The 57,671-nt window shown below is 41.8% G+C and carries 36 protein-coding genes (1 of these 36 running past the window's edge); 21 read left to right on the top strand and 15 right to left on the bottom strand.

Annotated features, from left to right (window positions below):
- Positions 1 to 154 precede the first annotated feature (154 nt).
- The 3 genes from LC608_RS27905 to ldpA form a co-directional block, all read right to left on the bottom strand.
- Positions 155 to 790: a hypothetical protein gene (locus tag LC608_RS27905; protein ID WP_229556729.1), complete on the bottom strand. Its 636-nt coding sequence runs from the start codon at positions 788 to 790 to the stop codon at positions 155 to 157.
- Positions 791 to 846: 56 nt separating this feature from the next.
- Positions 847 to 2,580, bottom strand: a complete 1,734-nt coding sequence (locus LC608_RS27910) for a R3H domain-containing nucleic acid-binding protein (RefSeq protein ID WP_229556730.1) — start codon at positions 2,578 to 2,580, stop codon at positions 847 to 849.
- A 96-nt stretch (positions 2,581 to 2,676) separates the two neighbouring features.
- Positions 2,677 to 3,831 (bottom strand): circadian clock protein LdpA, encoded by a 1,155-nt coding sequence (ldpA, locus tag LC608_RS27915; protein ID WP_229556679.1) that lies wholly within the window; start codon positions 3,829 to 3,831, stop codon positions 2,677 to 2,679.
- Between the two features lie 126 nt (positions 3,832 to 3,957).
- Between ldpA and LC608_RS27920 the strand changes: the two genes are divergently transcribed.
- On the top strand, positions 3,958 to 8,337 hold the full coding sequence (locus tag LC608_RS27920) for a PAS domain S-box protein (protein WP_229556680.1): 4,380 nt from the start codon (positions 3,958 to 3,960) through the stop codon (positions 8,335 to 8,337).
- Positions 8,334 to 9,956: an ATP-binding protein gene (locus tag LC608_RS27925; protein ID WP_229556681.1), complete on the top strand. Its 1,623-nt coding sequence runs from the start codon at positions 8,334 to 8,336 to the stop codon at positions 9,954 to 9,956. The genes LC608_RS27920 and LC608_RS27925 overlap by 4 nt, the downstream gene beginning before the upstream one ends.
- Before the next feature lie 213 nt (positions 9,957 to 10,169).
- Here LC608_RS27925 and LC608_RS27930 read toward each other — a convergent pair whose 3' ends face one another.
- The 5 genes from LC608_RS27930 to lepB form a co-directional block, all read right to left on the bottom strand.
- Positions 10,170 to 11,480, bottom strand: a complete 1,311-nt coding sequence (locus tag LC608_RS27930) for a response regulator (protein WP_229556682.1) — start codon at positions 11,478 to 11,480, stop codon at positions 10,170 to 10,172.
- 336 nt (positions 11,481 to 11,816) lie between these two features.
- A complete protein-coding gene (locus LC608_RS27935; protein WP_229556683.1) occupies positions 11,817 to 13,652 on the bottom strand; it encodes a GGDEF domain-containing response regulator in 1,836 nt (611 codons plus the stop codon).
- Positions 13,649 to 17,266 carry an ATP-binding protein gene (locus tag LC608_RS27940; RefSeq protein ID WP_229556684.1) on the bottom strand — a complete coding sequence of 1,206 codons (3,618 nt, stop codon included), beginning with the start codon at positions 17,264 to 17,266 and terminating at the stop codon, positions 13,649 to 13,651. Before LC608_RS27940 ends, LC608_RS27935 begins: the two co-directional genes overlap by 4 nt.
- Positions 17,267 to 17,803: 537 nt before the next feature.
- The gene (locus tag LC608_RS27945) at positions 17,804 to 18,589 is read right to left on the bottom strand and encodes an MOSC domain-containing protein (RefSeq protein WP_229556731.1); all 786 of its coding nucleotides are present in this window, start codon (positions 18,587 to 18,589) and stop codon (positions 17,804 to 17,806) included.
- A 235-nt stretch (positions 18,590 to 18,824) separates the two neighbouring features.
- Positions 18,825 to 19,466 (bottom strand): signal peptidase I, encoded by a 642-nt coding sequence (lepB, locus tag LC608_RS27950; protein ID WP_229556685.1) that lies wholly within the window; start codon positions 19,464 to 19,466, stop codon positions 18,825 to 18,827.
- 404 nt (positions 19,467 to 19,870) lie between these two features.
- Between lepB and LC608_RS27955 the strand changes: the two genes are divergently transcribed.
- Positions 19,871 to 21,244 carry a dihydroorotase gene (locus LC608_RS27955; RefSeq protein ID WP_229556686.1) on the top strand — a complete coding sequence of 458 codons (1,374 nt, stop codon included), beginning with the start codon at positions 19,871 to 19,873 and terminating at the stop codon, positions 21,242 to 21,244.
- Between the two features lie 1,069 nt (positions 21,245 to 22,313).
- Here LC608_RS27955 and tsaE read toward each other — a convergent pair.
- Together tsaE and yvcK are read right to left on the bottom strand one after the other, a co-directional pair.
- On the bottom strand, positions 22,314 to 22,787 hold the full coding sequence (gene tsaE, locus LC608_RS27960; RefSeq protein ID WP_229556687.1) for a tRNA (adenosine(37)-N6)-threonylcarbamoyltransferase complex ATPase subunit type 1 TsaE: 474 nt from the start codon (positions 22,785 to 22,787) through the stop codon (positions 22,314 to 22,316).
- Positions 22,788 to 22,946: 159 nt separating this feature from the next.
- Positions 22,947 to 24,335: a gluconeogenesis factor YvcK family protein gene (gene yvcK / locus LC608_RS27965; RefSeq protein WP_229556688.1), complete on the bottom strand. Its 1,389-nt coding sequence runs from the start codon at positions 24,333 to 24,335 to the stop codon at positions 22,947 to 22,949.
- Between the two features lie 174 nt (positions 24,336 to 24,509).
- Here yvcK and ruvC point away from each other — a divergent pair, with 174 nt between their 5' ends.
- The 3 genes from ruvC (at position 24,510) to LC608_RS27980 (ending at position 29,436) form a co-directional block, all read left to right on the top strand.
- Entirely contained in the window at positions 24,510 to 25,001 is a 492-nt protein-coding gene (gene ruvC / locus LC608_RS27970) for a crossover junction endodeoxyribonuclease RuvC (protein ID WP_229556689.1), read from the top strand.
- Positions 25,002 to 26,007: 1,006 nt separating this feature from the next.
- On the top strand, positions 26,008 to 28,302 hold the full coding sequence (locus LC608_RS27975) for an NACHT domain-containing NTPase (RefSeq protein WP_229556690.1): 2,295 nt from the start codon (positions 26,008 to 26,010) through the stop codon (positions 28,300 to 28,302).
- 93 nt (positions 28,303 to 28,395) lie between these two features.
- Positions 28,396 to 29,436 (top strand): chemotaxis protein CheB, encoded by a 1,041-nt coding sequence (locus tag LC608_RS27980; RefSeq protein WP_229556691.1) that lies wholly within the window; start codon positions 28,396 to 28,398, stop codon positions 29,434 to 29,436.
- A gap of 1,011 nt (positions 29,437 to 30,447) precedes the next feature.
- Here LC608_RS27980 and LC608_RS27985 read toward each other — a convergent pair.
- The 3 genes from LC608_RS27985 to LC608_RS27995 form a co-directional block, all read right to left on the bottom strand.
- Entirely contained in the window at positions 30,448 to 34,680 is a 4,233-nt protein-coding gene (locus tag LC608_RS27985; RefSeq protein ID WP_229556692.1) for a chemotaxis protein CheB, read from the bottom strand.
- Between the two features lie 693 nt (positions 34,681 to 35,373).
- Complete coding sequence (locus tag LC608_RS27990) at positions 35,374 to 35,820, bottom strand: response regulator (RefSeq protein WP_229556693.1); 447 nt, start codon at positions 35,818 to 35,820, stop codon at positions 35,374 to 35,376.
- A 520-nt stretch (positions 35,821 to 36,340) separates the two neighbouring features.
- Complete coding sequence (locus tag LC608_RS27995) at positions 36,341 to 36,739, bottom strand: LacI family DNA-binding transcriptional regulator (protein ID WP_229556694.1); 399 nt, start codon at positions 36,737 to 36,739, stop codon at positions 36,341 to 36,343.
- A 175-nt stretch (positions 36,740 to 36,914) separates the two neighbouring features.
- On the opposite strand from LC608_RS27995, the gene LC608_RS28000 reads away from it, so the two are divergent.
- The 7 genes from LC608_RS28000 to LC608_RS28030 all read left to right on the top strand — a co-directional run bounded on the left by LC608_RS28000 (position 36,915) and on the right by LC608_RS28030 (position 46,541).
- Positions 36,915 to 37,400 carry a gluconokinase gene (locus LC608_RS28000; RefSeq protein WP_229556732.1) on the top strand — a complete coding sequence of 162 codons (486 nt, stop codon included), beginning with the start codon at positions 36,915 to 36,917 and terminating at the stop codon, positions 37,398 to 37,400.
- A gap of 138 nt (positions 37,401 to 37,538) precedes the next feature.
- The gene (locus LC608_RS28005) at positions 37,539 to 37,862 is read left to right on the top strand and encodes a DUF1815 family protein (RefSeq protein ID WP_229556695.1); all 324 of its coding nucleotides are present in this window, start codon (positions 37,539 to 37,541) and stop codon (positions 37,860 to 37,862) included.
- Between the two features lie 1,213 nt (positions 37,863 to 39,075).
- Positions 39,076 to 40,089: an ABC transporter substrate-binding protein gene (locus LC608_RS28010; protein ID WP_229556696.1), complete on the top strand. Its 1,014-nt coding sequence runs from the start codon at positions 39,076 to 39,078 to the stop codon at positions 40,087 to 40,089.
- 272 nt (positions 40,090 to 40,361) lie between these two features.
- Positions 40,362 to 41,918, top strand: coding sequence for a sugar ABC transporter ATP-binding protein (locus LC608_RS28015; protein WP_229556697.1), 1,557 nt, complete (start codon positions 40,362 to 40,364; stop codon positions 41,916 to 41,918).
- On the top strand, positions 41,915 to 42,913 hold the full coding sequence (locus LC608_RS28020) for a ribose ABC transporter permease (protein WP_229556698.1): 999 nt from the start codon (positions 41,915 to 41,917) through the stop codon (positions 42,911 to 42,913). Before LC608_RS28015 ends, LC608_RS28020 begins: the two co-directional genes overlap by 4 nt.
- Positions 42,914 to 43,102: 189 nt before the next feature.
- The gene (locus LC608_RS28025) at positions 43,103 to 44,503 is read left to right on the top strand and encodes a sugar porter family MFS transporter (protein ID WP_229556699.1); all 1,401 of its coding nucleotides are present in this window, start codon (positions 43,103 to 43,105) and stop codon (positions 44,501 to 44,503) included.
- A gap of 424 nt (positions 44,504 to 44,927) precedes the next feature.
- Positions 44,928 to 46,541, top strand: a complete 1,614-nt coding sequence (locus LC608_RS28030) for an iron uptake porin (RefSeq protein ID WP_229556700.1) — start codon at positions 44,928 to 44,930, stop codon at positions 46,539 to 46,541.
- A 14-nt stretch (positions 46,542 to 46,555) separates the two neighbouring features.
- Here the strand turns inward: LC608_RS28030 and LC608_RS28035 are convergent, their stop codons facing one another.
- Positions 46,556 to 46,726: a hypothetical protein gene (locus tag LC608_RS28035; protein ID WP_229556701.1), complete on the bottom strand. Its 171-nt coding sequence runs from the start codon at positions 46,724 to 46,726 to the stop codon at positions 46,556 to 46,558.
- A 404-nt stretch (positions 46,727 to 47,130) separates the two neighbouring features.
- Here LC608_RS28035 and LC608_RS28040 point away from each other — a divergent pair, with 404 nt between their 5' ends.
- The 3 genes from LC608_RS28040 to LC608_RS28050 all read left to right on the top strand — a co-directional run bounded on the left by LC608_RS28040 (position 47,131) and on the right by LC608_RS28050 (position 52,154).
- Positions 47,131 to 47,601: an NADAR family protein gene (locus LC608_RS28040; protein WP_229556702.1), complete on the top strand. Its 471-nt coding sequence runs from the start codon at positions 47,131 to 47,133 to the stop codon at positions 47,599 to 47,601.
- A 560-nt stretch (positions 47,602 to 48,161) separates the two neighbouring features.
- Positions 48,162 to 50,894, top strand: a complete 2,733-nt coding sequence (locus LC608_RS28045; RefSeq protein ID WP_229556703.1) for a GAF domain-containing protein — start codon at positions 48,162 to 48,164, stop codon at positions 50,892 to 50,894.
- A gap of 489 nt (positions 50,895 to 51,383) precedes the next feature.
- Positions 51,384 to 52,154, top strand: coding sequence for a hypothetical protein (locus LC608_RS28050; RefSeq protein WP_229556704.1), 771 nt, complete (start codon positions 51,384 to 51,386; stop codon positions 52,152 to 52,154).
- Positions 52,155 to 52,171: 17 nt separating this feature from the next.
- Here the strand turns inward: LC608_RS28050 and LC608_RS28055 are convergent, their stop codons facing one another.
- Positions 52,172 to 53,026: a phosphate/phosphite/phosphonate ABC transporter substrate-binding protein gene (locus LC608_RS28055; RefSeq protein WP_229556705.1), complete on the bottom strand. Its 855-nt coding sequence runs from the start codon at positions 53,024 to 53,026 to the stop codon at positions 52,172 to 52,174.
- Between the two features lie 186 nt (positions 53,027 to 53,212).
- Here LC608_RS28055 and LC608_RS28060 point away from each other — a divergent pair, with 186 nt between their 5' ends.
- From LC608_RS28060 to LC608_RS28075, 5 genes are all read left to right on the top strand, one after another.
- Entirely contained in the window at positions 53,213 to 53,575 is a 363-nt protein-coding gene (locus tag LC608_RS28060; protein ID WP_229556706.1) for a DUF3365 domain-containing protein, read from the top strand.
- An 86-nt stretch (positions 53,576 to 53,661) separates the two neighbouring features.
- Positions 53,662 to 53,763, top strand: coding sequence for a hypothetical protein (locus LC608_RS37690; RefSeq protein ID WP_374108468.1), 102 nt, complete (start codon positions 53,662 to 53,664; stop codon positions 53,761 to 53,763).
- A gap of 661 nt (positions 53,764 to 54,424) precedes the next feature.
- A complete protein-coding gene (locus LC608_RS28065) occupies positions 54,425 to 55,795 on the top strand; it encodes an NB-ARC domain-containing protein (RefSeq protein WP_229556707.1) in 1,371 nt (456 codons plus the stop codon).
- Between the two features lie 577 nt (positions 55,796 to 56,372).
- Entirely contained in the window at positions 56,373 to 56,627 is a 255-nt protein-coding gene (locus tag LC608_RS28070) for a hypothetical protein (protein WP_229556708.1), read from the top strand.
- Between the two features lie 3 nt (positions 56,628 to 56,630).
- Positions 56,631 to 57,671, top strand: partial view of a murein transglycosylase A gene (locus LC608_RS28075; protein WP_229556733.1) — the 5' portion only. It continues 219 nt past the right edge of the window; 1,041 of the gene's 1,260 nt are visible here — the first part of the coding sequence; its start codon is at positions 56,631 to 56,633; its stop codon lies beyond the right edge, outside the window.

Below are 57,671 nucleotides of genomic sequence, written 5' to 3' on the forward strand. Positions count from 1 at the left end.
CTCCGTGGCTAGAAGAACCCAAATCGATCACTTAACTGAGTGCATCGACTCTCTTCGTCAAAATTGGGTGGACTTGTACGATAGCCTCAAAGAGAAAAAGTAAGTCCAATCATCTTGTTCGCGTAAACAATTCGCGAACACTATTTTCTTTGTTTTACCCTCTATTTCTCCTTAACCGAGCAGTATTGGATTGTGACCGAATCATCCACACTAAAATACCTAAGACTTGCTCTACTGGAGGAATTAAGTACTCAGTTAAATCAATAGTTACAGTGCTGTCCTCTAACTTGAGGAATGTCCACAGGTTGCCACTAGTAACGCTACCGTAGATAGTAGCAATAGGTTTTTCGTATTTGGCATTAAACCTTTGGGCGGCGATCATTTCTGCGATACACTGCCCCAAACCCCCTTTAAGATTTTCCTTTTTGGCTTCCACTATCACCACTGCTGGGGCTTCAATAAATAACTGTTCTGGTGAAAGGCTGATCAAAAAGTCGTAAAATCCTGCCAGTCCCACTTCTGGTTTAACATTAAATTCTTCTCCAGAAAAGAAACTGATTTGTCTGTTAAAAATTTTTCGGACTTCAAACAAAATTGGGCTGATAATCAATTCTAATCTAGCTTTCTCAGAACCCATTGCAATTGCTAGCTGGATACTTTCTGCTAAAAATTCAGCCAGCAGAGGACTAGGTGAGATTGGTTCTATAGAAGGTAAAAATCGCCCACCTTCTACTAAAGTAAGATTAAAGTCTTGTTTTACTTTTCTTAAAGAAAACTCTCTATAGGATATCAAGTGTCTCCTAGTGACATCCCCTCTCCGCAATGCGAAGAGGGGTTAGGGTGAGGTTACGCTGGATAAATCCGTAAGCGGCGATTTGGTTCTTCGCCAAAACTATGCGACTTGAGGCGATAATGTTCTACCAACTCATGTTGCATTTTGCGGACTTGGGAAGAACGCGGCAATAATTCGACTGGCTGTCCTTTAGGAATCACAATTTGCTCAACAGCAAGTCTGGCTTCTTCAAGAGCATCCATCTCATCATCGCTACCATTGTGCAAAAACAGTTGCAATTCTAGATCATCGGCCATCTCTGGGTCATCAATGTTCAGCAACCGTCGCAAGCCACGGGTAATTTGGGGAATGGTGCTGGACTTAATTACGTGGATGGGTACATGACGAGCTTTGGCCATTTGGCGTAATTTGGCGTGGTTTTTGACGTGCGATCGCAGCGCTAAAATTGCATCAGCAGTATCTATATCTTTTGTCAATACCACGGGCAAAGTTAGCACGCTAATTACCTGTTCTAGTTGATGGCGACTAACACCATAAGGGTAAACATGCAATGGCAAATCTTCACCATTGGGCCCTGGCTGCCTAGTAGTAGCATCCAAATCAATGCTTTCAGAATAATTGAAGGATTCATCCAGCAAACGATCAAATTCACTGCGTCCAGTTACCCGCTCTACAGGCAATTGCGGCAGTGCTACCATTTGTCCAGATGAACGCCAGCCATTAGCCTGTCGCGCCGATGGGAAAGATTCTTCCACTGTCGCTAGCTGTCCACCGCGACCATTGACAACAGCTAACTGCCTTGTAACAGCAATTTTACCTTGGTCATCAACGGTTCTTGTTTGTGGGGTAGGCTGACGCCCCCGCAGCAGATTATCTACTGTGTCAGCAACACTTTCGTGTACTGTCCAGCGTTGGCGCTCCAACATTTCCACAGCGATTTCAAAGGTAGGAGGGGCTTTCCGCTCCAAAACAGTTTTTTGAGAACCTCGCCGTCTGGCTTCATCGTCTCCCAGCGTCACAGCTTGGATACCCCCAACTAAATCAGCCAGGGTGGGGTTTTTAATCAGATTTTCGATCTGATTCCCGTGGGCAGTACCTACCAACTGTACACCCCGTTCCGCAATGGTACGAGCCGCTAAAGCTTCCAGTTCTGTGCCAATTTCATCAATGACAATGACTTCTGGCATGTGGTTTTCCACTGCCTCAATCATCACCTGATGCTGTTGATCTGGATGAGCCACTTGCATCCGCCGAGCGCGACCAATGGCAGGGTGAGCAACATCACCATCCCCTGCGATTTCGTTGGAGGTGTCAATAATCACTACTCGCTTATGCAGTTCATCCGCCAAAACACGGGCAATTTCCCGTAAGGCAGTAGTTTTGCCCACGCCTGGACGCCCCAGCATGAGAATCGATTTACCAGTTTCTACCAAATCGCGGATCATGCCAATGGTTCCGAATACCGCTCGACCAACGCGACAGGTCAAGCCAATAATCTTACCCGTGCGGTTGCGGATGGCGCTAATCCGATGCAAAGTTTGCTCAATTCCTGCTCGATTATCTCCGCCAAAGATTCCAACTCGTTGAATACAATCATCTATCTGTTCTTGAGTAACGGGTACTTCGCTCAGATACTCAGCTTGATTAGGAAACCGAGCCTCTGGGCGACGGCCCAAATCCAAGACCACTTCTACTAAACTATCTCGTTTGGGATGACTCTCTAGTACTTGTTGCAGGTCTTGGGGCAAAATGTCTAATAACTTTTGGAGATCGTCTGTAATCGTCATGCTTTCTATGGTGACGTTTTTAGAGATAGCGAGGACATTTGCGTGCAGGAGAACCCGCTCTGGGTAATTTCCCGAAACGAGCAATTAACGCTCCTGCTATGACTTGATCTGGGAAACGAGAGAATGGGCAAGTTTTACAGCTTGCCAAAGTAATACGTCATTTTCTTCGAGGCGAAGATTCGCTTGTACATTGGTGTTATTTACCTCCTTATTCTCTAACTGTTCGAGAATTGGTGACAGCAGTACGCGGGCGTAGCTACCGTAGGCGACCCCAGAAATAGATGGGGAGGATGAGGGGGATGAGGGGGATGAGGAGGTTGTTGCTCCCCCTGCTCCCTCATCTCCCCCTGCTCCCCCTGCTCTGTTCAGTAGTCCCATTGCCTTTAACTTAGCAACGGTATAGCTATTTGTGCCTCCTGCTAACTGCACATATCCCGGTAACTTAGCTGTCAAAACTTTTTGCCCTAATTTCACCGCAGCTATTGTGGTACCATCGCCAATATCACCACTCATGGCACGACCGTCGGTTTGCCAAATTAAGGCACTCTTGAGTGGGGCAATCAGGTCATATACTGCTCTTAGGTAGTCAATCATCCCTTCGCCATCGGGACAGCTGATAGCTAGTAGCTTTAGTTGATCGGCCCACGGTGAAATTGCCTGCCATAATTGCTCAAATTCTGTCAACCGCCCAACTTTTGTATGGATTTCTACGGCATCTACTCCCGTTGACATTACCAATGGCGCGATCGCTTGCGGCGTTGACATATAGGAAGTTGTATCAATTCTACCATAAGGACAAACTGGTATACAACGACCGCAGCCATAGCACTTTTCTGATATTACTCCCGAAAAGTTTTCTTTTACATTGTTAAACACGATTGCTTGTGCCGGACAAATCCGTTCACAGGGTCTAGGGCAATCTCTAGGACACTCAGTAGGATTAAATTCTGCTTTCCGAAAATGGGGGTCTTCTCCATCGTTCAGGCTTACCATCAAAAAGGGTGAGTTGCCTTTGTAGCCAAAGCCTCGCTTTTGGGCATCCGTAGCCAGAGATTTGGCTACAAGTAGCCCTGCTTGTGCTGCTGCAATCACTGCTGGATCAGCTGCAACATCTATGCAGTCAGCGCCCGCCAAAGTATAGGCTAACGTTAAACTTCTGACTGCCGGTAAATGCTGGAAGCTGGCTCCGCAGATCAGCTTGAACCAGTCACCTTGTTTGAGAGATTGTAAAGGGGCTAACAGATCAGTCACTATTCTATTATGCGTTTATGCGACTAAAAATAGTACTCCGCGATCAAGAAAAAGTCCGGATTTCTTGATTCAGGGCATTGGGTATGGGGCACTTGTACGTAGGTTAAAAGCTAGCAATTACAGCTAATGCAACAGCTAAAACAGCTACAGGAACAACAAAAGTTAATTGGAGCGATCGCTCTTGATATTCGCAAGTCCTTGAAGTTTCAAGACATCCTCGCTAAGAGTGTCAAAGAAGTCCGCCAGTTACTCAAGGCTGATCGCGTGTTGGTGTATCAATTTACTCATCAGATACAGGGTAAAGTTATAGCTGAGTCGGTTTTACCCCAATGGACACCAACATTAGGGTTTGAGATTGGACAAGAGGCAAGGGAGCTCTTAGCTGGGAGCAAGGGGGAAAGTTTCCCTTTTTCCCCCTGCGTCTTCATTGAAAATACCTGTTTTCAGCAAAGCCAAGGGGAAGAATACTACCAAGGAAAAATTTGGGCAGCAACGAACATTTACGAAGCGGCTTTAAGCGATCGCCATATTCAAATTTTGGAACAGTTTCAAGTCAAGGCGAATTTAGTTGTCCCCATTTTGTTAGATAACCAAGGGACTCCAGCAGTTGAATGGGGGCTATTCATCGTGCATCAATGTTCTGTCCCCCGCCAATGGCAAACATTTGAGGTAGAATTTCTCAACCAACTGACGGTACAACTAGCGATCGCTATCCAACAAGCCCAACTCCACGACAACCTGCAAACCCTCAAAGCTGAGTTAGAAGCCAAAGTAGAGGAACGCACTACTGCACTACAGGAAAGCGATCGCGGATTCCGTGCATTCAATAACACTTTCCAATTCACAGGACTGCTAACGCCAGATGGCATTTTATTAGAAGCAAACCAGACTGCGCTAAGTTTTGGCGGGCTTAAGCTTGAAGATGTGATTAATCGCCCTTTTTGGGAAGCACACTGGTGGACGATTTCACCTCAAATTCAAGAAAAATTAAAACAAGCGATCGCTCGTGCAGCTCAAGGGGAGTTTGTCCGCTATGAAGTTGATGTTCTCGGCGCAAATAACCGAGTAGCAACAATCGATTTTTCACTGCGTCCGTTGCAAAACGAAACGGGTCAAGTCGTTTTGTTGATTCTAGAAGGGCAAGATATCACCGAACGCAAAGCAACAGAACTCGCGTTGTCTGAGCCTGAAGTGATGTTGTACTTGATTGAAGATAATCTACCCAATGGCGCAGTTTATCGGGTGATCCGCGAATTGGATGGTAGCGATCGCTTTTCCTACCTGAGTGCGGGGATTGAAAAACTGATGGAAGTCAAGGCAGAAGATACACTCAGGGATTCATCTCTGCTTTATCGCCAGTTTCTCGCAGAGGATATCCCCCGGCTACAAGCAGCCGTTGCAGAGTCCTGCCTGAATCTGTCTGTGTTAGATATTCAACTGCGAATCCGAACGCCCAGTGGTAAACTCAAATGGTTTCATTTTCGTTCTACACCACGTCAGTTGAAAAATGGGCGTGTGGCTTGGGATGGACTGGTGGTAGATGTCACCGACCTCAAGCGCAGTGAAGAAATATTGCGTCAAAGTGAAGAACGTTGGCAATTAGCGATCGCAGGTACTGATGAAGGAATTTGGGATTGGGACATATCTACTAATCAAACCTTCCGGTCTGAGCGTTGGTTCACAATTTTAGGATATGAACCTAACGAATTTAGCGATCGCGATGATGAGTGGAGTATTCGCATTCATCCTGATGATTATACCAGAGTCATAGCTGCACAAAAAGCTTATTTGCTTGGGCAAGTTGCCGATTATAACCTTGAATATCGTCTGCGGTGCAAGGATGGCAGTTATCGCTGGGTGCGATCGCGGGCCAAAGCAATCTGGAATGAACAAGGAAATCCAGTTCGATTGGTCGGTTCACTTGGGGACATTAGCGAACGCAAACAAGCTGAGGAAAAACTCCAACAAAGTGAAGCGCAGCTAGCCACTACTCAACAGATCGCCCATGTAGGCAGTTGGGAATGGAACTTAGAAACGAAAAAGTGCTGCTGGTCAATAGAAACTTTTCGCATTTTTGGTCTAGATCCAACTCAAAGCGAACCCACCCAGGCAGAATTCCTCCAGATGCTTCATCCAGAGGATCGAGAACTGTTCCAGACCAATTTGGAACAGGCGATTGCCCAAAAAACCCCTTTCAATATTGAGTATCGAATTGTCCGACCCAATAGCTCAGTCCGCTACCTTGAGGGGAAAGCAGAGATAGCTTATAATCCTCAAGGGAATGCAGTTAAGTTATTTGGATCTATCCTAGATATTACACAACGAAAACAAACTGAATTAGAAATTATTCGTAGTCGTGACCTTCTAGAAGCTGTTTATAATGAATCTGCTGATGCGCTCTTTCTTGTGGATGTAGAAACTTTACAGACCACTGACTGTAACGATCAAGCAGTGAAGCTATTTGCAGCCTCTAGCAAAGCTGAACTCATTAATATTGAAGGTCACACTCTGCAAAAACAACAGTTCACCCCTGATCAGTTAACCTCCATAACCGAAGAAATGAACCAGCAAGGGTTTTGGAGTCGAGAAATGGAATATGTTACCAAGCAGGGCAATCCCTTTTGGGGAAACATAGCAGCCAAAAAAATCACAGTTGCCGGCAATGTGATGAACTTAGTACGAGTCACAGATATCACTGTGTTCAAGCGTATTGCAGAAGATCGCAAGCAAGCAGAAGCAGCCCTGCAAGAAAGTGAAGCCCGGTTCCAGGCATTTATGAACAATAGCCCCGTGCTAGCTTGGATCACTGATGCGGACGGGCGTGTACTTTACTCAAACCAAACATACCTGCGGACATTTAAATTACTACCCGAACAGGTGATTGGACAATCCATTTTTGATCTCTACCCAGATGAAATTGCTCGGCAGCATTTTGATCGCATTCAGACAGTTATACAGACAAATCAGGTAATTGAGGCAATCGAAGTTGCTTCCCGACCAGACGGCACCCTTGGAGAGTTCTTGGTATATAAGTTCCCGATTCTGGGATTGTCTGCACTAAAGCTAGTGGGTAGGGTGGCGATCGACATTACAGAACGGAAGATTTTAGAGCGAGAACTGGCTCACAAGCAAAAGTTATTGGATACTTTCATCAATAGCGCACCTGTTGGTATAACCATTCTGGATCAGGAACTGCGTTATTCATTGATTAATGAAGCATTAGCAGAAATTAATGGTATTCCCGCAGCCGCGCATATTGGCAAAACTCTGTGCGAGATTGTCCCTGATTTGGCACCAAGGCTCGAACCGATCTTTGAACATGTTTTAACCACGGGTGAAGCGATTCTGGATTTGGAAATCAGTGGAGAAACTCCAAAACTCCCCGGTGTAATCAGGACTTGGCTAGCTTCCTACTTTCCGATTCAGTCTGAAGCTGATCAACCCATTAGCATGGGCATTGTCGTAGTTGAAATCAGCGATCGCAAACGCGCTGAACAAATGTTAGAACTGCAAGCAGTAATTACCCGTAATATGGCAGAGGGAATTTGCCTAGTTCGTGCCACAGATGGCGTATTTGTCTACGCTAATCCTAAATTCGAGCAGATGTTTGGCTATGCATCTGGTGAATTAATTGGTCAGCATGTATCGATTATCAACTACGGTGACGAACATAATACACCTGAAGAAGTTAACCAGGCAATTAGGACTGCTGTCTTGCAACATGGTGAGGCAAACTATGAAGTTTATAAGGTTAAAAAAGATGGCACTCCCTTCTGGTGTAGGGCGAACGCTTCCATTTTTGAGCATCCTGAGTATGGAAGTGTCGTTGTGGCTATCCAACAAGATATCACTGAGCATAAGCAAACGCAGGAAAAAATTAAAGCCTCTTTGAGAGAAAAGGAGGTATTACTCAAAGAAATTCACCATCGTGTTAAAAACAATTTAGGAATTGTCAGCAGTTTGCTGCAAATGCAGTGCAGACGTACACAAGATCCTCTGGTGACAGCTATTCTGCGCGATAGCCAAAACCGCATTGCCTCCATTGCCTTGGTTCATGAAAAGTTATACCGCTCTGAAGACCTCGCTGATATTGATTTCGCTCAATACATCCCAGATTTAACAACTCATTTATTTGATTCTTATAACGTCAGTTCTAGCCAGATTCAACTGAATATTCAAGTTGATAATGCTAGCCTTGACATCGAAACCGCCATTCCCTGTGGCTTGATTATCAATGAACTGGTTTCCAATGCTTTGAAATACGCTTTTGTTGGTAATCGTAGAGGGGAAATTGAGGTTAAGTTTTATCAAGAATCCGAGTCTACTTTGACACTCATTATTCGAGATAATGGTGTTGGTTTACCTAAAAATTTTGATAGCAAGAAAGCTAAAACACTCGGTATAACTCTTATCCAGGGTTTAGTCAAGCAACTAAGAGGAAAGCTCGAAATTGACTCTCGCCAGGGAACACAGTTCAAAATTACTTTTACAAACAGCCAGGCATGAACACAATTGGTATCCCATCAAATCTACATACCAAGGAGACAGTTAGAATCCTTGTTGTTGAAGATGAATATATTCTTGCAATTAATTTGCAAGAAAGTTTAGAGTCTCTGGGATACACTGTTTTAGATATAGCCGATTCTGCACAAGGGGCAATTGTAAAAGCAACCGAATTGCGCCCAAACCTAATTTTAATGGATATCAGATTACGGGGTGAAATAGACGGTATCCAGGCAGCAGAGCAAATTTGGCATAATTTGCAAATTCCTGCTATTTATGTCACAGGGCACTCCGACAAAAGCACTGTAGATCGGGCAACACTGACATCCTCCTTTGGATATATTCTCAAACCGATCAAGGAGCAAGAACTCTACGTTGCCATTCAAACAGCACTAAATCGTTACGATCGCGAGCAATTTTTGAGTTCTATCCTTCGAGAAATGGGAGACGGAGTGATTGTAGTCGATCTTCAGTTAACCATCAAGTACCTAAATCAGGTAGCTGAAGCATTGACAGGGTGGCGATGGAATGAAGCCAAGGGAAGAATGTTAACCGAGGTGTTCAAGCTTGTTGATGAACAAACTCAGATCCCCGCTCAAAATCCAATTATCGCAGCCCTGCAACAAAAAACTACTATCTATCTAGACAATCGCATCTTACTAGTTGCCAGAGACGGCACAACTATACCAGTAGCTGATAGCGCTACTCCTCTAAGAAATAATAATGGTGTAATTACAGGAGCCGTAGTAGTTTTTCGGGATGACACGCAACGAAGGCTAACTGAAGAACACAATCTCGCAACTGAACGTGCCCAACAACTACGAATTCAAGCGGCAGAACTTCAACGGCTGAACCAATTGAAAGAGGATTTTCTCGCAACCACTTCTCATGAAATGCGAACGCCCTTGTCAAACATCAAAATGACAATCTCCGCCCTAGAAAATCTTCTTGATCGGCAGGGTATCTTAAATTCAAACGCACTTTCGCCATCTGAATCTGTAGCCCGCTACTTAACTATCCTGCGTGAACAATGCGAACAAGAACTAGATTTAATAGACAATTTACTGTATATGCGAATGATTGATGCAGATGTCTATCCGTTGGAATTAACTTTAATTCAACTCCAAACTTGGCTGCCTCACGTTGCCGAGTATTTTGGGGAACGGGCTGGAGTTAGGCAACAGACTTTCCAAGTTAGTGTTCCTCCAAATTTACCACCTTTAGTTACAGACTTGGCTAGCTTGACTGAAATTGTCTCAGAGTTACTCAACAATGCTTGTAAATTTACTCCTCCTCATGAACAGATTATGGTAAATGTTCAGGTAATCGACACCACAAAAAGTCTAATAAATGAGGATGCTAAATCTGGTGTATTAGATAATCTTCAATCCTATTTTCAAATCACAATTAGCAATTCTGGGGTGATAATTCCTCAAAAAGAACAATCTCGAATCTTTGAGCCGTTTTACCGAATTCCTCAAAGCGATCGCTGGCAACATAGCGGTACAGGATTAGGTTTAGCATTAGTGAAGAAGTTAGTAGAATATCTCCAAGGCACAATTGAAGTTACGAGTTCTCAGGGCTGGACAACGTTCACAGTTCAACTGCCGTTAACCGTGTGACCTTTGGCAGGGGGCAGGGGGAGAACTACATACATAAATGTAGGGCTACTGAACTAAGGACGCATTATTTCACACGAACAGCACGTCTCGAAATAAATATTTAACCAAAGAGCATAAATAAATTTATTTGCTCTGAAACCCTCTATTGCTAGGAAATTCCAGAATCTTTCTCCTCTGCCCCTTGTCCTCTTCATTGGCCAAGTTCGCTGTTGCCTAAGGTTCTTGTTGCTCGATGGGAATTTCGATTGCAAACTCTGCTCCTTGCCCAACAGAAGAAGTGCAGGTAATATTTCCTCGGTGTTTTTGGACGATAATTTGATAGCTAATTGATAATCCTAGCCCACTACCTTTGCCCACAGGTTTTGTGGTAAAAAATGGGTTAAATAAACGCGATCGCAACGACTCTTCGATACCAGGGCCATTATCTGCGATCGCAATTTTGACCATATTCAATGTTACTTCTGTGTGAATCCGAATTTGGGGAGTAGGGAGTAGGGAGTAGGGATTACAAGATAGATACCCACTCCCTACTCCCTCTTCTATTGCATCAATAGCATTATTCAACAGATGCATAAATACTTGGTTTAATTCACTCGCATAACAAGTGATTAGAGGCAAGTTACCATAATCTTTCACTACAGCAATTGCGGGACGGTCTGCTGTTTCTCTGAGTCTATGTTGTAACATCACCAAAGTATTTTCAATGTCTTCATGGATATTTACCTGCTTCATCTCTGCTTCATCATGCCGAGAAAAGTGTTGTAGCGCTAGTACAATTTCCTGAATGCGATCAGATCCTCTATACATTGCACCCATCAGGTTTTGCAGATCCTTAATCATAAAATTCAAGTCTATATCTTTGGCTATTTGCTGAATTTTTGGTGTAGCTTTGGGATATTCCTGTTGATAAGCCTCAATCAGATTCACTAGGTCTTTTACATATTGACCAACATATTGGAGATTCCCATAAATAAAGCTGATAGGGTTATTAATCTCATGAGCAAGCCCAGCCACTAACTGTCCCAGCGCCACCATCTTTTCGTTCTGAATCTGTTGAACTTGAGAGGCTTTCAAGTCGTTAAGAGCCTGTTGGAGTAAAAAGTTTTTTTCTTGCAGTTTAACTTGAAGCAAACGTAAATTAATCTGATTTTCAATTCGCAACACAACCTCTGCCCCATGAAAAGGTTTTGCAATATAATCTACACCACCAACATCAAAGGCTTTTACTTTATCTACAACATCATCCAGGGCGCTAATAAAAATTACTGGGACTTCAGAAGTTTTCTCATCAGCTTTCAACTGTTGACAAACTTGATAGCCATCCATGTCGGGCATATTGATATCCAGTAAAATCACATCTGGCAAAACCATTTGGCACGCAGTCAGTGCCATTTTACCGTTTAAGGCTTTGCGAACTTCAAAACCTTGCGTAGTCAACATCGCTGATAAAAGCCGCAAATTATCTGGGGTATCATCGACCACTAAAATATTTCTTTTATGATGATTAATTTGATTTAAATTCATTATGTATAAAAAACTATGTTTGTAATAGTTGAAAATAGTAAATACTTATTTGAAATAGCACTGAGTTTTTTTTATCAATTTCACTGGAATACTGGTATTTCTAGTCTAAATTCCACAGTGATTGAGAGTTTTACAGGCTACCACAGCTATAGTACTCCTAAATAATTCGTTGGCGTTAGCCTGCGGCAACCGTGCTACGCCTCTACGATAATTTTCACAACTCAAATAGGATTGTATTAGTCAATTAGGAACTTTGCGAATTTGATAGCGTGCTTACAGCAGTATATTATCTAGCCGAGCGTCAAGAATTAAATTTTTATAGGTGTTATTTGATAGCTACCATTGAGGTGATACGGCAAGTAATTTAATAACCAATTGTTGTTCTATGGGTTTAGAAAATAGATATCCTTGAGCAAAATTACAATTTAAACTTCTCAATTGGGCTAGCTGTTCTTGTGTTTCGACACCTTCAGCGATCGCACTCATCCCCATTGAGTTGGCAATACCAATCATTGCTGGTACTAGTCCCATATTCTCTTTATTTTCCTGCATACGTTTAACGAAAGATTTATCAATTTTGAGGGCATTAAAAGGAAAATTGTGTAGGTAACTCAAAGAGGAATATCCTGTACCAAAATCATCCATAATCAACTTGATTTTGCGCTGCTTTAGTTGTTGAAGAATTATTTCAATTGCATTAGTATTTTCCATAATTACACTTTCTGTAATTTCTAATTCTAAGTATGCAGGATTTATTTTATTTTCATAAATTATTCGGTCAATTTGTTCTACTAAATTAGGCTGTAAAAATAACCGTGCGCTCAAATTGACACTCATAGTTAGAGGTTCTGGTGTCACTGGATAATGTTGCCAGATGCTCAGTTGATGACAAGCTGACTGTAATACCCAAGTATTGATGGCATTAATCAAACCTGTTTCTTCTGCCACAGGAATAAATTCTATGGGAGAAACCAGACCGCGAATCGGATGTTGCCAGCGTACCAAGGCTTCAAATCCAGAAATTCTGCCTGTAACTAGGGAAACAATTGGCTGATAGTAAACGAGGAATTCTTGTCTTTCAACAGCCCTTCGCAGATCATTTTCTAACTCTAAAAGGTGAATAGCTTCTTGATGCATTGCTGGATTGAAAACGTGATATTTGGCTCTTCCTTGAGCCTTAGCCCGATACATTGCTGTATCAGCATCCCGCAGCAAATACTCTGGGTGTTCGTAATCTTTATTACCCCAACTAATCCCAATACTGGCATTCATGAATACTTCATATCTGGACAGCTTAAAAGCGAGTGATAGCTGTTGCAGAATCTGTTCGGCAACTTGAATTGCCATATTGATATCTGTGATATTTTCTAGGAGAATTCCAAATTCGTCACCGCCCAATCGTGCTAGAGTATGAGTAGGTATCAGACATGCTTGCAGGCGGTAAGCGATCGCTATCAGCAATTCATCTCCCACTAGATGTCCAAGGGAATCATTGATAACTTTGAAGCGATCGCAGTCCAAAAAAAGGATTGCAAACTGATAACTAGATTGTTCCTTGGCTCGATTTAAAGCATTTTTTAGTCGCCTAATAAACAAAACTCGGTTTGGTAATCCAGTTAGGGAATCATGCAGCGCCATGTCTAGCAGTTGACTTTGCAATTTCTGGCGAGAATTGATTTCTCCTTGGAGCTTTTGCAGAGTTTTTTCTAGCTCCCCAGTTCGCTGTTTTACTCGATCTTCCAATTCAACATTTAGCTTCAATATTTCTAATCGCGCTGACCTCAATGCCAGTTGATTTTGCACGCGCACTAAAACTTCTTGGAACTCAAAAGGTTTGGTGATGTAGTCTACACCACCAACCTTAAAGGCTTTCACTTTGTCAAAAACATCATCTAAAGCGCTAATAAAAATCACCGGAATATCGGCTGTTAGCTCACAAGCTTTTAAGGTCTGACAAACTTCATAGCCATCTACTTCTGGCATCATAATATCAAGTAGAATCAAATCCGGTAATACTGTTTGAGTTGCTGTCAGTGCCATTTGCCAATTCAAGGCTTTACGAACGTTATACCCTTCCCTTGTCAATATGGAGGATAAAACCCGGAGGTTATCCGCCATATCATCAACGATCAAAATATCTTTTTTATTAGGGTCTAAATGCTCGTAATTCATTCTACGTTTGTTTTAGTCAATTCCATGATTTTCTCAAACTGGTAGTTATTCGCTAAATCCCTGATAACATTAAAAACTTGACTATTATCTGATGGAATTTGCTTGAGTAACTCTAAAATCATTTCATCGCTACAGCTAGCTGCGGCATAGTAAATCTGTTGAAGCCACTCAGGTGACATTTGTGATAAACGGCTCAGGAGTTCGGTAACACTGATAAATATCTGTGTAGGTTGATCGACAACTGTTGTGTTTGTGGTTTCTACTTGGTTGGTATACTTTACACCCAAATGTTGGCTCAGTTTTTCCAATAATACTTCTTGTCTGAATGGCTTGCGAATAAAATCATCACAGCCAATAGATAAAATTTTCTGGCGTTCTTCTTCAAAGGCGCTAGCAGTTAGGGCAATAACGATCGTGTGTGTATTGGAGTAACTCTGCTCTGCCCCAGATAAGTCCGAAGGGGGAGCCAGGGCTGTTGGCGATCGCTTTGTGGACGCATCATTTGCATCATTTTCCATGACACCAGTTGCTTCTAGGGTGGGAGACGCTGCGCCTAGCTGGCTTTTGAATAGGGGTACAACTTTGAGTTCGGACTCGCCGGAATCGGGGAATCCTCCTGCAAGGTACTGGCTCCCCGATGAAAGCAGCTGTTCCGAGTTTGGGAACCTCCGTAATCCATTGACTACCCCATACTCTCTTTGTTTACCTTTAATTATTCTTGTGGCTTCGTAACCGTCCATGACTGGCATTCGCATATCCATAAAAATTAAGTGTGGTTGCCAAGATTCCCAATTAGCAACTGCTTCACTACCATCTGTAGCTTCTCTGACTTCAAAGCCAACAGATGTAAGAATTTTAACTAGCAACAATCGGCTTTCTTTGGAGTCGTCAACTACTAAGATGCGGTATGCTTTCTCAGTCGGTGCTAAAGCTAGAATTTGGTATTTAATTTGGTTTATTGGGATTTCTCTGGGGCAAGCTAGAGCAATCTCAATATTAAAGACAAATCTACTACCGACACCCGGTATACTGTTGACAGTGATATCTCCTCCCATCAGTTGCACGTATTTCCGGCTAATCGCCAAACCCAGTCCCGTCCCTTGTTGGGATTTTCTGCCGATTTCGGTTTGCTCAAAAGCTTCAAACAACAAGTCCATTTCTTGTGGGGCAATACCGCAGCCAGTATCTTGTATCTCGAACAAGAGATGAGGGGGATGAAGAATTTGCTCCCTCATCTCCCCTTGCTCGCCAGTTTCCCAGCCCCCAGCCCCTAGTCTCACCCTTAGTGTCACCCTCCCACTATTAGTAAATTTAATGGCATTCCCCAAGAGGTTAAGCAAGACTTGACACAGTTTAATTTCGTCCGTTTCTATGTATTTAGGAATGTTTTGTGCATATTCAAACACTAGTTCTAAATTTTTAGATGCAGCACCTGCGTGTTGCATCTTTTCTAACTTATTCAATACATGAATTAAGTCAAAGCTGCTGCTATTTAATGTGATTCTGCCAGCTTCGATTTTGGACATTTCTAGAATGTCGTTAATTAAGTTGAGTAGATGTTCGCCAGCCCGATTAATAATTGCTAAATTTTCTTGATGTTCGCCAGACAGGGAATAATCTCGGCTCATGACTTGGCTAAAACCGAGAATGGCATTGAGTGGGGTACGCAGTTCGTGGCTCATATTAGCAAGGAATTCGCTTTTGGCGAGGTTAGCGGCGGTGCTTCGCGCCGCTTCACGAATGGCTGCTTGTTGTTCTTGTGCGGCAATTTTTTGCGATTGAATTAGTTCTTGTTGGGTGATTTGCAGTTGCTCGATAGCTTGCTGGAACTGTTCAGTACGTTTTTTTACTTGAGTCTCTAAGGTGCGATTGTATTCTGCTAATAAGTTTTCTGCTTGTTTGCGTTGGGTAATATCAAAAAATGTAGCGATCGCAAAAGCAAGATTTTCTGATTCATCATAAATTGGCTTTCCCAAAACTTCAATGGGAATACTCTTGTCAAAATGGCGAATTTCCATATCATCGATCCTGGCGCTTTCCCCAAGCAATGCTCTCAATATCGGCAGGCGATCGCTGGGGTAAAGTTGATCTGTCCCAGCAAGGTAAGCTTGATATACCTCTGACAATTTTTCGCTGCTAACTTTTGCGATCGCTCCTTGACCAAGAATTTGCTGCCCAATTTTATTTGTATAATAAGGTTCACCTTCAGCATCTATAATAAATACACCTATTGGCATAGCTTCTAAAAATTGAGTTAGCCGACTCTGACTCTGAGATAGCGCCTCATTTAAGACTTGCATCTGAGCATTCTTTGCTTCTAAAGTATTGAACGATACTTGGAGTTGCTTTGCCATAGTTTCAAATGACTTGGCTAGTTCTCCCAGTTCATCAGAACGCTGAATTTCTGGTATTTGCTCCCATTCACCTTTAGCAATTTTCTTCGCTGATGTATTTAATTCTAAAATCGGCTTAATTACCCAGCGACTAGTCAAAATCCCAATTCTTGTAGCGACTAAAAAAGCAATTATGCACAGCAAAATAGTGATGTGGGTGTTAGCGTTAATTTGCTTCATAAATTCGCCTTCGGGAATCACCGCTACTATTAGCCAATCTAAACCTAGTTCATCCCTCCAGTTTTTTACCTGCACAAAATAACGCATTCCATCGGCGGTAAAACTTAGCTGTTGCTTCTCTCCAACAAACTTAAGACTGCCAAAGCGTTTGATCAAAGACTGTGTTGTGAGTCTAATTAAAGAATTTTGACTATCTAATGCTGATAGACGTTTTCCTTTACCATTAATAATGGTATATGGTGGCTCGCTAGTCGAAGAAGCCACTATTAACCCAGAACGCTCTAAAATAAAAGTTTTACCCGAATCATTAATCTTTGAAGTGGTTAAAAAATTGCCGATTTGTGATAAAAGCAAATCAACACTAATCACCCCAACAAATTTGCGATTTTTATCGTAAACAGGATAGCTGGAAGATATGGATATAATTTCTGGTTTATCTTCCCATTGATAAATTTGACTCCAAACTCGTTTACCTGATTTGACTGGATCTGTATACCAAGCTTCTAGGCGAGGATCGTAATTTTTAACTTCCTGTAAATGGCGGCGATTTCCTTGGTTGTCTGTAGGGTAAACATAAAGTTTGCCGAGGCCATGCTTTTCGCTAACTTCATTAATTAAGACCTTGCCATTATCTAAACGTTCAACACCGATAAATTCACCTTTGGAATTGGCAAAGCTGTTATAGCCAACATTGAAAACCTGCATTTGTTTCCAAAAGTAATTGCCGGTGGTTTGAAAATCCGAAAGATTGAGCAAACCTAGCTCAATCGCATCTAAGTTGATTTGATTAATTTGCTTCGGGGTTGTTAAATAGCTATCAAGATGCTGTTCAATGCGATCGCAGATTTCATTTTCTAATTGAGTAGCAAGCTCCGTTACCGCTTTTTGACCGTTTTGATACGAAAGATAGCCCACAAGTCCCACCGCGCCACAAATTTGCAATATAAAGGGCACAATTAGAACATACCTCAGGGGCATATTGGCATAAAGTTTGCCAACTAAGCGATTAATAGATTTGATGGGCTGAACTTTGGATAACATTGTTGTTTATTCTTCCCCAGCATATTAGGGGTATTTTTGCCATATCAGCTACATTTAACATCAGGATAATTACGGCTTATTATGCATTTACTATGACATCTTTTTAAATGTAGAGTATAAAAAACTACAAAACTTTTTTCTTCTACTTTTTTGACTAGCTAAATTCCTCCAAGGTCTAATTTTCAGACTTAGCAACGCCGATAGCGAGTCTTGCCTGCGGCACAGTGAGCGAACGAGCGTCAATAACCCGTCGTAGATATTGCACCTGAATTAACTCAGTTTTATCCGATTTTCTCGGATGAAATGAAATTTAACCGATAAGCTACAGTATGCCATTGTAAAATTCAGGTCGTCATTAGTACCCAATCCAAAATTTAATTTTTAATTGCTGATGTCTTAATTTTCTGGACTGAAAACCCTTGGACTTATATAAAAATTAAGTACAACAATTTTAAAATTTTCATATAAATACAGAGTAAAAATAAAAAAACCTAAAAAAATTTACTAAATATTTTTTATTTTAAATAAATGTTAATTTTATTGTGGAAATATGTCAACCTCATCGCCGATTTGTAAAATTTTTCCGGCTGACGATGGAGCTAATTGGGTATTGACACTCAATCTGTAAAAGTGATTAAAAGGCGATGAAGCAACCCAATTTGGTAGAGTTGCTTGTCGCTGGGTTGCAAAGATTTTTTGAAAGTTTGGGTAAGCTTTTCCTAAATAAGAATCGCGTGTTGGGACTATACAACGCTGACATGGATTAACCCCAAAAAAATCTACATCTCCCACTCGAAAGGAGACTAAATCACCTTGTTCACTAAATAGCCGATCTTCCCAAAATGCTGGTACACCATCAATCTCGATGTTGGCACGCATCCGACGGCGTATTTCATCTACACTTAAACCGGGAAACCAAGAAGCTACTTCTGCCAATGTTGCTGTACTAATTACCGTTGGTCCAGGTGAGTATGTATCGTCAGGAAAACCCATCAGAGAATTTTGCCTTAATGTGACAGCAAACTCAAAAAAATCACTCATAGTTGCTTCTAATGCTGGCCGTTCCTCATCCAAATGAAAAATTTGTTGTGAGTCGCCGCCTGGGATGTGCAACGAGATAGTTCTATTTAAGAGTGCAAATTGCGCTCTTAATACATTGATTTTAGCATGACGTTTGCCATTAACAAATCTATCCTGTTCGTCAAAAATGGCAAACTCGCGGTCATGCTGTAGTGCGCCACTGGCAAGAACTCTAGCGTTTTCAACTTCAACACCATCCAGTGACTTAACCGGATACAGTAAAATCTTGGCTAGGTAAGGCATCATAGCATTGAGAGGCAGGGGGCAGGGGGCAGGGGGCAGGGGGCAGGGGAAGAATTTCTAACTCTTGATTAATGACTAATGACTAATGACCAATGACTAATGACCAATGACTAATGACCAATGACTAATGACCAATGACTAATGACCAATGATTAATGACTCCCCTGGTTTTCCGAACAAATAAGCACTCGCGTTACTTGTTCAACCAGGGGAGCGTCAATAATAATATTGTTAATTATGGATATATTGGCGATTTATCTATTCCTCCAACATGATTTAGAGGCCAGAAGCGAACTACAGCCCGTCCAATAATATTCTCGCGGGGGACGACACCCCAGCAACGACCATCGTAACTATTGTTACGATTATCACCTAGTACTAAATATGAATCAGTTGGTATAGTCTGGGGTTTCGCCAAAAAAGGTGGCTGTGGCCCTGATTGGCAAACATCAATAACTGTAGTCTGACCAGAACTAAGGTAATTGACTTCTGGGAGGGGTTTGTTATTGATATAGACTTTGCCATCCTTAAGTTGTACTTTTTCTCCAGGTAAGCCAATTACACGTTTAATGAAAGCATCTTGGTATTGTTCTTTTTGTAGCTCTTTTGTAGGCGAAAATACTACAATATCTCCCCGTTGCGGGTCAGCAAATTTATACTTCAACTTATCGACAATGATTTTATCTGCCTCCCACTGGTTTGGCGTACCATGCAGAGTCGGTTCCATCGATCCAGAAGGAATCCAGCGTGCTTCAGCAACAAAGGTACGAATTCCCAGAGCTAAAACAATGCTCAATACAATTGTTCTACCTAGCTCTGCGATCCAAGAATTATCGGGTTGTTGACTAGAGTTGTTATCAGACACTTTATTTTGCATGAAATTACTTAACGGAAGGAAAGATGTAGGTAATTAACTCGCCTAGTGACACTTTATCTGTTAATCTTAACGGGAAAATTTTAATTTCCTAGTCATGCTCCCATCTTGACTACCAATTTTAGATTGGGGATTTTAGATTTTGGATTAGGGTGTTTGTTTTGCATCATGACTCGCCTCTAGTGGACGAAACCAATGTAAAATACCCAAACCGTATTCTTTCTAGGCTACGGTCTAATCCAAAATCCAAGTTGCGCTGGAAGCGCACCTTTGGTGCGACCTAAAATCCAAAATTGATTGACGGGGTTCTTCATAAATTAAAAATAAACTTTTTTTTAACGCCCGGCAAAAATTGGTTACTCCGATCGCGAATAAGTTTAACCTAAAAGCATAATTCTCTGTAATACATGACTCCCAGTCTGAACAAAATTAACCCTACGTCATCTCCACAAATTTTACTGATTCGTCGCGCTCGCATAATTCTACCCAATGGTGAACTGATGATTGGGGATGTATTGACCCGCGATCGCCAAATAGTCGAAGTTGCACCAGAAATATCTCAAACGGCATTAGCCACTGAAATTGACGCAGAAGGATTAACTTTGTTGCCAGGAGTCATTGATCCGCAGATGCATTTCCGAGAACCTGGACTAGAACACAAGGAAGATTTATTCACCGCCAGTTGCGCCTGTGCTAAAGGGGGAGTCACTTCTTTTTTAGAAATGCCCAATACGCGCCCCCTGACAACGACACAGCAGGCTTTAGACGACAAGCTACAACGTGCCTCACAAAAGTCCTTGGTTAATTATGGCTTTTTTATTGGGGCAACAGCAGAGAATCTACCAGATTTGCTCTTAGCAAAGCCAACACCGGGAATTAAGATTTTCATGGGGTCGATGCATGGTCAGTTGTTGGTTGATGGCGAAACAGCACTTTCTGCGATATTTGCTAAAGGCGTTAGCGAAGCTCCTGCGAAGCAGGCTCGCTTGATTGCCGTTCATGCCGAAGACCAAGCTAGAATTAACCAACGCCGCCAAGAATTTGCTAATATCCACGATCCAGGCGTTCACTCGCAAATTCAAGATAATCAAGCGGCAATGCTAGCAACCCAACTGGCATTAAAACTTTCTCAAAAATATCAACGTCGTTTGCATATTCTGCACATGTCAACTGCTGAAGAAGCAGATTTGCTGCGTCAGGAGAAACCTAGTTGGGTAACAGCAGAAGTTACACCACAGCATTTGTTGTTGAATACCAGTGCTTACGAGAAGATTGGTACTTTAGCACAGATGAATCCACCTTTGCGATCGCCCCATGATAACGAAGTTCTCTGGCAAGCTTTGCGCGATGGCGTGATTGATTTCATTGCTACAGATCACGCGCCGCACACCTTAGAAGAAAAAGCTCAAGAATACCCCAACAGTCCTTCGGGAATGCCTGGGGTGGAAACTTCTCTAGCTTTGATGTTAACTGCGGCGATGGAGGGAAAGTGTACTGTTGCCCAAGTTGTTAACTGGATGTCAAAAAATGTAGCTGTGGCTTATGGTATTCCCAATAAAGGAGCGATCGCACCTGGTTATGATGCCGATTTAGTGCTTGTAGATTTAAACACATACCGTCCAGTCCGGCGCGAAGAACTGTTAACTAAATGCCGTTGGAGTCCTTTTGAAGGCTGGAACCTCACCGGCTGGGCTACAACCACCATTGTCGGTGGTGAAGTAGTTTATGACAAAGGTCAGGTAGATACAAAAGTGCGGGGTCAAGCTTTAACTTTCTTATAGGAAATATTTATTTAAGCTTATGTAGTAGACAAATAATTAGGCATCAAAGCCATACTTGAACTGGCAAGATTCTCATCTATTCCAAGTTAAGACTAGATCAATGCCGTTTGGTTAAAACTAAAAGACGACAATCCTTATTTTTTCCCTTTACCCTTTTAACCCAAAGGTATTGACTAGTCGCTGTATCAGAGATTGCAACTTGAAACCCTGAATTTATTTATAAGTGTTTCAAGTCAAAACTTCAATAACTACTTCCTTCTGGCGATCAGATTACCTATTTATTCTTTTTTCGCCGTTTGGCGTCCTTCTCTAACGAGACACTACGCGTTGGCGGTAGCCTGCGGCAAGGCTCTTCTCTACGAGACGCTCCGCGAATGCGTCTACGTAAAAAGAAACTTAGGTATTCTTGCATTTGGATAAAAGTAAACAAGCTGATTCCATAATACTTTTGACTTTCGAATGCGTGACTTCCGCCTTGCGGTACTAGTATTTCTACGATATTTATGTATAAATACTAGATATTTTATTTATTTAATTTATTTTGATATCAGTATTAATTACAGATGTGCATAGAATAATTTATTGCTATTTAAATTAATTTTCAAATATTTGAAAGTTCAGTATTTATGTGTATATATTATGACTTTAGTTCGGGTATATTGAGGATAAGGAAAAGTTAGACAACTTCTACAGAACTTGCTTGATGTTGTTTAACTTGTCTCTACTAGCTTTGGCTGCTAAATAATCCCGATTTGTTCTTTTAATGACAGTAGAGAACCAATCGGGTAAAACCAAGCTGACTAAGTTCTGTGAAAACTCTCATTTAACCCAACAACAGTTTACATTTTCTTCATTAATAGACCATCTAAATCAGTTTTTTACACGATTATTGCAGCAATAAAGCTGCTGTTACAAAATTTTTAATTTATTTTGGGTTGAGATAACAATGTTAGTGATTTACAGCGGTGAGCGTGGTAGTGGCAGATAGAAGGAGTGTGGAATTCTCCCTCGACTGTTTGCAAAAATTTTCTCGTATTGCATATTCTCAAGAAAGTGACATTTCTCGTACTTAAGTCGGGAGATAAGCTGAAATCGCGGCAACAACTTCGCTAATGGCACAATTGAATGGGATGAGTTCGACTTGACGAGTACCCTCATTCCCATAAGTCAAGCTCACACTTAAATAACTATCTGGCTTGTAGGGCAATCGTTCTGCCCATTCAACTGCCACAATTCCTGGTATGACTTCAACACCTTCCCAGTAACTTTCTAAATTCAGGGCTGCAACTTCTTGTGGTTCTAGGCGATATAAATCTAGGTGATAAAGGGGCAGGCGTCCTTCCGTATACTCATTAATCAGGGTGAAAGTGGGACTGACAATAGGTTCAGCGATTCCCAAACCCTTGCCAATACCTTGAACGAGGGTAGTTTTACCAGCACCTAAATCACCTTCTAGTAAAATTACACTGCCAGGAGTTAGAGATTCACCGAGAGTAATACCTAAGCGTAGGGTCGCTTCTGTATCTGCAAGAAAAATTTTCATAATTAGTCATTAGTCATTAGTCATTAGTCCTTTGTTTAGACTAATGACTAATTTCATTTTCCTTCATTTTGAATTTTGTTAGCGAGTCCGCGTACTCCTACGGAGAAGCAAGCTACGCGCAGCGTCTGTCTGCGACACGCTGCGCGAACGTAGAGAGCGTCATTTTGAATTTTGAATTCCCCTAAGGGGCTGACCTTTACCGTACCACCGCAACAATACTTGTGCTAGTTTCTGCGGATTGTGACGGATAACACCCGTTTCATCTTCATACAAAACATTAGCTAGAACAATCCTTCGTCCTAGCTGAGTTATGGCTTCTCTATCTAGGAAAACCGGATGGGAGTTTTGTTCGGCGTAGCGGATGAGTGATTGCTCCGACGGGGATTTTTTGTGGATTAGTACAGCATCAAATAGCCGCCTTTCTCCACAAGCAGCATCAATTGCTCTGATGTGATCTGCAACAGTATAGCCTTCAGTTTCTCCTGGTTGAGTCATTATATTGCAGATATAAATACGGGGGGCATCTGTTTGAGCGATCGCATCGGCAATTTCTGGTACTAATAAATTAGGAATCAGGCTTGTATAAAGGCTACCTGGTCCAATAATAATGTAATCAGCTTCTTTAAGTGCCTTAATAGCTGCTGGTACTGCTGGAGGATTAGCTGGAATGCAGCCAATTTTGACAATTTTACCGCCAGCTTTGGGAATGCTAGACTCCCCATCAATGCGGCGACCATCGGCTAATTCTGCCCAGAGGCGAACATCACTGAGAGTTGCTGGTAGTACTTGTCCTCGTACCGCTAGCACTTTAGAACTGGCTGCAACGGCTTGTTCTAAATCTCCAGTAATATCACTCATTGCCGTTAAAAACAAATTACCAAAACTGTGACCCGTTAACCCATCTCCAGCCCGAAAACGGTATTGAAACAATTCTGTTAATAACTTTTCTTCATCTGCTAGTGCAGCTAAACAATTGCGAATATCCCCTGGTGGTAACACTCCAAATTCTTGACGCAACCGCCCAGAAGATCCACCATCATCGGCAACAGTGACAATAGCAGTAATATTAGCGCTGTAGGTTTTTAATCCCCTCAATAACGTAGAAAGTCCCGTACCACCACCAATTACCACTATTTTTGGGCCTCGGTACAATCGATGATGAGCCAGTAAGACATCAATGAGTTCCTCTCCGCCTTCTGCTCTTAGTACCTTAGTAATTGAGCCTACAGTGCGAGTTTGCCCCCAAAGCACTAACAGCAAGCCGCCAAGCAGCACCAAAGGCCCACTAACATAGTTGGGTAAAATGTTGGTGATTACTCCCAGGAAACCCCTAAACAACTCAATCGTCCAAAAAATTGGGGTGAGCTTAATCCAGATAGCTAACCCCAAACTCGCCAGCAGTACACCCCCAATACTGATCAACAACCAACGTTTTACCGATAGTCCAGGGGATAACCATTTGAACCACTGGTTAACCCGATAGGAAGTACGAGAGCGCGACTGCTTTTGCAGGGCGTTGAGGGCTTGTCTGAGAAAACCAATTGACATACCTGATTTACAGCAGTGCTACAAACAATAATTAACAGAAAATTTACACCACTTGGTTTAAAACATTAGGCGTGAAACTATTATATTTGTCTATCCCATTAGACTAAGAGAAAGTGGTCAAAATTGCCAGTATTCCTAGTTAAACAATACCGTAGCTTGATAAAAGTGAATTTAATGCAAAAACGAATTTTAGGATTAGATCCAGGACTGGCAATTTTAGGATTTGGGGCAATTACCTGCACACAAACTCCTAACAAGATACCAGAGACTACAGTAAATATGCTGGATTTTGGGGTAATTAAAACGTCGGCAGATGTAGAAATGGGACTGCGTTTATGTACTTTGTTTGATGATTTACACACCGTGATGGAGGAATTTAAACCAGATTTGGTTGCGATCGAGAAACTATTTTTCTATCGAATGTCAAGTACAATCCTGGTTGCACAGGCGCGGGGTATAGTTATTTTAGTGTTGGGCCAGCGTCGTCTTCCTTATGTAGAGTTTACTCCTGCTCAAATTAAACAGGCTTTAACAGGGTATGGCAATGCCGATAAGTCGGAAGTGCAAGAAGCAGTGGCGCGGGAGTTGGATTTAGATGATATTCCTAAGCCGGATGATGCTGCGGATGCTTTGGCGGTAGCTTTGACGGCTTCTTATCAGCTGTAGGTGTGTACACAGACAATAAAGTTCGTCAGAATCCCTCACTGATTGATTCTGACCCGGCATTGATGGTTTTGCACCAAATTTTCAATTTGGTATGGTGTTTCACCATTTATTTAGCGTTCGACTGAGCGCTCACGTCGAAGTCCATCATTAGCACGGAATTCAATTTTTTATTTTAATACGCTTGGGTTAAGGATTTTTGGTATTGATTTTAGGTATGTAGAGACTAGCTATTGCAACGTCTCTTGCATTGGATTTGGGGCTTAACTGAACTGTATTGTTTCTTATTTTGGCGAGGTCGCACGCATGTATTCTTTTTTTTAATAAGGATTTTGCTTAATAAGTAGGCTTAAAAATAAAACACTATAACTATTAAAATCAAGAACAAAAATCTTATGCTTTCAATGTGTTTGCGTTGCTCATGCATCTGAGAGCGAATTATATTTTAAAAGCTAGCAACACAATAAAATGACTTGAGAACTTAAGCCTTATGTCGGCAGATAAACCTCTAAATCACAACCTTAATCTCACTTATTTAAATATTAATTGTAACAATCTAACTTTATACACCAGTACACTTAAGCATACAGAAGTGGTATAATAATCACGAGTATTCAATCGTACATAAATTTTAAGCTTGCCGTACCACTAAAGGTACTATAGGAATCGTATTTGATTTTTGAAATTATCTACGTGGGCGGGGAGTGGGGAGTAGGGAGTAAGGAATTAGGCTTTTCAATCTGTATCGAGCTTTTTCAGGAATCAAATATTAGTCCTATAGATATACAAAAACTTTATCTAAAACTCAGTTTTGAGTTACAAAAAATACTTTATCATTCATAGTTTACTGAGAAAATGCGATTACAGGATATTGGCTGAAAATGCTTGAAAGCAATCATTAACATTTAAAAATAGCTAAAATAGCTTACTTAGTTTCTAAGTAGTTCAAAAACTGTGTGTTGTAATAATGTCAACTTGAATAATTATTATTTTATGTGTGTAAGCTCCTATGGTCAAGCGATCGCTCCAAGCATCACTCGCCGGGATTCAACAAGCTAGAAAAGCGTTCGCTCATAAGGGGTGGACACAAGACAATTTGGCTTTTGAAGTCAACTTAAAGACTCGCCAACCAATTTGGCGGTTTTTTAGTGGCCGTCCTGTTGAGCGTCATATCTTTATAGACATTTGTTCTGTGTTGTCGTTGAATTGGCGGGAGATTGCGGCTAATCCTCCAGAAGAATTCTCTGAATCAAAAGAACTTAGTACTGCTGAATTTTTAGATATTGATGCTCTAGTACAACAAGTGCGATCGCAACGCTTCGACAAAATTCAAGACCAGTGCGGCACTTTGCAGTTATTAGATGTTACTCGCCCCGTTAGAATAGACGACATTTATATCGATGTCAACATTTTGGAGGAGATTGCCAGCCTTCAGTGGTTAGAGTTTGCTGATTTGCAAAACTTTACATCAAAAGAATTTGATCGCTTTGGTTTAGGTGAAGTATCCCAGACACAAATGGCGGGAATCACGGCAGTTCAAACTTACTCAAAGCTGCGGGTGTTGGGTAAACCGGGAGCAGGTAAAACCACTTTTTTACAACATCTGGCGATTCAATGCAACCGAGGGAGATTTGCAGGAAATCGGGTTCCTATTTTTGTCACCTTAAGAGATTTTGCTGACAAATCTAGAGAAGTAGGAGAGTTCAATTTACTGAACTATATTTGCGAAGACTTCCTCACCTGTGGAATTTCAGATCCATCTGTGCTGGAAACTTTGTTGTTGGAAGGCAGAGTATTGCTGTTGCTGGATGGATTAGATGAAGTACTCCATCAACAGAGTAAGGGTGTCGTCAATGAGATTCGCAGACTATCTGAGAAGTATCAAAAGAATATGTTTGTCGTCACCTGCCGCACGGCAGCTAAAGCTTTGAACGTCAAACGCTTTACAAATGTTGAAATTGCCCCTTTTAGTCAAGATCAAATTGTTGCTTTTGCTCAGAAGTGGTTTACAGCAGTTACGAAAACGAACATGCAGGATAAACAAGAACAGGCATTTGAGTTTATTGAGAAACTAGATTTACCCGAAAATTTACAATTTCAAAGACTTGCTATCACTCCCTTGTTTTTGCATCTCGCCTGTTGGGTTTTTCATCACCAGAACAAATTTCCAACCCAAAAATCTGCTTTTTATAAGCAGTGTTTAGACCTACTCTTGGGCAAATGGGACGAAACTAAAGCAATTGAGCGAGATGAAATATACCAAGGTTTTTTATTACCACAAAAACTTAAGTTGCTGAGTCAGGTTGCTAGCGCGACATTTGAGCAGGGTAATTACTTTTTTGAACAACATATTGTTGAGCAACACATTAGCGATTATATCGGTGATTTGCCGAATGCTTCCACAGAAGCAGAGGAATTGGAATTAGATAGTAAAGGAGTACTTCAGGCGATAGAGTTGCAACATGGATTACTAGCAGAACGAGTGCGGGGGATTTTCTCTTTTTCTTATTTGACGTTTCAAGAATACCTGACTGCTCGAAAAATCGCGGGCAGTTATAATTTACAAGCATTAAAACAACCCTTAGAACGTCTGGTAACTCATATTACTGAACCCAGGTGGCGTGAAATCTTTTTGTTAACGGTTGCCATGCTACGGAATGCAGATTTTTTGGTACTGTTGATGAAGCAAGAAATTGATGCCCTAGCGGCTCAAGATCCATATTTGCAAAAATTTTTAACTTGGGCAAGTCAAAAATCTCTCCTTGCTTCTGAGTCTGCTGCAATTCGGGCGTTTTATCTTGCCCTGGCTAGGACTCCTCACCTTACCCCGTACTTTGCCCTTGTCTGCATCTTCGATCAAGATATTTTTTTGGATGTGGCATTAGATAACCTAGTAATGGAATGCGAATCTAATTTTGCTGATGTCTATGGGTGCAACGATGCTGTGAGTAGTGCTTTAGCAATTGTTCAAGATGCTGGCTTACATCAAGTTTTACAACAACTTAAAGACCTACTGCCCGATCCAGAACAAAGTAGAGAAAGCATTCAGACATGGTGGCAAACAAGTTATCCTGCTTGGATGGAACAGTTAAAAACTGCGATCGCCAAGCATCGAAACATTGAGCATCACTGGCACTTCAGTCCACAGCAACAACAAGTATTGCAACAATATTACGATGCCAATCAGTTGCTTATCGATTGCCTTAATAGCAACTGTGAGATCACAGACGTTGTGCGCCAAGAGATTGAAGCCAGTTTATTGCCGATAGAAGAACTCTCCAAGCGGGAATGGCAGGGATTGTGATACCAAGTTGCGATCGCAATTACTACCTCTTTCTCAACTTCCCCCGCTTCCCCTGCCTACTAAAACGGTTTTATTCACTAAGAAAAGGAATCTATGGTTGGACACGACATTATTGTTATTGGCACTTCGGCAGGCGGACTCAAAGCACTAGGCGCAATCTTAGGCGCTCTACCTGCTGACATTGATGCTGTCTTCTTTATTGTTCAGCACCTTGCAGCAGATAAGCCCAGCATTCTCCCCCAAATTCTTGCAGATGTAGGCTCTCTCCCAGCATCTCACCCGGCAGATGGAGAGCCAATTCAAACCGGGCGAATCTATGTTGCACCGCCGGATTATCACCTGTTGGTGAATCAAGGCTCGATGCGTGTCGTGCGCGGGCCTCAAGAAAACCGCTTTCGACCCGCGATCGATGCGTTATTTCGTTCAGCCGCCCGCGCTTATGGTACAAGGGTGGTAGGTGTGGTACTCACTGGTTATCTTGATGATGGCACGGTGGGGTTGCAGGCAATCAAAAAACGAGGCGGAGTGGCGATCGTTCAAGACCCGGAGGAAGCAGAATACCCCAGCATGGCAAAGAGCGCCTTGCGGTATGTGAAAGTCGATTACTGCCTGCCGCTCGCAGAAATCCCAGACCGACTAGTGGAGTTGTCACAGGAACCCGCCGCCAAGGAGGACGCATACCCTGTGAACGAAGAGATCGAAATTGAATCCAAGATTGCTGAACAGCAGATGAATACCCAGGAGTTTTTGAAGAATGTAGAAACGGTGGGGACTCGAACGACTTACACTTGCCCTGAATGCAACGGCAGCATCTGGCAAATTGGCAAAGAAGAGCCGCTACGCTTTCGCTGTCACATAGGGCATTCCTTTACAGCTAATGTGTTTTTGGCAGAGCAAACTCAGAATCTCGAAAATGCGCTGTGGTCGGCTGTGCGGGCAATGGAGGAAAAGGTTACATTTTCCCGTCAAATGGCAGAACAGATGAAAAACTACAATTTAACTAGTGCCGTAACAAAATATGAGGATCATGCAATGAATTTGGATAAAGAGGTGTCCTTAATTCGAGATATCATTCTCAACGGCTTTGCCACGAAACGAGCTATTGCTCCAATAGACGAAGATGAGGCTGAGTAACTGTAGGCTTAACCTTCTTTAATGACTATCGCTAAGGGACTTCCAACTAAAAAAATATCCTATCGCTGTGTAGGCAGGGGAGCAGGGGGCAGGGGGAGAAAGAAAATATATATTATCTGAGTAAATTGGATAATTTATTTTCTGGAAGTCGCTAAATAAAAATCCAAAACTCTTATTTATTCTGACTTTTATAAATTTAGATGTCAGTTTGAGAATCTTTTACTGAATGCAATCGAGCCGATGTTGCGATTTGCAGGAGGCATTACCACTTTTTTGGCTAATCCCACTTTAATAATGATACAAATCACTTAAGTGGACTTCAGCTATGAGACTCGGAATTCATTCCGAGGCGGGATAGAAACGTAGTGCGAGATTTATTAATAAAGATATGGCTGCGACAAGACTTGTGTGTACACACAAGCGCTTTCATTCAGAACACGAGGACTTTCATTCAGAACACGAGGACTTTCATCCAGAACACGAGGACTTTCATTCAGAACACGAGGACTTTCATTCAGAACACGAGGACTTTCATCCAGAACATGAGGACTTTCATTCAGAACACGAGGACTTTTATTCAGAACATGAGGACTTTCATTCAGAACACGAGGACTTTTATTCAGAACATGAGGACTTTCATTCAGAACACAAGTCTTTTTTGAGCCAATGAGGGAATGAAACAGCTTTGCTTTTCAACAAGGGTTGGGGAGATTAAAAGTCTGTGGAGCCACTCTAAAAAACTTGTGTGTACAACTGTAGGCTTGCGGGGGATTTGGACACCGCGCATTTCACAAATCAAATGTTGTATTGCTATATTTGACAACAGTACCCAATACGGTTCAGTTAAGGCTAAAACTCTTTATCAAAGTCAAATTTTTTAACGTAGACGCGTTGGCGTAGCCTCTCGTAGAGAAGCGGCTTACCGCAGGCTACCGCAGAGGTACAGAGGGAACAGAGAGAAGAAAAAAATGCTTAACTGAATTGTATTGCAACAGTACCCACAATTACGAATTACGAATTATCTATGATTCCTGCACTCAACTTTGCAATCATCAATACCAATTGAGTAAGCTTAATCGGTTTAGCTAGATGCATTTGGAAACCAGCATCAATCGCCCTTTGCCGCTCTTGCTCGGTGGCATAGGCACTGATTGCTGCTGCTGGAATTTGTCCCCCAGCTTTAGCCTCAAGCTCTCTAACCTGACGAATTAAAGAGTAACCATCCTCCTGTGGCATGCCAATATCTGCTAGAAGCAGATCATATCTGGCAGGAGATTCAGTTAGAGCAGCGATCGCTTCCCTTGTCGATGTAACAACTACTACTTCAGCCCCGAAGTCTTCTAACATGCACTTGATTAAGTCGCGGCTATCCCCTTGATCGTCTACAGCCAAGATGCACAACCCTTCAAAGGTAAGGGATGGATTTTTACCATCTAATGGATCTGGAGTCTCTGATAAAAGGCTTGGCTCTAAATAAGTTGGCGGTGTAATTTGCGGCGGCATTGAGCGCAGAGGCAGCCTGATGATAATTGTGGTTCCTTGCCCCTGTCCTGGACTTTGCGCTTGAACTGTTCCACCGTGAAGTTCTACAATATGACGAACGATTGACAAGCCCAATCCAAGCCCCTGACTTGTTTTGGTACTGCTGGAATCTCCTTGGCGGAAGCGCTCAAACACATACGGCAGCAAGTCTGCCGGGATACCAATTCCTGTGTCGCTGACTCGAATTTCAGCCTGACTATATACAGCTTGGAGCATAACTCCCAGTCGCCCATCGGTTGGAGTGAACTTAATCGCGTTAGAAAGTAAATTCCACATAACTTGCTGTAAACGGTCAAAATCTCCGACAACTGTCGCCGAGTTCAACTGTGAAACAATTTGAATGCCTTTTGCCTCTGCGGAAAATTCGATAGACTCAATGGCGGCATTCACTACTGAAACTAGATCGATTAGACGAGTCTTTAAATGAAGCTTTCCACTCGTAATCCGTGAGAGATCCAGCATATCATCGATTAACTGAGCCTGCACATTAGCACTCCGCTCCACCACTTCCCAGGCACGAGTGACTGCTGCTTCATCTAAATCGCGGGTGCGGATAAGTTCCGCCCAGCCAAGTATAGTATTGAGCGGGTTACGAAGTTCATGGGAGAGGTTCGACAGGAATTCATTTTTAGCTTGGTTGGCATTTTCCGCTTCTTGACGGGCTGACTGCTCCTGTGCTAAGAGTTGCGATCGCTCTAATTCAAACTGCTTGCGATCGCTAATATCTTCAATCGCCAGCAAAATCTTTTGGGACTCTCCCTGTTGAACAATTTTCCAAGCATTAAGCAGCATAGTTTTCTGCCCAATCTGCTCAAAACGATGCTCTACCTCTAAGTTTTCAATAGTGGTATCGTTGGCGAGAATGTCTTCTAGGATCTGTTGTAGTCCAGGTAAGTTCCACTGACCGTTCCCTAGTTCAAAAATCAGAGATTGCGCTGTCTGTGATGGTGAAACCTGAAATGTTTCATAAAACGAGCGATTGGCTTTGTTCACTCGGAAATCAGAATCAAGCACGATTAACGGCACTTGTACCGTCTCCACAATCGCTTCAGCATAATTCCGGGCTTGTTCTAACCTTTCTGCACTGCGTTTAAGAACATCAATATCTATTAACACCAACACTATACCGTCAATCTGGTTTTCTATGGTGCGATAAGGACGGATGCGGAGGTTGTACCAATGTCCCCCCAGAGTTTGGACTTCTAATTCTTTGATGCCGAGTGTGTCAAGTACTTCCAAAATTAGAGCTTCTAAATCAGGAATATTCAGATTGGCTCTGATATCGCTTAAGGGTCGTCCAGCATCGGTGGGAATTAAATTGAAAAGCCGCTGCGCCATTGGCGTAAAACGTCGAACCCGTAAGTCATTTGTCAATATCAAAATGGGAATATTGATACTGGCAAGCAAATTCGTGAGATCGTTGTTAACTTGGTGTAATTCCAGATTTCGAAAGCGAAGTTCTTCATTGGTTGTGTTGAGTTCTTCGTTAGTTGCCTGAATCTCTTCTTTGGCAGTTTCTAGCTCCTCATTGGTGCTTTGTAACTCTTCATTGCTGGAGATGATTTCTTCATTGGCAACTTTCAGGTCTTGATTGATGTGCTCCTGCTGTTGGATCACCGTTTGCAGATAATCTTGAGTCGCAGCCCGCTCTTGATTGGCGTTTGCGAGTTCAAGCTTTAGCCGAACAATCTCACGCACTAAGTCTTCGTGCTCTTGGCTTTGAGGATTAAAAGAACTGAGGTTGCTAACCGTGGGTGGAGCTTCTTCAAATAAAACCAGAAAGTAGAGTTCTTCGTCAGTCGCAGGCTTGAATGGAATCACTTCAATATTGACGATTTTTGAAAGATCGCCCTCTTCAATGCGTAACCCTTGCCTTCTAACTAAAATTTTTTGCCGTTGTGCCTGATAAATTGTGGTGCGTAGCTCGGCGAGTAAACCCTGGCGCACCATTTTAAATAAGTTGAGACTCGGTTTTCCAGGTGAAACTTTTAGGTAGAGATCGATTTCTCCCCGAAGTTGCAGCACTTCCATTTTGTTGTTGATTACTACACCCACCGGGGCATAGCGATTCAAGATCAGTTGGTCAGTTTTTCTCTCTAAATCAAAATCATTTGATGGATTCTCATTGGTCGGCTCGAGTTCGTCAACTTTTGCGCTCGGATAATTGCTGGTAACGAACGATAGAATTGGACGATTTACAGTTAGCTTTTTGGCATAAACTTTATTCTTTTTATCAATCTGAGTAAATAACTCTGAATATTTACCAGTGCTTTCTGAAGTCCCTAGCAGCAAAAAACCAGTCGAGTTGAGACTGTAATGGAAGATGGGCAATATCCGTTTTTGCAACGTTTCGCCCAAGTAAATCAGTACATTGCGACAGCTAATTAAATCTAAGTTGGAAAAAGGGGGGTCACTACCCAAGTTTTGTCGGGCAAACACACACAGTTCGCGGACGGCTTTACTAATTCGATACCCACCGCCTTCAAGGGCATTAAAGAATCTGCGGCGACGCTCTTGTGAGACTTCCACCATTTGATTCTCTGTATAAATGCCTGATCTTGCTTTCTCAATCGCTATCTCGCTGATGTCTGTGGCAAAAATCTGGATCGGCGGTAGGGTAACTTTATCCGACAAAAACTCCAGCAAGGAGATGGCGATCGAATAGACTTCTTCGCCTGTGGAACACCCAGCTACCCAAATCCGAATCGGCAACTCTGGCGATTTGTTTTGGATGATAGTGGGAAAAACTTGCTCTTTCAAGAGTTGAAATGCTTCGGGGTCACGGAAAAAATAGGTGACGTGGATCAGAATTTCTTCATAGAGTGCTTTGACTTCACTCGGATTTTCTTGCAAAAACTGGGCATAATCCTCCAAGCGTTCTAGTTTATACAACAGCATTCGGCGCTGGATTCGGCGATCGAGGGTGTTGGGCTTGTAGTGGCTGAAGTCAACGCCAGTTGCCGATCGCAACAACACAAATATAATCGCCAGGGCATCGCCCTGTTCGGGCAACTTTTCAATTGCGATCGCTGGTAATGAGCCAGAAATAAAAGCATTGCGACTGAGGTTTACCAGTTCGTCGGCGATTTTTTCAGGCGGCAGAATAAAATCAACATTCCCGGTGGCAACAGCAGTATTGGGCATACTATCGAATTTTGCGGTGTCTTCACACTGAGCAAAAGTCACGCCTCCGGCTGCCTTGATTGCCTTTAACCCAAGTGAACCGTCTCCATCTGCTCCAGATAAAACTACTGCGATCGCTTTGTTCCCTCGATCTGCTGCCAATGAAGTAAAGAACGCATCAGCAGGCATATATTTACCGCCAACTTTCTCTCGCGGCGTAAGTTGCAACACTCCATTAGATAAGATCATCTTAGTGTTAGGCGGAATAATGTAGACCTTGTTAGGTTCTACACTCACGCCGTCTTGAACTTCAGTAACGGGCATTTGAGTTTCTCTTGCCAGAATCTCGCTCAACAGACTCTTGTGGTTAGGGTCTAAGTGTTGAATCAGCACAAATGCCATCCCTGTATCGGTAAGCAAATATTTGAGCAACTCCGTAAACGCCTCTAATCCACCCGCAGAGGCGGCAATACCAACGACGGGAAATAAAGCATCTGCAATGTCTTGCTGCTCTACGTCGAACGCATCATTAGCGGTAGATTCAGATGTAGGTTGCTCAAAGGGTTGATCAGATGTCATAGGATGAAGTTTAGCACTGCAATAATTTGGCAGATTAAGTTTATATTTTAGGTCAGTTTACTTACTTGCCTTGTATATAATAATAGTTTAACTACAAGTTAAATAAACAACCTAAGTTTCCTAAATCCAAGTCATTGCCAAGAAATAAGAAGCTAGAATAAATGCAATACCAATAATTCCGCTACTCAAAAGCAAAACTAATTGAGTTAAAATATACATTTGATAACTCCTGAGATTAATCCTATCGTTTATTAAATTTATTAGTAGTCTTTTAAGAAAAATTATTTCCACCAATAAATGACCCATATTATTCTCAAAAGTTAGACTACTATATAGCGTTTCCTAATCATACGAGCTACATCATAGTCCCCTCTCGAAGAGCCTACGGTGTACATACAAGTCCGTAACCATATCTTTATTAATAAATCTCGCACTGCGTTTTATCTCGCCTCAGAATGAATACCGAGTCTCATAGCTGAAGTCCAGGCTTTGTGGACTTTCTCTATCAGCCGCCGAACTTCAATTCTGGGCGGGATTGCCTCTCTGTGTGACAGTTTCACTTTGACAAAAATAAAATGTGGCTAGAGGATTTTTCGACTTGTGTGTACACCGTAGCTCAAAGAGCGGGGAGGGGGTTGGCGGTGGAGTTGTTGTACCTTACTTAACCGAGAACCGCTATATCTAAGACATTAATTAAAAGTAGTTACCATGAGGATGAGGATTATTAGTAATTGCTAAAATGCCAAGCACCGCAACAAAATCATCAATAACTACGGGTTTAGCAAAACATAGACTAAACCCAGCTAAAAGTGCGTTTTGATACATATCTTCTGTTACAGTGCTTGTTAGAGCGATCGCTGGTACTGCTTTGCCTCGCTCTCCCGCATGTGTTCTCAGTTGGTGAATCAGAGCATAGCCATCTTCATTTGGCGTGGAAATATCACTTAAGAGGACATCAGGTTCCCATTGCACAAATATTTCCAGAGCTTGCTCTTTTAAAGATGCCGCTTGCACGCTCACACCATAGTATTGCAACATCGGCGTGAACGAATTGCAGAAATTGACATCATTATCTACAAGAAGTACTCGTAGCCCTTGTAGAGATGAAGGATTACTAGGAAATTTATTATTTATATGCATCAACGTTTCAAAATTGAGGTTTTCTTAAACTTTATAATGTCCTTAAACAGTACATTTTTTGTGCTTGCTTGAAGTTCAATAAACGTCTCATCAGTAGGCATGAATAGCCTATTACCTTTGAAATTATCTACTCCCTTAGCAGCTTTAATTGCAACAATTAGGATACTAAGAACTTCCAAAAATATCCCATTGCTTTTAGGGCAGGGAGCAGAGAGAGCAAAAGTCATTTTGATTCCAAAAATCGGATAATTTATTTTTTGTAGTTACCTTAAAGACACTAGCTTCCATGACAGCATTGCCAAGATCAACTATTTGTTTGATCCGGGAAAATAATTTTTTTAACAGTTTTTACTCTAACATCTCCTGTTAAAGGTGAGGTTTTAGATAGTGTATAAGTTGTATATTTTGTATAAATTTAGTAAGAATTTTTCTGATAAAAAACATTCAAATTATTCTGATGCCCAGTAACTACTGGTAACAATTATTAATTATGTCTAAAGAAGTAGAATTTTTATATCTTTCAGTAGTAGTTAAAACAACTTAAAAATAATATATCATCCAGTCTCCGGCGATGAAAACTATTAATAGCTGCTATTTTCTGCTGAAGATTTCGGTGTGAAGCACTTAACAAAACACTCAAGCCTGCGGGTCTAGCTATCTTGTCGATTCCCTCTACTACCTCAGCAAAAAAGGGATCTGCAATTGAAGTTACTACTACTCCACTGGTATTAGTGCGTTTATTTTGCAAGCTTTGAGCAATAGCATTAGGCACATAGTTCATCTCCTGCGCTAGTTGCTTAATTTTCTCTCGCACTTTGGGGCTAATGAGAGCGTTATCTCGCAAAGCGCGTGAAACTGTGCAATGAGAAACGCCTGCTCTTTGAGCAATATCTGCAATTGAAATTCTTTTTTCATTCATTTTTTTATATAAGGTTTAAAATTTTTGCAATTGTGTGCATTTTTTGTAATATAAATAATCATTATTTGTCAAGATATTTTTAATACAACTCACATGTTGTATAGAAAGGAGTCTTAAATTCAGCCTCCATTTCCATAACTTAACTTTTTTGAAGAAAAATATGATTAAGCAGTCAATGATTATTATCCTAATGGGTGTATCAGGTTCGGGCAAAACCACCATAGGAAAACTGCTAGCAGAATCGTTACAATGGGAGTTTAGCGATGCTGATGCTTTCCACTCACCAGAGAATGTTGAGAAAATGCGGCGCGGTATTCCTCTAAGTGAAGCTGACAGGATACCTTGGTTACAAGATTTGCAAACAGCGATAAAACATTGGCTACAAGAAAATAAAAATGTGGTGCTGGCGTGTTCGGCTCTAAAAGACAGCTATCGGCAATTTTTGGTATTCGATAGCGAACGCATCAAGCTAGTTTACCTCAAAGGGTCTTATGAGTTGATTCAAATGCGGTTGCAAGAGCGTAGCAATCATTACATGAGCGAAAAACTCCTCAACAGCCAGTTTTATACTCTTGAAGAACCATTTAATACCATATCTATGGATGTTGCACAACCACCCCAGGTGATTGTCCAAAACATTAAAACGGCTTTGGGAGTTTAGCTTATTACTTAGAATCAGAACATTAAGATTAATCACGTCTTTACGAAAACACGAACTTTTGGCAAGCAAATAACATCAGATGTAAATCTAAAGAAATTTTAAAAGGAACCACATAACTGTAGTGGTAGGAGAAAACTAGTGTTTCTAAGATTAGCGCAACAACATCATGAATTCGTCCAAGACTTGGTAATGAACCTGCAAGCCTTGACAATTACACTTAACGGGCGTGGCTATACTGCGTCTTGTTATACATGCGGTGACCAAATGCAGAGTGCTTCATTTATGGTTAGCTTGGGAGAAAAGCACCTGATTCGGTTTTTAGTGTCTGATTACGGGATTACTTGGATGGAATTATGGGACGATCGCGAATTAATGAAGTTGGAGGGTGCAGAAGCGATAAGCCAGTTACAAGAGTTGGCTAATATTGTCAAGTATTCTCATGCTAGACAATTGACAAATTGACACTTCTGTAGGTGAAGTTGACAAAAATATTAACATTTCCACAGGTGTGTAGAACAAAAGATGAGCTTATATTTAGCAACAGCTATGCACACGTATGCATAGCTGTGTAAAAAGTTATTGTTTCTGAGAAGGCATCAGAATTTTTAAGAATTAGCGATCCCTCCGGTGGGCTACGCCTACGCATCAATGCTTTTTCTTAACTCAAATTCACATTTTATCTACATTTGTCGATTGATTCTAATCGTTCAGCCCCTTCTTTCCACTAAAAAATAGCGCATTGCCATTTATAACACTATAAAACATCTGTGCAAATGTCCTGATGTTTATAGCCACTGGCTCAACTTTTCTTTAATTCCCAGACCGACTGAACAGACACGAAACGAACTATTTATCGCTTCCCTTCTTTCACATTTTGACAACGGCTGCAATGGGGTGAGAATGACTTTTTTGGTATTTCTTGTCCCTATACCCAAAGAATTATTTTGATCGAGATATAACAAAACTATCTCTAGCAACTTATTATAGCAAATAAGTGTACTTCACAAGCATATTTTATTTGACTCCCAAAAGAAGACAAAATGATTTTGATTTAGGGTAATCGGCTATATTTTTCTACTACTCTAAGATAGATTGAAAAGTAAATACTTTCCTCCTATAGGATTATTTTTTCAATTCGAGTTGATTCAAATATATTAACTTTTTTGAACTCCCCTCGGCTTAAAATTACTTAATTTTTGCAAATGCTCTATTGGGAAGACCTTAAACTACATAGAGATGCAATAGCTTCCTTAATTTTGTAAAGTTCGATAAACGGGGATCATATTTGCAATAATGCAGGTTAAACTAAAACAATGTAATAGGAAATACAAATTTCCCACTTTGATAAGATCAGTTCTTAATTTTAGTTAAAAGCTGTTTTTAGCCCACGCACTTCCAAACGTTGTTTCACTAAAAATGTGATTTTTTGACGTAGTGTAGCGCTCATAGTTATGTTTAAAAAAATAAAACATCTAATTTAGAGAAATTAATAGCGCTAACTCAAATAGAACCATATTATTAGAAGACGTTTGAGAGTAGTTCAAATTGCCAAACCTAGCAATATTCCTAGGTTATGTCTGAAGGTTTTAGACCTAGCTCATATTGTGATAGGTTGGCAAATTTATATTCTACTGACTTTTTCTAATTTAAATCCATTGCTAAAAATAGATGAATTATGAAGAGAATTTCGCTCATAGCTGGCATATTAGGTTTGGCTGTTGTTGGTTGCACAAATGGCGCTCAAAATGACAACACTGCTATTAATACTACTGGCACTAACACTGCAATCAATACTAGTGCAGAAACGAAAACCGTCACTGGGAATAAAAAATTACGAGCGGTTGGCTTTACCGTTGGCGATCTAAGTAACCCTTTCTTCGTCGTTATGGGACAAGCAGTTGAGGCAGAAGCGAAGAGAATTGGCGGAAAAGATGTCACCGTTATTGTAGCTTCCAGTGCCTATGACCTCAACCAACAAGCCAATCAAATTGAAAATTTTACTGCTGCCAATGCTGACATCATTGTTTTAAATGCTGCTGATAAAAGTGGAATTAGACCAATAGTTGAAAGGGCAAAACAAGCAGGTAGAATTGTTGTTGCCGTAGACACAGGCGCTGAAGGAGGTGTAGATGCCACCATCACCACTAATAATGTCCAAGCTGGAGAAGTTAGTTGTAAATATATTGCTGACCGCCTCAAAGGTAAAGGCAATGTAGTAATAGTTAACGGGCCGCCAGTAGACTCGGTGATTCAGCGAATTACTGGCTGCGAAAATGTATTATCCAAATATCCCGATATCAAAATCCTCTCCAAAAACCAGAATGCAGAGGGTAGTAGGGATGGAGGACTCAGAGTTATGAGTGATTTGCTCACAACCTTTCCGAAGATTGATGCTGTTTTTGCCATCAACGATCCGAGTGGGCTTGGTGCAGAACTAGCAGCAAACCAAGCACAACGTAAAGAATTCTTTATTGTAGGGGTTGATGGTGCGCCAGAAGCAATCACTGCGATCGCTACTAAAAATAGTTTATATGCCGCAACTGCTACTCAAAATCCCCGAGGAATGGCCCAAAAAGCAGTTCAGGTTGGAAATGACATTTTAAATGGTAAAAAACCTAGCAATCCTACCATTCTGATTCCAGTTAAGTTGATCACTAAAAATAATATCAGCACAGAAAAAGGCTGGTAAATAATACAAATTGTGAATTTGCAATTAACAATTATTTCTAATCTGAATTGAGTCTTTTGGTGCATTGACAGACTTTTTGCACATACCCATGATGTATATATGTGCATTTGCGAAAAGTTCTAAATATTGGAAGAAGACATTTAGAATTTTCCAAGATAGTAGAGGGTTTTTAAAACATGATTTTGTGATGATTTTAATTCCACATCAGGTGTGAGTTGATTGATTTATAACTCACAATTGCAAATTTTAAATTGTTTTTAGAGGTTCTGCTGATGACAAGAACTATTGAAACCTCATTTCCTGATCCACCAACCACCACTCCGGTGTTAGAAATGCAAGGGATTACGAAACGATTTCATGGTGTATCTGCACTCCAAAATGTCAATCTAACGATTTATCCAGGAGAAGTTCACGCCCTCATGGGTGAAAACGGAGCAGGTAAAAGCACATTGATGAAAATCCTAGCTGGGGCTTACATTGCCGATGAAGGAGAAATTCGCATCAATGGTCAACCCCTGAAAATTACCGATCCGGCCACAGCACGCAAAGCGGGTATTAATCTCATTTATCAAGAACTGAATGTTGCACCGAATTTAACCGTTGCCGAAAATATGTTTATGGGTAGCGAGTTGCGGCGAGGTCAGCTTTTAGACCGCAAAGCTATGCAACACGAAGCAGAGGAAGTGCTAGAAAGCCTTGGAGCCAATTTTACAGCGCAGACTGTGGTTAGTACCTTAGCGATCGCAGAACAGCAGCAAGTAGAAATTGCCAGGGCGTTGAAGGACAAAAGCCGCGTTTTGGTAATGGATGAGCCAACAGCAGCACTGTCTGACCGCGAAAGTGAGCATTTGTTTGAAGTAATTCGCAAACTACGGAGTGACGGCATTGCCATTATCTACATCAGCCATCGGATGGAAGAAATCTATGCCCTAGCTGACCGGATTAGTGTACTGCGCGATGGTCAATATATTGGCAGTCTGACACGTAGTGAAATTTCTCCCCAACGATTGGTGCAGATGATGGTCGGTCGTTCCATGCAAGACTTTTACGAACATCAACGGCAAATGCATCCAGGCCCAGTCGTGCTGGAAGTCAGAAATATGAGCGATGTGCGTAAGAAGGTTGAGCCGGCTAGTTTTAAAGTTCATGCTGGAGAAATTGTTGGTTTAGCCGGGCTGGTTGGTGCAGGACGCACAGAACTATCCCGGTTGGTTTTTGGTGCAGACCGCAAAGCCAGTGGTGAAGTATTCTTGAATGGCAAAAAACTGGAAATTAATACACCTAGTGATGCCATTGCGGCGGGAATTGGCTACGTCCCAGAAGACCGCAAAGACCAAGGTTTATTTCTGGAGATGAGCGCCCGCAAGAATATTGCCATCAACACACTCAAACAGGATGCAAAGGCTGGAATCGTTAACTGGGGTTCAGTTAATCGGCTGTCAACAGAGGCAGTGGAAAACTTTAATATCCGCCTGGCCAATTTGGAAATTAGAGCGCTCGATCTTTCTGGTGGTAATCAGCAGAAGCTACTGCTAGCGCGTTGGTTAGCCATTAAACCGAGAGTTTTGATGTTAGATGAGCCGACACGCGGCGTAGATATCGGTGCCAAAAGCGAAATTTACCGAATTATGAGCGAATTGGCAGCACAAGGTGTAGCTATTTTAATGGTTTCCAGCGAACTATCAGAGATTGTTGGTATGAGCGATCGCGTCTTAGTAATGCGAGAAGGCCAGCTGGTAGGCGAACTGGACGGCAGTCTTGGTAAAGAAATTGCCCAAGAAAAGATTATGCACTATGCAACTGGAGCATCGGAGGTATTAGAATCATGAGTCAAACAGTCAGACCGCCTGCCAATAAATTAGCCAACAATCCCGCATCCCGCAACCGCAAATCAATTAGCAGTCTATTGGAAGTTGCGGGTATTCTGCCAATCCTAGTAATTATCTGCATCTTATTTGCATTCCTTTCTCCCAACTTCCTCACAGCCGGTAACATCGTTAATATCTTACGTCAGTCATCAATCAATATTGTGCTGGCGACAGGAATGACCTTTGTGATTCTCACCGGAGGTATTGACCTTTCTGTTGGTTCAATGTTGGGTGTTTCTGCCGTAGTTGCCTTACTGATATCACTACTGCCAGCTTTGAGTTGGGCGGCCGTGCCTGCTGCGTTGCTAGCAGGATTGCTTTTAGGCTTAGTCAACGGCGCTATCATCACCTTTTTGGATGTACCACCTTTTATTGTCACGTTGGGTTCACTTACAGCCTTGCGGGGTGTTGCCTTTCTAGTTGCCAAAGGGACAACGCTGATTAACCGTGACATAAATTTTGCTTGGGTGGGTAATACATATATCGGCCCGATTCCTTGGCTAGTGATAATTGCGCTACTGACTGTGATAGTTAGCTGGTTTGTCTTGCGGCAAACTGTTTTAGGAGTGCAGATATATGCTGTTGGTGGTAACGAACGGGCAGCCAGATTAACTGGGATTAAAGTTAATCGTGTCTTGCTATTCGTCTATGGTATTAGTGGATTACTGGCAGGTTTAGCAGGAATCATGAGTGCCAGCCGTCTTTATAGTGCTAGTGGCATCTTAGGTCAAGGTTACGAATTAGATGCGATCGCAGCTGTTATTCTAGGTGGAACCAGCTTTACAGGCGGTATTGGTACCATTGGCGGCACACTTCTAGGTGCATTAATTATTGCTATTCTCAACAACGGTTTAACCTTGTTGAACCTATCTTACTTCTGGCAACTAGTCGTCAAAGGACTAGTAATTATTTTGGCAGTTGTAATTGATAGACTCCGCAGACGTTCCAGACGGTAAAGAGGCAGGGGAGCAGGGAGCAGGGAGCAGGGGGAAAATTCCTTTTTTCTGCACCCATGCCCAATACTTCTCTACGAGAGGCTGCGCCCTAAGCGTAGCTATGCCGCAGGCTTTACGACTTCTCTACGAGACGCACTCGCGTTCGCTCAGTACAAGTGCCCAATGCCCAATATATAAAATATATAAACTATGACATCTACTACTACTCGTCGCAAATCCAGCACATTTTATGTAATTTTGATTGCTGGTGCTGCTGCCCTCGGCGGCTTTCTGTTCGGTTTTGACACCGCAGTGATTAACGGTGCAGTTGGAGCTATTGCTACAGCCTTTAACGCCAATAGTGTAGAGACTGGTCTTGCCGTATCCCTGGCATTATTGGGGTCTGCGGTAGGAGCCTTTTATGCAGGGAAGATCGCAGACCGTTATGGTCGAGTCAAGGCAATGGTAGCATCTTCAGTGTTGTTTACCATCAGTGCCATTGGTTCCGGGCTTCCCTTTGGAATTTGGGATTTTACCTTTTGGCGGGTATTGGGTGGGATTGCAGTTGGTGTTGCTAGCGTTATCGCGCCAGCTTATATCGCCGAATGTTCTCCTAGCCATTTGCGAGGAAGATTAGGATCTCTGCAACAATTAGCGATCGTAGTTGGGATTTTCATTGCACTCCTATGCGACTACTTTATTGCTGTATCAGCAGGTTCAGCCGAGTCGCCGTTTTTGTTTGGCATAGCCGCTTGGCGCTGGATGTTTTGGACAGAAATTCCTCCAGCCGTACTATATGGAATGTCAGCCTTAATGATTCCTGAATCTCCCCGGTACTTGGTTGCTCAAGGACGGGAACCAGAAGCTGCTAACGTTCTGACCAAGATTTTGGGAGGTGACGTGCTGGCAAAAATTGAAGAAATTCGGCAGACAGTACTTCGAGAACGCGAACCCAGATTTTCTGACCTCTTAAGCAGAAATGGTGGACTCCTTCGGATTGTTTGGATAGGAATCGGCTTATCGGTATTACAGCAATTCGTTGGTATTAATGTAATCTTCTACTACAGCAGTATTTTGTGGCGTGCAGTCGGGTTTTCAGAACAAAGTTCCTTAACAATCACGGTGATTACAGGAGCCGTCAACATTATTACAACATTGATTGCGATCGCCTTTGTAGATAAATTTGGTCGCAAGCCCTTGCTTATAGTAGGGTCGATTGGCATGACCTTGACCTTGGGAACGATGACTTATCTTTTTGGCAACGCTCCCCTAGATGCTGCTGGGAACCCCAATCTCACCGGAAGCGCCGGGACTCTGGCTCTCATTGCAGCCAACCTCTATGTATTTTGCTTCGGTTTCTCCTGGGGACCAGTGGTTTGGGTACTGTTGGGAGAAATGTTTAATAACAAAATTCGAGCGGCTGCACTTTCAATTGCTGCTGCAATGCAATGGGTTGCGAATTTCCTCATTTCCATAACATTTCCTCCCATACTGAAAAATTTCGGTCTAGGTTCTGCCTATGGACTCTATACAATTGCGGCAGCTACCTCATTCTTTTTCATTCTCTTTTTTATTAAAGAAACCAAAGGAATTGAGTTAGAAGATATGTAATTCGTATCTCTGTATCCTCTGCGGCAAGCACCTACGCATCGACGAACCGCAGAGGCGCAGAGAACTTATATCGTGTCCCGTTAAAGACTTATCATTAAGAGCGCAAGCGGGCAGGGGGAAAAAGAGTTTTCAAGTTCTTGCACAGATGCAGGAATTATAACTAATTTGCCGGACATGATATCAGAGAGAAGAAAGAGAGATTTTAACGAATGATTTAGGATTGCTATAAAAATTAACTGTGGGCTGTTTTAAGTATTGTTTAATTATGAATTAATTATTTGCTTACTACATTGTTTTAATTAAAAAAATATCGGCTTATAATCTGTAAATTTAAAGCTGATAAGCTCAGAACTAAAAGCTTTCGTCCGAGTATTATCTTCTTATTTACAAAGTCATAATTAAACCATTATCAAGTAATAAGCCAATGCTAAAAATTATTTTTCATAGCTTTTTTATCTTATTTTTGGCAATTCCAGCAGTTTGGGCAGCACCTCCCAAAGATGATTCTAATGCAGTAGATGCTAATAGGAATCTGGAGGGACAAGTTAATTCTGTTTCCCAACTTTCTGATGTCAAACCAAGCGATTGGGCATTTCAGGCATTGCAATCATTGGTCGAACGTTATGGCTGTATTGCAGGTTATCCTAACGCAACCTATCGCGGTAATCGTGCGTTGAGTCGTTATGAATTTGCAGCTGGTTTAAATGCCTGTTTAGACCGGGTGAATGAATTAATTGCTGCGGGTACTAATGATTTAGTTAAAAAAGAAGATTTGGCAGTGCTGCAAAATTTGCAAACAGAGTTTGCGACAGAATTGGTAACTCTGCGTGGGCGGGTGGATACCCTGGAGGCACACACAGCAACGTTGGAAGAGCAGCAATTTTCTACTACTACCAAGCTAACTGCTCAAATTATTACCGCCGTTAGTGATACTTTTGGTAATAGCGTGGGTGGCGAACGCGATGATTCCCGTCCCTACTTTGCAAATCGGGGTCGTCTCAACTTAGAGAGTAGCTTTACGGGGAAAGATTTGTTGCGAGTCCGCCTGGAGTTTGGCAACTTTGCGAATTCTAATGGTACAAGCCAAATTGCCACCGCCACAGGTACAGGGATGACACGCCTTAACTTCGACAATGACAGCAACGATACACTTCTTGTCCCCCACATCCGTTACTACTTCCCAGTCAGTGAGTCTCTTAACTTCGTTGTTGGCCCCACAGGCATTGGTTACACCGATATTTCAACCACCGTCACTCCCCCCAGAATCGCAGACGACGGCAATGGGGTTCCCTCCCTTTTTGGATCATACAGTCCCTTATTCCGGCGAGGTGGCGGTGGTGCAGCCGCTAACTGGAACATTACCAAAGACTTGGTTCTCACCTTGGGTTATTTAGCCAGCAGTCCTAATGTCCCATCGGCTAGCAACGGCTTGTTTGATGGCGGCTACAACGCCTTGGCGCACTTAGCCTATTATGGTGAGCAAGGAGCGATCGGTGTTGCCTACTCTCATGGCTATAGCCCTGCTGGAGCAGTCGATGTCGCAGCTGGGACGGGTAGCGCCCTGTCAAACGCTCCTTTTGGTAACAACATTGCTACTTCCAACGATATTGTCGGCGCACAGGGATTCTATCGCTTCTCCCCGAATTTCCAAATCCACGCTTGGGGTGGATATATTTGGGCAAATGCCAAGAGTTCTGGTTTGAGTGATATTTCCAATGGCAGAGGTGGAACAGATTCTCTATTTGTGAACAATGGTGACAATGCCAACGTCTGGTTTGGGGCGATCGGTATGTCGTTTCCTGATGTGGGGGGTGAGGGTAACTTGCCGGGAATTCTCTTTGGTATACCGCCGCGTGTCTCTAACAGTGATGTCCGTCAAGACCAAGACAACGCTTACCATATCGAAGCATTCTATCGTTATCGTCTGAACGATAATATCTCAGTTACTCCTGGTTTTTGGGTGATTCTCAACCCAGAAAACGACAGCAGAAATGATACGCAGTATGTGGGTGTAATTCGCACAACCTTCGATTTTTAACCGAATGTGAATAGCTATTTTGGTGAATTAGGGCTATCAATACCAGGAGTATGAGGGGGAATACCTAGTGCATCTTTTAACTGCTGTTCTGTAACTCCTAACTTTGCCGTCGCCGCTTTAAAATCAGGTCGAGGTGGACGCTGATTGCGATCGCCTGGATTCGGAGGAAAAGGTAGGGTGTTCATGTTTCTAATTAAGCCACCTTAAAATTACAGTCCACCTGCTTTCTGAATTACAGTTTTGTAATTTAAGCACAAGGATGAAGAACTTATACTGAAACAGTAAGTAAAGTAGTGAAGGCTTGTGAACGTTCTGTTTGTCGAAGATGAAGCAAAAATTGCTAACTTTGTCCGGGCTGGACTGAAGGAGCACAGCATTCACCCTTACCTTATCCATGAAGTTACAAAATTGAGCGATCGCTAGACCATGCCCAATTCCTAGAGTGAAGTTTGAGAATCTTTATAAGCCGTTGGGAAGAATCCTTGGTGATATGAACCGAGAGAAAATCTGTTTGATAAGCTCGATTTTGGGTTGCGAGTGCGATCTTTCAGCTACCCTGAAATTGAATATATAAAAGAGCAATTTTCAAATGACCATTTACTTTTATAAGGTTTGGCAGCCTTATGGCTGTTTTTCTAACTTTTCTCCCCACGGAATCCATATCCAGGGCATTTACTGGCCAACGGTTGAGCATTATTATCAAGCGCAAAAGTTTGTTAGCAGCACAGATGCGGCAATTATACCCGTCATCCATGCTGCCGCTACCCCAGAAGAAGCTGCCGCGTTGGGAAGATGTAGCTCTCGCCAACTCCGTCGAGACTGGGATTTGGTCAAAACTGAAATTATGCGAGAAGCTGTCCTCAAAAAGTTTATCACTCATATTGATATTAGAGAAGTTCTCCTGAACACAGGCGATGAGATTTTGATTGAAAACTCCCCAACCGATTCTTTTTGGGGCTGTGGTGCTAATAGAGCAGGTCTTAACCATCTCGGCAAAACTCTCATGAGTGTGCGTGAAGAAATCCGTAACTTACTATCTTTAACGGTAATTTACGAATAATTTAATCAAGATAGTTACATTCAATATAAAATCAGTAATTCGACGGGGAATAGTAAAATTCCCCAGCCAAAAATCTTTGAAACAGTTGCCAATAATTTAGTTATTTATTTGAAAAATTTTAATTAATGGAATTAATGGGCAAAAACAATAAAAAATATTTTTATTTAATTTAACCCAGTTTTTAAGTCAAAAATTAAGTAATATTACTGAAATAATTTAATGGTTGAGAGTATAAAATTAATAGGTATCAATGATTAAAATTCCTTAATTTCAAACTTGAAACAGAGGTTTTGAAAGTAGTTAATGAGACATCAAATTACTTGATGTCTCCCTAAATTAACTTTAGAAGGGTTAGAGGGATTAAGCAAAATATCTAATACTTTTCAAATATCCTCTGCTCAATTTTCAAAGATATTTGCCACAGATGCACGCCCAGAGCAAATGCATTTGTCGCAGGAATTTTTGGAAATGGGATGAAAATCAAGGCATTGTTAAGTTGAAAACTCTAAACAGCGACAATTATAAAAAAAATTATACTTCAGTCATGGTGTATATAAGCAATGACATTTACCGATAAACCAAAAGGGTTGCAGCAAAGCTTAGATCAAGAAAGTTTACTGCACCAGATGATAAATCAGATCAGGCGATCGCTCGACCTCCAAGAGATATTAACGACTACCGTTAGCCAGGTACGTTTATTTTTGGGTGTAGATCGGGTAAAGGTGTATCGTTTTGATACCGATGGTAGCGGTGAAGTTATTGCTGAATCTATCAATGAGCAGCGTCTGCCATCCTTATTAGGGCAGCGCTTCCCTGCTGATGATATTCCACAAGAAGCTAGGGAGATGTTTTTGTTAGCGGGGCAACGTTCGATTGTGGATGTGGCAAACGGGAAGATCGGGATATCGCCTCTACAGTCAAAAGAAACTGGTAAACTTCTACGAACTAATATCCACTATCGGCAGGTAGACCCGTGCCATATTCAATACTTAAAGGCAATGGGTGTGCAGTCTTCGTTGATAGTACCAATTTTAGATTGCGATCCACAAGAACAATCGGCAAAGCCTAAATTGTGGGGATTGCTGGTATCTCATCACAGTAAACCGCGAAAAGTTTCCAAGCGGGAACTAAAAGTATTGCAGCAAGTAGCTGACCAAGTAGCGATCGCGATCGCTCAAAGTAATCTCCTCACCGCAACCCGCACCAAGCAAGAACGAGAAGCTACTATTAACCGAGTAACCACGCTATTACATAAACTGCCGACAGTCCAATTGCAGGGGGCGCTAGAAGAAGTTATTACTGCCTTCAATGGAACAGGTGGCAGGCTTTACATTGAACAGAGTCAGGAACTATACACCTGGGGCGACCAACCAACGCTCCCCTACGAGTTAGATAACAATATTATCGAACAGCATCCCATCTGGCAAAACTGGATGGCTGAGTGTAAAGAAGGGAATATTTGGGCAACAACTGACCTGTATAAAGAGCCATATTTACGAGTTTTGGCTTTAGCATTCCGTTCAACTCAAATTCGCGGACTTATAGTGATTCCCCTACATGACCGAGAAAAATTTATCGGTGTATTAAGCATTTTTCGCTCTGAATTTGAAACGGAAATCTTGTGGGCGGGACGATGTGAAAAAAATCAGCGGCAACTATTACCCCAGCTTTCCTTTGAGCTTTGGCGAGAGCAAAAAAAGGGGCAATCATCTGAGTGGAAACCAGAAGACATCTCATTAGCGCAAGCCTTGTACTATCATTTCTCAATGGCAATTCAGCAGCAACAAATGTTTAGACAGGTACAAACCCTGAATGCCAATCTAGAACTGCGGGTGCAAGAGCAAACTTATGAACTCGAAAAATCATTACTATTTACCAAGGTACTCAAGCAAGTTACAGAGCATATTCGCCGCACATTAGACTTGCAGATAACTCTGCAATCCATCGTTCGGGAAGTTCGTCCCCTGCTAAATTCAGACCGAGTGCTGATTTTTGAACTGAAGAGTAAATCCGTGATTGTAGAAGAAATTAATGGCAATTGGCAGTCAGTTTTGGGAGCGAATCTACCACCGGAATGCTTCCCTGATGAGTATACCCGTCTATATTATCAGGGCAGGGTACGGGCAGTTAACAACGTTTCGACAGCTTCTTTAAGTGAATGTCATCGAAAGTTTTTGCAGAGTCTGCAAGTGCAAGCAACCTTAATAGTTCCCATTAATATAGGTATGGAAGTATGGGGGTTACTAATAGCCCATGAGTGTGAGACTCCTAGAAATTGGGAGGATGCAGAAATTGATTTATTGCAACAGCTAGGAGATCAGGCTGTGATCGCTATTCAACAAGCACAACTCTACGAACAAACCTGTAATGCCGAAGCTGAAGCCAGAAATCAAGCTGCCCAGTTAGAGCATACCCTACATGAACTCCAACAAACACAGACAAGATTGATTCACACCGAAAAAATGTCCGGTTTAGGACAGTTGGTCGCAGGTGTCGCCCACGAAATCAACAACCCTGTTAACTTTATCTACGGTAATCTCTGCCACGCCAGTGATTACACTGAAGAACTGCTAGAAATTTTACGCCTCTACCAGTTACACTATCCCCACCCTCATAGTGAAATTAAGGCAGCGCTCAAAGCGATCGATTTTGAATTTTTGGTAGAAGACCTCCCGAAAATGATTACCTCAATGCAAGTAGGAAGCGATCGCATCCGTTCAATAGTGCTGTCGTTACGCAGTTTTTCTCGCTTGGATGAGGCTGAAAACAAGCGTGTTGACTTGCATGAAGGCATTGACAACACCTTGTTGATTTTGCGACATCGGCTCAAAGCTAATGGTGATTTCCCAGGTATTGAAGTCATCAAAGATTATGGCAATATACCACGGGTGGAATGCTATGCCGGTCAAATGAATCAGGTATTCATGAATATTATCAGTAATGCTATAGATGCGCTAGAAATGGAGAATCGGAGTAAGAGGGACAAAGAGAATGCCCAATACCCAATGCCCACTATTCAGATTTCCACTAGAATCTCAGCAGACAATTCTCGTCTATTAATTCGTATTAGCGACAATGGATCTGGGATGACTGAAGAGGTGAAAAAGCGGATTTTTGACCCGTTTTACACTACCAAACCTGTGGGTAAGGGTACAGGACTAGGATTGGCAATCAGCTATCAAATTATTGTCGAAAAACATGGTGGAATAATGGAGTGCATTTCAGAACCTGGCAAAGGTACAGAGTTCTGGATTGAAATTCCCGTAAAGCCTCCAGCCACAATAGATCGCTAAAGGTAGAGGAATCGTTAATAATTTAAAATTAAAGACATTTCAGACGAAGATTTAAACCCCAACTGAGACAAATGACTAAAGTAAAGTTTAGTTGCAAAAAAAAACCTCTTATCCAGAAGTGATAATCTAATAATAGAAGCTAATAAAGCTTCCCTGGCAGATAATAACAGCTGCATTTGGAATGTAATAAGAGGTAAAAGACGCTGTTTAACTTAAATCTGTCTCGTCAAAACACAGCAACACCCAACGCGAAAACTGCTATTTCCTCAAATATGGAATATCAGGGGGCCCTGTAACTGGTTTTTATAACTTGTTTACACAAGCGATGAAAGTTGGTACATCCCTGGTTATGATAAATAATAAGAGGAAATAGTTCAGCGAGTAGAGGTTTGGGTGTTGTTGTGTTTAAAGAGAAGTCTGAGATAGGGACTCCTCTTGGTGTAAGATTATCCGAAGTTAAAGAGTGAAAAATAGTTTAAATAGCGCCTTATGTCAATTATTGCGCTCAGAGCGTGGTATCTACAGGATTACGAGCCGATTCCAGAACTGGAAAAACGTCCGCCAGACATTCGCTTAAGTAAAAAAAGCCTGCTGAGATCAGCATTGCGAGCAGACTTTTTAGAAGAAAGCGACGAAGTTAGGAAATCAACTTGGTTTGGACGCTATCTGGAAGGGGAAAATATTGAATTTTATATTGAAGGTAGTGGTGGCTATTGCGTCGCCAACATTGACTTAATTAGTCATGAAATTTATTTTACCAAACAGGCGCTGTTGGCTCAGTTAGAACCAACGATTTTTTTATCGTATCAAACAGAGTATGCCGCAGCCACAAATGTTCTAAGAGAAGAACTGCGAAAAAGTTTGGACAGTTTAAACAAGCGATCGCGCCTTCCCCTAACATTAGTAGAATCCTCTCGCCCCAGTGATGCTACTGTACGGATTAACCGCACGATCATGCGAAAAATCCGTAAAAGTTTGTTATTTATCGCTGACACCACGCCCATTGCTAGTATTGATGGTAAAGAAACTCCCCAAGTAATTCCTAGCCCGAATGTCTGTATTGAAATTGGCTATGCTATCCAAAGTAAGCGGTCTGAACAGATTTTACTAGCGCACATGCAACGTCCCGATTTTGAAGGGCAATTTCCCTTCGACTTACCGACACAGCAAATTTTGCAATTCCAAGACACCACAGAATTAAATAAAATCCTCACAGGAACACTTCAAAACCAATTAGCACGATTCAAATTGTTTTTTTGAGCAATCCGCGATCTAAATCAAAATAAACGAACAGGCTTATTTTGCAGCTTGGAAGTAATGGAACTCACCCGATCAACCACAGAAATCATGTATTTGTAATCTGGTACTTGTCCATTGGGTACATACCCTACTTCTTCAGCCAAACCTGAAGGCGCATCGCTCATTACTTTACCGATAAACTCTTGACGCTTAAGTTCAACATTGGGCCCAATCAAGACTACACCCAAGGGTACATAGTGAGGGTCTTTAAATAGGATGCGGAATTGGGTTGACCCCAACTGTGAACCGTAGAGACTCAATTCAGCCTCCGAGACAGCACAGGCGATCGCTTTTCCCTCAGCGACCAATTCCAACGCGGCTTTAGGGGTAGGTGCAAATAGAATCTGTGCTATTGTTGTACCAAAAAGATTATAAAGTGGGAAATAATATCCTGTTGCTGAACCTAACTGACCTAAAGCGATTGTTTGACCTTGTAGCTGTTTTAATTCGGATATTGGATTGTCTTTGCGAACAACAAAGATTGAACGCAAATTACTAATACCTATTAAAGGAAACAGAGGAACATATTGGTGACGTGCGATCGCGATCGCAGCTAAACCTGGTGGAGCAAATACTAACGACCAAGCACGAGCCTCAAGGCGCTCAACGGCTTTGTTTTCATTAAAAGCAGGCTCTAGCTGAATTAATGCATTTGTCTTCTCGCCCAAGTAATTATTAAATTTGGCATATTGGTTAATTATTTGTTCGCCTCCACCATAGTTGATAACACCAATAGTTAATGTGCCCTCAAACTCCCGTGGTGATTGGCAAGCGGCAAATGTCAAACCTAGCAGATTAAACAGAAATAAACGACGGGGAAATCGCAAAAACATCACTAATTATGCTTAACTTAAGGGAATAACTTGGCTTTCAATACTCATTTAGATAAGTTTGATTGCTGTCTAAATAGGTTATATTGCGACAAAAAATTAATATTTATTTAAATATTGTTAAGATAATTTCTAACAGGTATAAATAAATATTAGACAAACTCAGATATCGCCTTAGTTGGTTAGGTTATGTTAAAGAACATTACCTTAAAGAACTTAAAAATAGGTGCTAAATTTAATTTACTTTTAATATTAGTTTTCATAGTCAGTATTTTGGGTAGTGGCGTTGCTTTATCCAGTGTACTTCAGGGAAGGGCCCAAAATGAAGTGGTTTCCCAAGCGGAGATTCTCATCCAAATGGTAAACGCAGTTAGAAACTATACACAAAATCATATAGTTCCCCTATTGGAACCGAGAGGTGAATTAGATTCAACGTTCACGCCTGAAATAATACCGACTTTTTCCGCAAAAGGGGTTTTTGAAAATTTTCGTAAAAACCGCAATATAGCAACTTTTTTCATAAAGATGCAACAGTTAATCGAACTAATTTAGCAGATAAAGCCGATAATTTTGAAACTTAACATGTAGAGCGTTTTCGCAACGAACCCAATACTCTAGAAATTACAGGCTTTCGCACCTTGTCAGAAAGTGAAGTATTTTATATTGCACAACCACTTAAGATTACACAGCAGCAATGTCTGCGGTGTAATTCTACATGGGGGGTGTCTTGGGCTATATAGGTTTGACCAAATCCACCTTTACCTGAAACCTGAAGGACTTGGTAACGTCCGTCTAATAATATAAAGTTGAAGTTGGAGCGAACAGAAGAATAGCGATCGCTTTCCAGGAAATCTCTAGATAGCGGTTGCAGATATAGGAATTTTTTAACCGCCTCTGCCCAAAGTTAGAGCGCCTTCACAACAGTACTTCACCCTTGTTTCAACTAGCCTTAGCCTTGCAACTACCATAGAATTGAGCAATTCGCGATCGCGATTTTAATAACTAACCGTAAAATTACTTAATGTCGGCGCGAGAAGAAAGCAAGTAACATAAATTTAATTGGATAAATTCGCTTTATTCAGTCTTTTAATTTTTACATACTTTCGGTCTTAAATAGTGTGTTTCATCTGTGTTCCCTAGCATAATTCTTTAACAACTCTTTTAAATGAGTTCAGCTTTTACAATCAAGACTTGATTGAAATGTAAATAACTTTGTAGCTTTCGCAGCTTAAGTTATTTACTGCTGGATTGTGCCAGTCATCTCCTGTTTGCTGCTGCATCTTACCAATGCACTACAGACGGTTATGCTTATCCATAAAAATACATTTATAACTTGCGAGGTTCCCCATGAAATCATAACACAGGAGCCGTAAACGTGGTGTAATCCTAACGTCCCAAGGATTGCAGAAACTCCAAGATGCAAAATCTAAATCAGAACATTATGATAATTTTGATAAACATTATACTCATGAAGTCTTAGGCTTTCGCATGGGGTTAGACCCAGATACAGTAGCAAAGGTATTTGCCTGTGAAATAGAGGTAGATCGGCAAACCCTAAAGTACTGTTTCCAAGCATTCAACCTACAACTAGAAACTCATGACTATCAGTTCATTAATCCAGATATCAACCCGCAGGAAAACTACACAAAAATTCAAAATCAAATTGATTGGGGAGAAGCACCAGATGTATCCCTTTTTTGCGGACGCACGGAAGAAGTGGCAACCCTGAAGCACTGGATTTTAGCTGAGTCTCTTACAAATGAGCCAATACCCTGCCGTCTCATTACCCTATTAGGCATGGGTGGGATCGGCAAAACCTGGCTATCGGTGAAGCTTGCTCAACAACTTCAGGATCAATTTGAGTTCGTGATTTGGCGATCGCTGCTCCCTAATCCTCCAGTTAACGATCTCCTAGCAGACCTGATCGCCGTCCTATCTGATGGCAAAGAAACCGAGCAGCCAAAACCATTCAATCACAAAATTTCACGACTGATTTATTATTTGCAACATCATCGTTGCTTACTGGTTTTAGACGGTGCTGACAGAGTTCTCCAAGAATGTGCCGCTCCAGAGATCACCCGTCGAGACTGTATCTGGCTCCAAGACACAGCCATCGGGGAATACTGCGAGTTGTTTAAAAGAGTGGGAGAAGCCACCCATCAAAGTTGCTTAATCTTGACTAGTCGTGTCAAATCCCATGAGATCACCTCGCTTGAAGGAAAGACACGACCTGTGCGAGTATTCTGTCTCCAAGGATTACAGGTTACAGATATACAAGAACTTTTCAAAACCAAAGGAATCTTTAGAGGAAAACCAGACAGCTGGAATCGATTAATCGCATCCTATGCAGGCAATCCCTATGCCCTAAACCGCGTTGCCACAACGATTCAACAGTTATTTAATGGCAGCATCACTGAATTTTTAAAGCAGAAAGTTACAGTTTTTGGTAAAATTTTCGACGGTTTAGACCAAGAATTTGAACAGCTGTCGGATACAGCTAAAGCAACGATTCAATGCATGGTACTCAATCGTCAACCCATTTCTTTTTCACAGCTACGAACAAAGATGCCATCGTCTGTTTCATCTCAAGAACTCCTGGAAAGCTTGGAACTACTAGAAGCGCGATCGTGGATTGATGCCAAATCAGGTATGTTCTCTCTCCAAACGATGATGATTGAATATGTCAAATCTTTTATTCTTGACGAGAAGATCGCCAAATTTCAGCCGAGTGCGTTTCTAGATCAAGAACATCAACGTCAGGTAGCAAGCTAGAACTGTCGGGGGAACTTTTGTCTAAGACTATGTTTCTTTAAGTTCATTACCACAACACCCAACAATCGCAATAAGCTGTCGCGCATCTAAATTGTACTTTTCGTACCCTGAAAAACTCGCTGTGAGGTTTTCAGCTTGAAAAATTAAATGCGTCTTAGCTTATCTACATAATTGGGCGTTTAGCTGCCTTGGCTTCTTGAATATCCTCTAGTAAATGCCAGGGCATTCGTTGACTGTTTAAGATGAAATTCTTTTTATCAAAAGTAGTTGTGCAATAAATTATCGACTCATCTGGGTATTTAATTCAACTTTGTACCGAGATTTTCGGGTAAGAATGAATGATGCTTTTTCAAATCAGATGTAGGCGTAGCAAGTCTTAGGCATCGCTAGTTTAAAAATTGTGTTTCTTACCCCTTTTTGGCAAAATTTTAAGCACTATTACTTATTGACAAATTGTTTATGGTCTTAAAATCTCAAGGATGTCCTCCAAATCCCCTGCTCCCGTATGCTTACCCTTTTCATTCGGGGGTTACGTGGTTAACAATGGGTTGAATGTTTTTTAAATAATTCAACTCTTATGGCTAGAACTCCAAATGAATATGCCGTATACCTCCTACTGGAAAGCGGCCACCGAGAAGAAGTACGTTTTCCTACTATTCAAGAGTTTCAGAAGTGGTATAGCAGCGAACTTGTGCCAAAATCTGCTTCAAATGACTTTATTAGCGTGCCGATCAAAAATATTCAAGGGGAATATATGGTAGTAAGACCTTCTCGGGTTGTGGCAATCCGGGTAGAACCCGTTTTTAGTTCCAGTGTTGAAAGATTCAACTAAATGATGAGAAAAACCTTTGCTTTGCTTTCCTTAAGTCTGGGAATTGCCCTTGTAAACCCTCTCTGGTCGGCTGTTGCTCAGGTTCCTAACTTCCTGCCGTTGCCAGTACCCATAGCTCCTGATCTTCCACCTCAGCCAGTACCAATTACTCCTGAGATAACGCCACCGCTAAAACCAATCGCTATCGGAAGCGATTGTAGGTTCCAGCAGACTTGCTTGGGTTGGGATGAGCAAATTTGGGGTCAAAGGGGTAAAATAGGCGATCGCAACGCGCTGTTGGCTTCCATTGATAATAGTTTGCTTTACCTAGCAAAGAAAGAAGCGATCGCAGCATATCAAAATTATCCGATGAAGGAAATTACCCTTGATCGCGTCCGCCGAAGTTTGTTACGCTTCCGCCAACTAGTTATCAGTTCTAAGTCAGCAGCGCAATTACAAGCTGCTGTCAGCCGAGAGTTTGTCTTTTACCAGTCTGTAGGTAACGATGGGAAAGGTACTGTTAAGTTCACTGCTTACTACGAACCTGTTTACACCGCCAGCCGTGTCAGGACTGCAATATATAAGTATCCTCTTTATCGGCTACCACCTGATTTCAGCCAATGGCGCAAACCCCACCCAAAACGAATTGATTTGGAAGGGAAGGATGGTTTAAAAGGGAATAAGAGTAAATTGCGAGGTTTAGAACTACTTTGGTTCCGCGATCGCTTAGACGCATACATGGTACATATCCAAGGTTCTGCCCAAATTAAGTTAACTAATGGCAAAACAACGTCAGTTGGCTATGCAGGTGGAACTGATTACCCTTGGACTAGTATCGGCAAAGAACTTGCGAAAGATGGCAAACTTCCACTGGCAGGATTGACAATGCCACGGATGACTGCTTTCTTCCGACAAAAGCCTCAGGAGTTGAGTAATTATCTGCCACGCTGGGAACGATTTATTTTCTTCCAAGAAACAAGCGGTAGACCAGCTACTGGTAGTATTCATGTGCCAGTAACAGCAGAACGTTCCATTGCTACAGATAAGTCTCTCATGCCACCGGGA

It is taken from the genome of Nostoc sp. XA010, assembly GCF_020829625.1.
Classification (GTDB): domain Bacteria; phylum Cyanobacteriota; class Cyanobacteriia; order Cyanobacteriales; family Nostocaceae; genus Nostoc.

What these genes read in the sequence shown, in the direction of transcription:
- LC608_RS28055 (WP_229556705.1), bottom strand. Translation starts at nt 53,026, where the DNA reads ATGTTTTTGCGATTTCCCCGTCGTTTATTTCTGTTTAATCTGCTAGGT.
- LC608_RS27955 (WP_229556686.1), top strand. Translation starts at nt 19,871, where the DNA reads ATGACTCCCAGTCTGAACAAAATTAACCCTACGTCATCTCCACAAATT.
- LC608_RS28050 (WP_229556704.1), top strand. Translation starts at nt 51,384, where the DNA reads ATGTCAATTATTGCGCTCAGAGCGTGGTATCTACAGGATTACGAGCCG.
- LC608_RS28060 (WP_229556706.1), top strand. Translation starts at nt 53,213, where the DNA reads ATGTTAAAGAACATTACCTTAAAGAACTTAAAAATAGGTGCTAAATTT.
- LC608_RS27995 (WP_229556694.1), bottom strand. Translation starts at nt 36,739, where the DNA reads ATGAATGAAAAAAGAATTTCAATTGCAGATATTGCTCAAAGAGCAGGC.
- LC608_RS28040 (WP_229556702.1), top strand. Translation starts at nt 47,131, where the DNA reads ATGACCATTTACTTTTATAAGGTTTGGCAGCCTTATGGCTGTTTTTCT.
- LC608_RS28035 (WP_229556701.1), bottom strand. Translation starts at nt 46,726, where the DNA reads ATGAACACCCTACCTTTTCCTCCGAATCCAGGCGATCGCAATCAGCGT.
- LC608_RS28010 (WP_229556696.1), top strand. Translation starts at nt 39,076, where the DNA reads ATGAAGAGAATTTCGCTCATAGCTGGCATATTAGGTTTGGCTGTTGTT.
- LC608_RS27945 (WP_229556731.1), bottom strand. Translation starts at nt 18,589, where the DNA reads ATGCCTTACCTAGCCAAGATTTTACTGTATCCGGTTAAGTCACTGGAT.
- LC608_RS27940 (WP_229556684.1), bottom strand. Translation starts at nt 17,266, where the DNA reads ATGTTATCCAAAGTTCAGCCCATCAAATCTATTAATCGCTTAGTTGGC.
- LC608_RS27930 (WP_229556682.1), bottom strand. Translation starts at nt 11,480, where the DNA reads ATGAATTTAAATCAAATTAATCATCATAAAAGAAATATTTTAGTGGTC.
- LC608_RS27980 (WP_229556691.1), top strand. Translation starts at nt 28,396, where the DNA reads ATGGTTGGACACGACATTATTGTTATTGGCACTTCGGCAGGCGGACTC.
- LC608_RS28030 (WP_229556700.1), top strand. Translation starts at nt 44,928, where the DNA reads ATGCTAAAAATTATTTTTCATAGCTTTTTTATCTTATTTTTGGCAATT.
- lepB (WP_229556685.1), bottom strand. Translation starts at nt 19,466, where the DNA reads ATGCAAAATAAAGTGTCTGATAACAACTCTAGTCAACAACCCGATAAT.
- LC608_RS28000 (WP_229556732.1), top strand. Translation starts at nt 36,915, where the DNA reads ATGATTATTATCCTAATGGGTGTATCAGGTTCGGGCAAAACCACCATA.
- LC608_RS28020 (WP_229556698.1), top strand. Translation starts at nt 41,915, where the DNA reads ATGAGTCAAACAGTCAGACCGCCTGCCAATAAATTAGCCAACAATCCC.
- LC608_RS27920 (WP_229556680.1), top strand. Translation starts at nt 3,958, where the DNA reads ATGCAACAGCTAAAACAGCTACAGGAACAACAAAAGTTAATTGGAGCG.
- LC608_RS27985 (WP_229556692.1), bottom strand. Translation starts at nt 34,680, where the DNA reads ATGACATCTGATCAACCCTTTGAGCAACCTACATCTGAATCTACCGCT.
- LC608_RS27935 (WP_229556683.1), bottom strand. Translation starts at nt 13,652, where the DNA reads ATGAATTACGAGCATTTAGACCCTAATAAAAAAGATATTTTGATCGTT.
- LC608_RS28045 (WP_229556703.1), top strand. Translation starts at nt 48,162, where the DNA reads ATGACATTTACCGATAAACCAAAAGGGTTGCAGCAAAGCTTAGATCAA.
- LC608_RS28025 (WP_229556699.1), top strand. Translation starts at nt 43,103, where the DNA reads ATGACATCTACTACTACTCGTCGCAAATCCAGCACATTTTATGTAATT.
- LC608_RS27910 (WP_229556730.1), bottom strand. Translation starts at nt 2,580, where the DNA reads ATGACGATTACAGACGATCTCCAAAAGTTATTAGACATTTTGCCCCAA.
- LC608_RS27925 (WP_229556681.1), top strand. Translation starts at nt 8,334, where the DNA reads ATGAACACAATTGGTATCCCATCAAATCTACATACCAAGGAGACAGTT.
- ruvC (WP_229556689.1), top strand. Translation starts at nt 24,510, where the DNA reads ATGCAAAAACGAATTTTAGGATTAGATCCAGGACTGGCAATTTTAGGA.
- LC608_RS27990 (WP_229556693.1), bottom strand. Translation starts at nt 35,820, where the DNA reads ATGCATATAAATAATAAATTTCCTAGTAATCCTTCATCTCTACAAGGG.
- LC608_RS27975 (WP_229556690.1), top strand. Translation starts at nt 26,008, where the DNA reads ATGGTCAAGCGATCGCTCCAAGCATCACTCGCCGGGATTCAACAAGCT.
- yvcK (WP_229556688.1), bottom strand. Translation starts at nt 24,335, where the DNA reads ATGTCAATTGGTTTTCTCAGACAAGCCCTCAACGCCCTGCAAAAGCAG.
- tsaE (WP_229556687.1), bottom strand. Translation starts at nt 22,787, where the DNA reads ATGAAAATTTTTCTTGCAGATACAGAAGCGACCCTACGCTTAGGTATT.
- LC608_RS28070 (WP_229556708.1), top strand. Translation starts at nt 56,373, where the DNA reads ATGGCTAGAACTCCAAATGAATATGCCGTATACCTCCTACTGGAAAGC.
- LC608_RS28015 (WP_229556697.1), top strand. Translation starts at nt 40,362, where the DNA reads ATGACAAGAACTATTGAAACCTCATTTCCTGATCCACCAACCACCACT.